A 54,982-nucleotide genomic window follows, 5' to 3' on the forward strand; every position below is an offset into this window, starting at 1 on the left:
CTTAATATATCTACTATTTTTATCGTTTGTTTCTTTTCCTTCTTCTCCCGTCTCCTCATACTTCTACCTTATCACCATAAGTTATCCACAGCAAGAATAAAAGCATAATTTCCTAAACAGCAAAAAATTAGGCAGACCTACTTCTAAGGTTATTCTTTTTTTAATGATATCAAGAGAAGATAAAGGTATTCCAGTATAAATCATACCAATAATTTTTCCATTTTCATCTTTAATCGGCCTATATGCCGTAACGTATTTCTTACCGAGTATATCCGCTGTGCCAAAATAATCCCTGCCCTGCTTTAAAACTGCTTCCGCAACTTTTGGATCAACTTTTGTACCAACAGCACGTTCACCATTTTCATTTTTAACAGACGTTGAAATCCTTGTATCCCCCTGAAAAATTGTAGCCGTATTGCCAGAAAGAGAGCTAAAGTAATCAACCATCTCGTAATTACCATTCAACTGAACATTACCCTTGTAAAGGTTTCCATTCTTTATTTGCCATGCACCTGGATACCTGTGATTACTTTCCTTCAAACTCTGTCACCCCTTAAAAGGTGTTATAATTTTTCTATGCTGACGACTCATCTTCTTGCAGTAACTCTTGTAAATTTAATTCTAAAAGGACTTCCACCACCCGGGGTCAAATTGAGTACCGCAATGTTTTTTGATTTCTTCAATTGCCGCATCAATCGTCATCCCTTTACGGTAGGGACGATCGGCGGTCATTGCTTCTAAGGCATCCGCCACCGAGCATATTCGGGCCAAAAGCGGTATCTCATCCCCCTTTAACCCGTAGGGATAGCCGGTACCATCGTATTTTTCGTGGTGGTATAAGGCAATTTGAACTGCTTCCCTTAAATAGTCGATATCATGTAAAATATCATAAGCATATTTCGGATGTTTTTTGATGATTTCATATTCTTCCGAAGTTAATGGCCCTGGTTTTAAGAGTATTTGATCACCAATGCCTAACTTTCCTATATCGTGTAACAACGTTCCCCAGTTTAAAATTTTTAGCTCCTGTTCCGAAAGTCCTAATTTTTTCCCTATCGCCTGAGCAATACGATTGACCCTCAATGTATGTATAGCGGTGTTGCTTTCCTTTTTTTCTAAAGCTTTGACAATGGCCCGAATGGTATTTTCATAAGTTTTTCCAAGCTTTTGGTTAATTTCAGATAATTCTTTTGTTGCCTTATTAATTTTTAAACGTAAATAAAAGGCCACAAGCCAGCTTAAAAATAATAAGCCTAAGACTGCCATTAATACCCGGTAAAAATAAAAGAAAAATTTGCCCCAAACAAGATTTTCCCCAAACCATTTATTATGTATTTTCGCCAATTCTCCCGAACTTTTTAGCTGTTTAATTCCTTTATTTAATAAACTTAAAAGAGCAGTATTTCCTTTTTTTACAGCGAAAGAATAAGAAAAAGTTAGAAGCGGTTCTCCTACAATTTTAATTTTATTCGTTAATCCTTCCTTATCGAGATAGTACATGCCGGTATAATAATTTCCTACTACCGCGTCGATAGTCCCTTGGGCTAAAGCCTTCAGGGCTCCAGTCTGGCTGTTAAATCGGTACAAGTTTAAATATGAATAATGGGTTTTTAAATATTCTTCCGCTAAACCCCCTTTTTGAACCCCAAGTCGACGGTCTTTTAAATCGGTAAGCGAATGAATGTAATAGTTTTCCACAGGCACAAAGAGGACTAATTTACTTTCCATATAAGGTTCAGAAAAATCAAGGTATTTTTCCCGCTCCGGAGTCTTCACTACTCCAATTAAAACATCATATTTCCCATTAATTACCGAGTTTCTAGCTTCATCCCAGTCTTGCAAAATTATATTAAAATTAACTTTCTCCTTTTCTCCAATGAGTTTTAGAACTTCGATGTCAAAGCCTTCCGGTTGGCCTTGAGCATTTAAATAAACGTGAGGAGGATAATTGTTATCCCCGGTGGCAAAATAGCCATAACTGGGCGATGGTATGAGGAGAAGAAAAAACAAACACCACAAAATTATTTTTTGATAGTTTTTTAGTATCATCTTTCCGACACCCTTTTAATTTTTTATGACTTGTTCTGCATTTTTCAAAATTATAATATATTATTTTACATTTGTATATTTTTTCTTTTTTTAATCTGTTAAAAAAATTATTCCTATAGATAAATGGCAATAAAAAAACACCTCCAGGTTTTCCCTGAGGTGTTTTTCACATATTTTATATATATCAAATTAAAGCTAATCATTCCTTTATTTTCAATTTCAATAAAGCAGATAATGGTCAAAAACTAACTTTGAGCATTGGGATTTTCTTTTAAGGCAATACTAATCTCAAAATCGCCTGCTTTTGTCTTAATCGGTACCAATAAAGACTTAGGAGCAGCCACCGAAACTGATTTATTTTCCCCTAATATTATCTGAGGCGGCGCAATATCGCACCGATAATTTGCTTTTTCCAAATAGCTAACTGCATTTCCACTAATAATATTCCCCACTTCTCCCAAAGCTGAGGTTACAAAAATATCTAGGGCTTCAATTTCCATCCCCGACATTATTCTCACTATTTCTAAAGCCGTTGTTTTGGGGAAACTGTAGACAACCGCTCCTAAAAGGGAACCAACAATGCTGATTAACACATTTGCCTCTTTTCCGGCTATCAGATCTTCTTTTAATTCTAATTTTCCCTTTTCAATACTTAATCCTAACATGCGGTCAAAAACATCTTGGGTTGCCATTAAAAAAGGATTAACAAATTCGGCTTTCATTAGTTGCTCCCTCCTTGACTTCGTACATATGCACCAACTTTCTGGTCTTCCATGGCCACATGATAAATAAGCCATGCCATTAATTTACCGCCAAACTCCTGGGCTATCTCTTCATTAAAACCGCTGGCTGCAAATTTTTCCGCATATTTAGCTACTTCCGCCTTAAATTCTTCATGGATTAAATAATGTTTCGCAAAATCCGGATAATTAATCTCCTGCTGAAAGGCTTCTTCATCCGCAAAATGCTCAACGACATATCCTTGCATAAATTCTAAAGTTTTTTTAACTTGCTCTACTTTATCTTCCCAGTCCCCTGGTCCTTTTATCGCCCGCAAAAAATCATCTACCCGGTGAAAAAGTTCTTGATGCTGAGCATCAATTTTTTCGACCCCAATTCGGTATGATTCTTTCCACATCATCACGTACCACCCCTATTAATTTATTTATATTTTAAATTATTCGGTAAAATAATAATAATTCCTGCTATCATTATCGATGATAACAGGAAAATTTTTTAATCAAAAGTTATGCACCAGCAAGCTAATATTTTTGTTATCCCCAAGCCGACAACATTTAAATCAGCAAGCAAATAGATGTGATAGTTACTTTCTTGTAAAATTCTTACAAAAAAAGCAGTAACCAGCTTTTTTCTGGTTACTGCTTTTTTGTTTTGGTTACACCTTAAACTGATTTATCGTATTTTCTAAATTAGTAGCAATTAAATTTAAATTCTGGGCAATGGCTGCCAGTTCTTCGGAAGATGCTGAAAGCTCTTCGGAAGTAGCCGCTACTTCTTCAGCAGCCGCTGAACTTTCTTCTGTTACTGCACTTACTTGCTGAATTTTATCTGCTATCTCGTCCACCGCCTGTAAAATATCGCCAAAGGCTAATACAGAAGATTCAACAGCCTTAATTTGTTCTTTAATAAAAGCATCAACATTGTCCGAGGTCTTTATTACTTCATTAGCATCGTTTTGTACTGATAATATTATTTTTGTAATTTCATCGGTGGAACTTTTGGACTTCTCGGCAAGTTTTCGGACTTCTTCGGCTACCACGGCAAATCCTTTACCGGCTTCACCCGCCCGGGCTGCTTCAATAGCCGCATTTAAGGCCAGCAAATTCGTCTGGTCGGAAATCTCGGTTATGGCGTTGGTGACATTGCTTATACTCATGATTGAGGCGGCAAGAGTTTTTATTTTTTCAACTACCAACTCAAACGATGATTTTATTTGCTGGATGGATTTTACGAGATTATCCATTTCTTTTTTACCCGCATTGGCTTTGGATGCTGTATTTTCAGTTAACGCTGCTATATTTGCTAAATCCTGAGCCTGCGTTGAAGCTCCAGCCGAAACCTGCTGCATTGCTTTAGCAACCTCCTGGGCTGATGCTGCCATCTCCTCGGAAGTTGCCGAAAGATTTTCCGATTCTTTAGTAAGTAAAGTGGATTTTTCCTTTATTTGGGTCGCAATTTCACTAAAGGACTGTACCATAACGTTCATGCTGCGAGCAAGAATTCCTACTTCATCTTTGCTATCGTAATTGATGGTTACACTCAGGTCTCCTTTAGCTATTTGATCTACCTTGGCGGTTAAATCAGTGAGGGGTTTTGCAACCTTTCTTATTGTTAAAATCATCGTTAGCACTGATAAGAGAATGCTGAATAAAATAAGTATACCAATCAAATTGCTTTGTTTTTTCCCGTTTTGCTCGTGCTTTTCTAAATGTTGTTTAAATAAGCTTTTCTGTTCTTCAGTCATTTTTAATAAAATTCCTTTAAGCTCGCGCCATTTAGGCGTTTCCTTCTGGGCAAGTAGGGTAACGGCTTCAGCGGTTTTTCCAGAGATAGCAAGCTTTTGAGCTTCGACCTTTAGCTGGTGATCTTCTTCCCAGAGAGTTCTTACTTTTTCAAGATCTTGTTTCATCGTACCTGAAGCTAATTTAATTGCTTCTTCATTGGCTTTTATAAATGCTTCATGGGCTTTATCATAGTTTTTCCTGGCGTTTTCATCTTTAGGGTTTAAAATAATATTTCTTGTTGCCTGGCCCGTTTGCAATCCCTGGGCATACATCTCGTTTAAATTTAGGAGTAAAGCCTGTTCAACATTTATTATTTTGTTAAGTTCTTTATCTGTTGCAGTTACATAGTTAAGAAAAAAGGCAAAAATTACTACTAAAATAAGAATATTGGTAATGCCGGTGCTAAATAAAAGTTTCTTTATACTCAAAACCCCATCCTCCTTTTTAGTTTTGCAAACACCTAAAAAAGAAAATTTAAAATCCTCCTGCCAAAAGGCGGAGGATTTTTGAGCCTCAGCACACCTCTGGCAGCTGGCTGGCATAGCCTTACGGCTTTAGCCCCTGCAGCTTTGCGCCCCCGGCTTTCGCCGGGTTTGCTATTGACAAAGGCTTAATCTTGTTGTGATTTAACTCATGTGAAATTTTCGACATGTTTTGTAATATTATAACATAACATTTTCCATTTGTATCTTTTTAATATTGGCATATTTAATCAAAACCCTGATTTTACCAGGGTTTCTTTCTTATCCTTGTTCCCAGAAAGCTTTCGTCCGATATCGTGCAGTACGGCCCCCCGTCCTCTCACACCACCGGACGTACCGTCCGGTATACAGCGGTTCATGAGTTTACACGAAGTTGTTTATGCACCAGCAAAAAAGATTTAACTTTCCGGACATTTCTCGGAAAAACGAACACAATTTCTTCCTGAAGCTTTGGCTGCATACAGCATTTGGTCAGCGCGCATTAATAACGTATCAAGCGTATCTCCGGGACAGTAACCAGTTACCCCAAAACTGGCGGTCACCCGGCCTACGCCCGGAATCTCCAGCATGCTTAACTGCTCCCGCAACTCTTCCGCTAAGCCTGCTGCTTTTTCCACTGGAGTATCCGGTAAGAGAATCACAAACTCTTCGCCGCCCCAGCGGGCCAGGCAGTCGGTTTGCCGAATCCTGTTTTTTATTAAATTTACCAGGCTTTTTAAAACCAAATCGCCCGCAGCATGTCCAAAACGGTCATTTACATTCTTAAAATGGTCGATATCTAACATAATTAACGCAAAGGGCATTTTAGTCCTTTTGGCACGTTCTATTTCCCGTTCTAACATTTCTGTAAAATAACGGCGGTTGTAAGCCTGGGTTAAATAATCGGTAATGGACAAGCGGTAAAGCTGTTCCTCCAGCTTTTTGCGCTCCGTAAGATCTATAAAAGTCTCAATTAACTTTTCGCCGCTTTTAATTTTAAGTCGTTTAACGATTTTAAGTACAGGCAATTGAGAGCCATCCACTCTATGTAAAATCCGCTCCGCCCAATCCATTTCCTGACCTACCGCTGTAATAGGACATAATCCCTTACTTTCCGGAAATATTTCAAAACAGCTTTTCCCAATAATTTCTTCCGGAGATGCTCCAATCATCGCAGCAGCTTCCAGGTTTACGTTTTCAATTCGGTGAGTTTTAGCATCAACGACCATAACTCCAGCCGGCATACTGTCAAGAATAAGCCGTAAAAATTCTTCTTGCTCCCTTATTTCTTCTTCCATTTTTTTATATTTTGTCACATCGATAATATAGTGAAGATAGGTGTTTTCATCGATCGGTACCCACCAGATATTCCAGAATAAACCATCCAAATTTACCTCGCAATTTTCTTTTTGCTTTCGGTTTAATGCCTCATCCGCCCGGCAAAAATAACACTTGGTACCGGGCAGCGGTTTTCCGGTATTTTCAAAAAATTGACGCTCAACAGGAGAAATAGTTTTTAAATGATGAATGCTGTGCCAGCAATAATCGCCAACTACTGCTCCCCGTTCCTTTGCCACCTGATTTAAGGCAATTATTTGTCGTTCTCTGTTAATGAGATATGTAGGATTGGGTAAGGCTTCTAACATCAAACGGAGCTGTTCTTCTTTACGCCTGTTTTCCTCTTCCAGCGCTTTCCTTTCGGTCAAATCAATAACCAGGGCCAGGCACAATTTTTCTCCCCGGTAGTCAAAAAGCTGCAGGTGAACTTCTACGGGATATAGCGAACCATCCTTCCGCCGGTGTACAGTATAAAAAACAATTTGTTCCTCCTTACCGCTCAGCAAGGGTTCAAGCAGAGCTCTGAAACTTTTAAGGTCAAATTCCGGTTTAAGGTCAAGGGGTGTCATGGTGTTCAATTCTTCCAAGGTATATCCCAGGTTTTTTCTGGCACCACGGTTGACCACATGAAATCTCAATGTTTCAGGGTTAAAAATATAAATTTCATTTAGCGAATGCTCTAATATCTGCCAGTACATGTTTGCATGGACGTTTGCCTCATAAAGCCGCAAGGCCATTTCAACTATGGTTATCAGCACTTGTTCAGTAGCACTTTTCATTACATATCCGTAGGCCGTAACAGAACGAATTTTTTTTACCACTGCTGGTTCAGTATGCGCAGTTAGAAAAACAACGGGCAGCTCACTAATCTGCTGAATTGCCTGCGCTGTTTGTACTCCATCCATCCCTTCTCCCAGCTCAATATCCATTAAGGTGAGATCAGGGTACCAGCCACCACTTACTTTTTCGACTGCCGCTTCACCGGTTAAAGCAATTTCAACAGTATAACCGTATTTATTCAGGATATTGGCTATGGTTTTTGCTTGAAATTTACTGTCTTCCACGATTAATATTTTTTTATCCTTCAAGCCCCGTCAAGCCTCCCTTTTTTCAAGCTTCAAAAGCTTCCAAACGTTTCTTGGGGCGGTAATATTTTTTACTTCTTAAATAAATAAAAATATTCCAATATTTCGACACATTCTTCAGAATTATACCATAATCCTTCCCTTTTGTATATATTTTGTCAGCTCTCAAGTAATGTACCGGACAGATTCCACAGCGAAAATGGAACAGTTTGCGTTGCCAGCCCCTGGTGGCAACTTTCGCATGCAATAATAAAGCCGACTGGCGGTAAACCAGTCGGCTAATATTAAAAAGGTTATCTTTTTTTGTAGTACGTCTTTTTTACGAATTTTTTTGTTTCTGATTTTTGTTCTTTTTCTTTTTTACTTTCTTTTTTTCTTTCCTTTTCTTTCTCCTTTTCTTTTTCCTTTTCAACTTTTGCCGGTATTACCTTAACTTCGATAGCATTTCCCGTTAAGGTGTATTTAACACCTACTTTATAACCAGGTTTTATGGTTTTTTCTCCTTTAATCTTTCCTAATCCTTCAACTTTAGTTTTCTCGGTAATAACAAAGGTTTTTTGTTCACCATTCCCCCGGGCAACGGTGAGATTTTTACCATCAAATAAAATTACCGTACCGGTAAATTCCAGTATTACAGGTTTTGCTTCAACTTTTACAGCTTCGTTGTTAATTGGATCGTATTTTACTTCTGCTTTATAACCAGCACTCAGTTCGCCTTTTACCTCAAGTTCCGTATCAGGGGTTACTAAAAAGGTTTTTTCTTCATTTTTATCTTTTACAGTAAGAAATTGTCCATCAAAAGAAGTAACAATACCTTTAAACTCTAAAAGTTCTTCTTCTTTTTGCTCCAGCAAATCTTCAATCTCTTCTTTTAACTGTTTTAGTTGGTAATAAGATAAACTTTTTAGAATATTTAAATCAACAGGTAAACGGTTTTCTCCAGATGTTGGTACAGACTGATAAGTTTCGTCATTTACAGTAGTATCATCAGGGTTTGAAGTAGTATAGGTTATGTCACTTACAGTTGATGTTGTGCTGGCATAAACAGTATCACTTACCCCCGGAGTAGTATCGGTGGTAGCGGTAGTGGTAGTATCCGCCAGTACCGGAAAAGCAATTCCCATTAAAAATACAGTTAAAACTAAAATTGCCAGCTTTTTCATTCAAATACCCCCTTTTTAAAATTTTAAACCCTCCTGCCGTAAGGCGGAGGGTTAATAATCTCCTTAACACCTTCGGCAGCTGGCTGGCATAGCCTTACGGCCTTAGCCCCTGTAGCTTTGCGTCGCCGGCTTTCGCCGGGTTTGCCTTTATCGGTAAAATCTTCTCTTTTTTACTCTATTATAAAACATAAAGTTAAAACTACAATACATTTGGCAAAAGAATTTAAATACAAACTTTACTTAATGTACTTCCCGTAAACCCGGGAACCAAGAATTCCCGTTGCAACCTCAAATAGCTCAAAAAATTTTTCTTCAGGCAAGCTCGGTACGTCTTTTAAATAAGATTTTACACCAAAGTTACGGAAAGGTATAAGTTTTAACAATGTATAAGAATTAAGGTCAGCAACAAACCTGGCTATGTTTTTTACTTCCAGCGGATGGTCGTTTAAGCCGGGCACCAATACCGTTCGTACCTCAAATAATACTCCAAGCCGAGACGCCGTTTTGAAATTTTTAAAGATTAATTCGTTGGGCACACCGGTCAGCTTTCGGTGCAAAACCGGGTCAAAAGCTTTTAAATCGGCCATAACCCCATCGATATTTTGACAAAGGTTTAAAAATTTCTCTTCCTCCAGAAAGCAATTAGTATCGACAAAAACCGTAAGATTACTTTTTTCTTTAAGCTTTTTGCTAACTTCCAGGATAAAATCCGCCTGCAGGGTGCATTCCCCGCCGGAAAAGGTCACCCCATCCAAAAAAACTTCATTTTCCAAAATATAAGCTACTAAATCCCCCGCTTTCCAGAGGGTTGTTTTGGGAGTGGACGAATGGGGACAAACCTCAAGGCAGCGGTCACACCCCTGGCAAATCGCATTATCCCAGGTTACCTTGCCGTCAAGGTTTGTTAAAGCTCCGGCCGGGCACTGTTCAACACATGCACCACAATTCCTGCAGTATTTTTTGGTTTCCGGGTTGTGACAGTACAAGCAGTCAAGATTGCAACCCTGAAGAAAAATGGCCATCCGGCTTCCGGGACCGTCGATAAAGCTTACCTCAATAATTTTATTGATTACTCCCTTCACCGATTATCCTTACCTTTCTGGCTTCGGTATTGTTGTTTTTAATACTTGCGGCTCCAAGCTTTACCGTATCTTCCCGTAAAACCTCGCCTTTTTCGTATTTTAAAACATCGGTTCTTTTTACAAGGTAACCGGTAATCCGGATAAATTCCGAATCGGAAGTGTTGAAAGAAAATACTCTGATTCCTTCTTTTAAAGCCCCCTTGATTATTTTTAAAACTCCTTCCGGATTTTCCCGGGCAGTACGGTCAAAGATGTAAATATCGCTAATTCCGGTATTGAAATATTTATGAAGTGGACCGATGGTTTTAATCTGGGTAAAAATGTCCGGCTCCTCACCGTATTTTATCCGTACTCCGGGCGTTACATCGATGTCGCTGTCAATCCCCGACTGGGCGTGAAAACCTATCCTGCCGCCGGTGCCGTAGCAGTAAGCTCCCGGGATACTTTCTAAAGTATCTTTGGCGGTTTTTAACACCTGTTCGGCATAATCAAGGGCTTCTTTATCCTTACCAAGCTTCAGTCCCGTTAAGTGCTCAATACATTCGTACAGTCCAAAATACCCGGCCATGGAGGTAAAGCGGTCAGGAGTAATTAAACCTTCTTTAGCTAAGAACGAAGTTTCAAAAAACTTCGCTTCTTCCACAATAAACTTTGCTCGGGCATTGATAACCTCGGCCTGCGCCAATACCGCATCAGGTAAAACATTTTGGATAAAGTCTTGAAAATCTTTGGCTTTTTTAGCTGCTTCTTTTAAATTTAACCGGACTAATGTAAAGCTGCCTCCACCGATTAATAAAGTATTATAACAACTGGCAACTCCGTAAACAGGGTCAAGGTCTTCTTTTAATTCCCGGTCGTTGACAAAATACGGTTTTCCAATTTCCAAGGCTGTTTTAACCGCCTCTACGGCAAAACTATCGGGGGTTTCTTCATTATATTTTAGCGAAATGTTGGGTACCGCATGCTTTAGCAGCCGCTCAAGCTTTAAAATTAATAGTCCGGTCCGGGTATCTTTGGGCCCAATGTTCATGTGGACAAACCCATCGGGCAATACCCGGTCTACTTGCACTAAAAACATTTTTAAGAGTTTTTCGGAAAGTTCCTCGCCGGCAGCTAAAACAAACGGTTCTAAAAGTTCATCCACCTGTCCCAGATATACGGGATAGCCGGTAATAGAGGGAACGTAGCGGTAGATAATTAAAAGGGCATTTACCGCCTCAAATAAATCCTGCGGAGGCTTAAGATTTAAGTATTCGCTTCCTTTTTGCAAAAATTTTTGGTAATCCGGTAGAATATAACGCGGGCGGTAGGGTGCATGGCCTTCAAAAAGGTCACATAAGATCCCTTCGGAAAAATAGTTCTGAGCTTTTTCACTGATCTTTACATAAGGAAGGGAGTTTTCCGCTTCCGCCGCTAATAAATGCCGTTTATCTTTGTAGTCCAAAGAGGTATCGGTAATTATTTCATAAACCCGATTCATCGCTCTTATCCCCTGTCTTAAAGTTTCTAATTACATTATACCATCCTTTTTACCGCTTGTAGCAAAATCCTTATTTACTTTTAAGGTAAAATTTCTCTACTTCTTCTCGTACCTTTTTTAATGCCTGGATTTTCTTTTCGGCACCGATGTTGTCTGACCGTTTATCCGCTTCTTTTAAGGTGATTAATTTTTGTACTCGCAAGTAAAGCTCGAAGGGCGGTAAAGCTCTCCCGAGCTTTTTGAGCCAGGGTTCTACTTTTTCAATTTCATAAGGTACGGACATATGGTGGTAGATAAGCCAGGTGGTTCGATCAATAAATTCCCGGGAAAAATTGAAGCGTTTTAATATACCCCGGGTCATTAGAGCTCCCCGTTCGGCGTGGCCAAAATCGTTGGGATAGCCGTTTTTGTACGTTCGCACCCCTGGTAGGCCTTTACCAACATCATGAAGAAGAGCGGCCAGGGTTAATTCTAAATCCTTCTCGGGAAGCTCCTCCAGGACCCTTAAAGTATGCCCCCAGGCACAAAGGCGGTGGCGTTCGGGATTTTGCGGCAGGCCTACCAGGTGAGATAACTCCGGTAGGGCTTTAAAGAGAAGGCCTTGTTGATGTAATGCTAACAAACCCTTCACAGGATTTTGGCTAAATTGCTCTTCCCGAAAAAACACAGAAACTGCCATACCGGTATTTTTACCAGCTAAGGCAGTTTCTTTCGGCCAAAATTTACAGTTTAAATAAATCTGAGCGGGGCCATTCATTATAAGCACCCCCGGCACTTTTTTTGATTATAGCAAAGCCGGGAGGTGATCGACAAGAAAAATTTTAACCTTCTATAGTTTTTCCCAGAACCTTTGAGAGATTCTGCCCCTATACCCGGTCTTTCATAAATTAAGTAGGATTGGTGCTTGACTTTCCCTGGTAAAAGGAATATCATGACCAAGACAAAAGTTTAAAGTTACATTTAATTCGGTTTTATTAAAATATTTTCCCACATTTTAATTTTTTAAAAGGAAATTAAAACGTTTTTGTTTAATACTACTATACTTAAAAAGTAAAAAGGGAGGATGGCTATGGCCAAAAAATCTTTAATAATTATGATTTTAATATTTAGTCTCTTAGCAGGTGGGTGCAGCCTTAATAGCACCAAAAACACTCCCCCTTCCTTTGACGGCATCGCGGAAACCGACCAGTATGAAGTAAAAGCAGAAATAGCCGGAAAAGTTAATGATGTCTATGTTAAAGAAGGGGATGAAGTAAAAAAAGGTCAAATATTAGTTACCCTTGACGATTCCTTACTAAAAAACCAGTTAGAAACGGCCAAAGCAAATTTAGAATTAGCCCGGTTAAAATACGAGCAAGTGGAAGGCAAAAGTCAGAACCTCGAAGACCAGGCAAAGGCAGGGATAAAACTTGCCCAAACCCAGGTGGATTTAGCGAAAATTCAATTAGAAAAGGCTAAAATTTCCTCTCCGGTAAGGGGTACAGTTTTGACAATTCCCTTAAAACCCGGTGAGTTTGTCAATCCCGGAACCACCGTTGCCACCATAATCGATTTAAACAAAATCTATGTTAAATATTATATCCCCGAAAAGTATTTAAACCGGATTAAACTCGGGGATACGGTATGTGTTATGAATGAAAATCTCAAGATGGCTCCTACCGGAAAGGTGGTTTATATTTCCCCGAAAGGTGAATTTACCCCGAAACCCGCCGAAACCCGGGAAGACCAGAGTGAAATTTCTTATTTAGTAAAAATTGAGCTAACAAAAGATTATCAGGATGTGCGGCCGGGGATGCTTTTAACCCTGACCTTGCCTTAAGGAGGGGTTAGCTTGACGGTAGCAATTTTAACCGAAAACTTGACCAAAACTTTTGGCCCGAAAGTTGCAGTAGATAATGTTTCTTTTACAGTACCCGCCGGGAAAATTTTTGGACTTTTAGGCCCCAACGGTTCCGGTAAGTCCACCACCATCCGGATGCTGTGCGGTGCTCTGCTACCCACTTCCGGAAGGGCTGAAATTTTCGGCATGGATGTGGTAAAAAAGACCCGGGAAGTACGCAACCTTATCGGTTACATGTCCCAGCGTTTTTCTCTCTATGAAGATTTAACCGTCGAAGAGAACCTTGATTTTTTTGGTCGAATCTATAATTTACCGGCAAAGCTTTTAAAATCCCGAAAAGAAGAAATCCTTCTTATGGCGGGCTTAACCGAAAACCGGAAAACCCTGACCGCTCACCTCTCCGGCGGCTGGAAGCAGCGTTTAGCCTTAGGAGCTGCCATGATTCACCGGCCCAAACTTTTAATTTTAGATGAACCCACCGCCGGAGTTGACCCGGTATCCCGCCGGATTTTCTGGGAAATTATTAAAAAGTTATGTGCAACAGGTATTTCGGTGCTGGTTACCACCCACTACATGGATGAAGCGGAAATTTGTGATATCGTTGGTTTTATTTTTAACGGGAAATTAGTTTCTTTCGGCACGCCAGCAGAATTAATGGCTAAAGAAGGGAAAGACAGCTTAGAAGATGTCTTTATTGAATATGTGGAAAGGACTACCGGGAAAAAAGTGTACGATTTTAAAGACCTGGAAAAATTTATTGGAGGGAAACCTGCATGAATCCTAAACGGTTTTGGGCTATAGTTAAAAAAGAGTTCCTCCAGTTAAAGCGGGATAAACCCAGTATGGCCATTGCCCTTATCATGCCGGTAATGATGCTTTTACTGTTTGGTTATGCAGTCTCCACCGATGTTGACCACATCGCTACCGCTTATTTAGATCTTTCCCGCACGCCGGAAAGCCGCGAACTTCTGGCAAAGTTTAGAGCGTCCAATTATTTTAATCTTGATTATCCTGTAAATACGACCGCTGAATTAAATTCTCTTTTTAAAAAGGGCAAAATTAAAGCAGGTCTAATCATTCCGCCCGATTATACCGAAAAACTCAACCGGGGCCAAATACCCGAGGTAAAGTATATCGTGGATGGCTCGGACCCTTCAATAGCCCGCCCCGCTTTATCATCAGGGGTTCTGGTGGGTCAAAACTACACCAGAGAAATTTTAGCCAAAAAATATCCGCAAATAGCCAAAAATTCGATATCCCTCATCCGGGCGGAGGTTCGCTACAACCCGAAAATTAGAAGTCAAATTTTCACCATTCCGGGTTTAATTGGGCTTGTTATGCAAAACCTTACGGTCCTTTTAACTGCTTTTGCTTTAGTACGGGAAAAAGAGCGGGGAACTATCGAGCAGCTTATTGTAACTCCGGTAACTTCTTTTGAGTTAATTTTAGGAAAGCTTGTCCCTTATGTATTAATTGGTTTTTTATCCTTTACGATAGCCTTTTACTTTGGAATCAACTGGTTTTCCGTCCCTATGCAGGGAGATACCTTAACCCTTTTTGCCTTAGCCCTCTGCTTTGTAGCAGTAGCACTGGCTATCGGCATTTTAATCTCGACAGTAGCCAGGACTCAGCTGCAAGCCATGCAGATGACCATAGTTTTTCTTCTGCCCAGCATCTTGCTTTCCGGCTTTATGTTTCCCCGGGAAGCTATGCCGAAAATTATCCAGTATCTCGGCTATGCTATCCCCCTTACCTATTTCCTGGAAATCTTACGGGGCATTATTATCCGGGGGGCCGGCCTGTTAGAACTGCAAAACCAGGCTATAGCCTTAACGGTATTAGGGGTATTTTTGCTGGTAGCAGCATCTCTCAGGTTCAAAAAACGCTTAGAATAGTACCGTTAGTGACGGTTCTGCCAGTGACCATTTTCAAAAAAATTCCCCGGCATAGCCAGGGTACAACGGGCTTAAACGGTATTAGAAATAAAGATATAAACCAAATGGAAAAAGCCCTTCTCCGAACAAGAGAAGGGCTTTAATCCAACAGTTAGCCGCTTCTTCCCTGTCCGCGCAAGGAATAAAGCCTAACCCTCAGGGCAGGTCTCCTGGCTACAGATCATAGCTTTTCTTCCCTTCCCATCCCTTCAGGATAGTGGTTAACAAGAAAAGCTCCCCGTTTACAGTGGCGGGACCGCGCCGTTACCTGTAATTCAGGCTCGGACTTCCCTATTAAGCCTTTTAGGCACCCATTTTGGGGATGTGAAGTTTTTAGCCGTGGTCGGTAGTATGTCGTAGGTGGTGAGTGTTTTCTTACCTAACACCTACCACCAAACACCTACCTCCATTACGCTTTTTGTTCTTCTTTCTTCTCTTCTAAAGCAATTTCTTCCTGTATTTCCTTGGCACCTTTACGAAACTCTTTTACCGTCTGGCCAAAGGCTTTGCCGAGTTCCGGGAGCTTAGAGGGACCAAAAATAACCAGGGCTATTACTAAAACTATCAAAAGTTCTTGCCAGCCAAAACCGCCAAGCATGTTTTTTAGCCTCCTTCAAATAAATTCTCCGTTTTTAATCCTTCGGTAATGTAACAATTAAGGCATAACTCTTCATTATTTACCGGAGTAAAGATTTTCCCGCATTTTGCACAGGTTTTGGTTAAAACCTTTGCTAAAACCTGTTCTTTCTTTAAATATACATCATTTACGGTAATTTTACCATCATATTTTAAAATTTTTTGGGGACAACTTTCCACACAAAGACTACAGTTTATACAAAGATGAACTTTAAAGGTTAACTCTCCCTCTTTTAAACTTAGAGCTCCGGTTGGACAAAGCCGCTCGCAAACCCCGCAACCATTACATTCCCCACAGGCTTTAAGACCTCGACCAATTTCCAACTCCCCGTTAATTTTCCCCTGGAGAAGTTCTACCGCCTTTAAAAGATAGCGGTGTTTTAAAGGTACACGCTTGGCAAAGATATCATTTGGGTCATCATCCTCTTTTAAAAGAAAAGTTGCCGCAGTAGTTTTTAGTTTATCCCGGAAAAAACTAAAAAACTCCCGTCGGGAAAAATCCTTTGGTGGACGGCCCTTTTGGCGTATGGTAATTCCCGGAAGACTGCCAAGCTTAGTTTCGGCTTCCTTAAGGTGATTTAAAAAAAGCTCCTTCCCCTTTTGATACTGGCAGGTATTGCAATTTTCCAGGTAAAAATTCAGTTTCTTTCCTGCCGCCGCAAGAATTGCTATTTCTCCGGCATCTAAAAAACCGTAACAGGGAAGGTTTACTTTCCCGGTATTGGCCGAATTTAAGGTACAACCAACATGCCCCTCGTCCTTCACCTCAGCAATTTCTTTTAACGGAGTAACCCCACCAAAACTTATGGCTCCCGTTGGACATACCGCTTTACAAAAGCCACAGTTTACACAGTCCTCTTTTTTTATGGCAATTTTTTCACCGTCTTTAAAAATAGCTTTTGACGGACAGACCGCTACGCATTTGCCACATTTAAAAGGTAAATACCGGTGTTCCAAACAAAAGGAAGGCGCAATTTCCGCCTTCCCGGAATTTAAAAATTCAAAAAAGTCACTCATACTCCTCCGCCCTTTTCAAAGTACTTAAGCAAAAACTGGAATAAGTTATCGATCTCCCCGAAACCAAATACCGGACAGTCTACCTCTAAATTTAAATCACTAACCACCGCCACCAGAAGTTCCGGGGGGGAAAAAGGCTCCTGGTAAATTTCACTTCTAATTACCTCTATCCGGGGAAAAGGCCGGTTTTTAAAACCTTCCACTAAGATAAGATCCATATCCCGGTAAAATTCAAAAACTTCTTCGAGTAGCACTTCCCTTTCCACCATAAAGGCTGCTTTTCCAGGCCCAAGAATACCTACCTTCACCCCGCCCGCCTGCCGGTAGCGATAAGTATCTTTTCCCGGTTGGTCCACTTCAAAGCCGTGAACATCGTGTTTTACAACCCCAACTTTGAACCCATGCCGGGTAAAGAGCTGTACTAACTTTTCTGCCACGGTAGTTTTGCCGGAATTAGAATAACCCACTATCTGGAGTATCAAAGGCACTTAAGCTTCCTCCTTCAATTAAAACAATATTTACCGGATCATTGGTTTTTAAGGGCGGGCAATTTTTGGGGATTTCCACCAGAGCGTTGGAGTTTAAAACCCCTTTTAACGAGCCCGGGGAAAGCCAGGGTAAGATTTTTACCCTAAACTCCCCTTCTTTTAAGTAACAATAGCCCCGGGCAAAACGCCGTTGCCCCCGGGTTTTATCAAAGGGGTGGTCCAAAAATGCTTTCACCCGGGCATGGTAAATATTTTGCCGACCGGTTAATTTTCTGATCACGGGGTAAGCAATTAGTTCGAAAGAAGTCATAGCTGCCTGGGGATTTCCCGATAAACCAATAACTATTTTCCCATTAGCTACTGCCCCAATCACCGGTGTACCGGGTTTAAAATCGGTTTTCCAGAATAAAATTTCGGCACCGATACTTTCCAGGGCCTTAATTATCAGGTCATATTCCCCCACCGATGCTCCCCCGGTGGTAAGAACTAAGTCAGCTACTTCAAGCCCCCTTTTTATTTCCCGGGCAATTAAGTTCAAATCATCGTTGACAATTTGACCCAGAATAGGCTCTCCTCCGGACCTCACCACCAGTGCCCCGATGCTGTATAAATTGGTATTGCGAATTTTCCCAGGACCGGGAATTTGTTCAATATCCACCAGCTCACTGCCCGTACAAATAATATAAACTTTAGGTATTTTATAAACCAACACTTCCTTTTTTCCAGCTAACGCCAGAAGAGAAATAGCATTGGCATTAATTACCCGGTCTTTTTCAATGATTACGTCACCGGGTATAAAATCTTCCCCTTTTTTAACGATATTTGTCTCTGGCTTTACCGGAAAATCGATAATTACATAGCCGTCTTCTTCCACCACATCTTCAAATTTAACTACCGCATCGGCTCCTTCGGGAATCATGGCCCCGGTCATAAGTTTTACCGCTTCACCGGAATTTACCGGCCTTGTAGCCGGCACTCCCGCCGGCAGATAGTCGACAATTTTAAGCTTAACTTTTTGCCCTTTCTCCCTTGGAGAATCACTACTTCTAAAAGCAAAACCATCCAGGGGCGAACGGGAAAAAGGTGGCACCATAATGTCGGCTAAAACGTCTTCTGCCAGCACCCGGTTCTGGCTTTTTAAAATTTCCACAATTTCCGTTCCGGGTTTAGGAACGTAAGCCAAAAGCATATTTAAAGCTTTTTCTAAAGCTACATTGGTCTCCATGGAACTACTCCTTTAAACCGAAAATTTTTAACAGTTTTTCATAATCTGCCGGGGTATTAACATTTAAAAGAAATTCTTCCCGCTGCAAATTCTCGGGAAGTTGTTCAAAATTAATTATCCTTACCTTTACCTGAGGATAAAAATCTATTATTTTATTTTTCTGAAGAATTAAATGTTTTTCCACCACCGGATAAATACTTTTTCGGTAAATGCCAATTAACGGTTCAATTTTTCCCTTATAAGCCAGGACCGTTACATCATTATCTTCAGTGTTTTCAGCTAAAAACATAGGGATTTCAGCAGGTAATAGCGGTAAATCACATGCGGTAATATACACTTTTTCGTTAACCGCAAACCTTAAAGCCGTTTCAATTCCCGCCAGCGGTCCCTGGCCGGGAAAACGGTCCCGATAAACCGGAAGATTTAAAAAAGCATATTCATCGGTGTTCGCTATAAGCAAAAGCTCGGAAGCAATAGGTCTTAAATTGGTCACCAGATGCTCAATAATCTTCATTGGACCCAAAGGTAAGAGGGCTTTGTTTTGCCCCATGCGCGAACTTTTACCCCCGGCCAAAATGGCAACAGTTAAATTTTGCATTTAACCCTCCTTGATATTATCGCTAACTGCTTTTACTTCCTTGGTTATGCTTTCTTCAATTTCGGTCGTTGCTTTTTTAAACTCCCGAATACCGCGGCCTAACGCCCGACCAAGCTCCGGAAGCTTTGAGGGACCAAAAATAACAAGAGCGATGATTAAAATAACTACTAACTCTTGAACGCCAATACTGTTAAACATAATTTTCCACCCTCTTTTGCCTGGTATTTTCTTTTATTATACCTCATCGCCAAAGGGAATTTTAAGCCCTATAAATTTAGCAAAATTTCCAGGCTTGATTCCAGAAAAACCAGATATGCCCATCATCTGAAAATTATTTTCTCCGGCTATTTTGATTACTTCTCCTGGAGGAATCCCCGCTTTTAAATAAAGCTCCATCTCTTCCCAGACCGCTTCGCCAAAAGCTAAAAACGACGTACCGCTATCGGTACCGAGCCCGAGCTTTACCCCCAGTTCAAAGGCTCTCTTTACCATAAAAAGTTGCTCTTTATATACAAAATATGCATTTTCTCGTTCAGTCGGACTCAATTCTTCCCGGTACATCTGGTTCCGAATTGCTGCCACCGTTGGAACCCACCAGGTACCGGCATCCCGCATTTTTATAAGAAGCTCATCAGTTATGTAATAGCCATGTTCAAGGGTATCGACCCCGGCTTCAATACTTGTTTCAATTCCTTCGGGACCATTGGCATGGGCAGAAACCATTAGCCCCAGCTTATGGGCAGTATCGACAATTTCTTTTAATTCCTCAAGACTAAATCCCGTAGCCCCTACTTTACCCTTTTCCTTTAAACTCACCAATCCGGTCACAAATACTTTTATAAACTTTGCCCCTTCTTCGTAAAGGCGAGAAATTTCCCTCAGAGCATCCCTGATATCTTTCACGGCAATTCCGGCAATTCGGCCGTAATAACCTTCTTTGTAAAGACCATTGCCGCAAAATACACCTTTTACGTACGAGCACTGGTCTTTAGCCGTTTTCCAGAATTCACTCCTATCCCCGCACTCCCGAAAACCAAGGATACCGTTACCGGTTAATTTTGCCATAATTTCCGGAAGAGTAAGCTCACTATTATCCATTAAGTTTAAGTGGAGATGTCCATCGGCTAATACCGGATAGAAGTAATATGGTACTTTTAAATCCGCCTCGCCTGTTTGTTCAAAAGAAGATATTATTCCGTTGTTAACGGTAATTACCCCCTGCTTAATTTGACCATCAGCAAAATAACCCCAGGGCAAAACTCTAAATGTTTTACCGCTAAAATCAAAAACTTTTAAATACAACCCCCATCTCCCCTTTTTAAGAAAATAAATTTTTTATATAATTGATAATGACTTAACAAAGGGAGGCATCAGTATGCTTCAAATCGGCGATTTAGCTCCGGAGTTTTCCCTGCCTTCAACTGCGGGAAAAAATTTAAGCTTAAAAGATTTCTCCGGTAAAATTATTGTTTTATACTTTTACCCCAAAGATAATACTTCGGCCTGAACCAAAGAAGCGGTTGCGTTTCGCGACCATTATGAAAGCTTTACCGCCAAAAATGCCGTAATTTTAGGTTTAAACAAAGACCCCATTAAATCCCATTTGAATTTTAAAGCAAAATACAACTTACCCTTTGAGCTTTTATCGGACCCAACCGGTGAAGTTTTGGAAAGCTATGGTGTTTTAAAAGAAAAGAAAATGTACGGTAAAAGTGCGCTGGGGATTGAACGTTCTACTTTTGTTATAGCTCCTGACCGGACGATCCTTCAAATTTACCGCAATGTCAAGGTTGATGGTCATGCCGAAGAAATCCTAAAGTTTTTACAGCAGGTGGAGGAATCGTAATGGAAGATAAACCGATGACGTTGTTTGAACACCTGGAAGCTTTACGGAAAGTAATTATTATTAGCGTTATTGCCATAGTTATTGGCTCAATAATTGCTTATAATTACGTCGATTATTTTCTAAATATCTTACTCCAGCCGGTTACTGCTCTTAATATGAAATTAGTTTTTATCAATGTTACCGAAGCATTTATGACAAAACTGAAAATTGCCATAATACTGGGAATTATACTTGCCTCCCCGATAATTTTATGGCAAGTCTGGAGTTTTGTCGCTCCCGGATTGAAACCGGCGGAAAGAAGGTTTATCCTAAGGATGATTCCAGTAATAATTATTTTATTCGTCGCCGGAATCGTTTTTGCCTTCTTTACCGTCTTTCAAATTGCTACCCGGTTTCTTCTACAATTTGGCGGCGATATTATGAGTCCGATGATAACTATCGGTAAGTATATCTCTTTTGCTTTAAATTTTTTGATACCTTTTGGTCTGGTTTTTGAGCTGCCGGTAGTTGTTTATATCCTGGCCAAGCTAAATATTATCTCCCATGAATTCTTGGTAAAAAACCGGAAATACGCCTTACTGGTGGTATTTATCTTAGCCGCCGCCCTGACTCCCGGTCCCGATGTCATTAGCCAGCTCTTAATGGCAGCTCCCCTTTTAATCCTCTATGAAGTAAGTATATTTATCGCAAAATTTATAAAACCAAAAGAATTTTCCGGAGAACGCAAGTAAGAGGGCGAAATTTCGCCCTCTTTTTTATTGGGTTTTTAACTCCCAGGTTTCGCCGTTTAAATTAATATATACCTCCATCGGAGCGGCTTTAATTAAGGTGTTACTTACCCGGCAGTATTTGGTCTGGGATAAAAATACCGCCCTCTCAATTTTATCTTTAGGTAAGTTTTCTCCCTTAAAGCAATAGGTCATTTTTACATGTTTTAAAATTTTGGGATGATCCTCTGCCCAGGTTGGTTCAATTTCCAGCCAGAACTCATAACCCGCAATTTGCATTTTGTTTAAAATTGCCACTACATCCATCCCGGTACAGCCACCCAGGGACATCATCATAACTTCTGCCGGACGGGCTGCAGTATCTTCGCCCCCCGCCGCATCGGTATCCATAAATACCTCATGGTTGGATGGGCCAATTCCCCGAAACTTCATTTTTCCTTCCCAGGTAACCTTAATCATCGTTCCACCCCCTGTTTTTTCTTTTATTTTATGTTTTTTTTACGGATTTGTCGAGTAAGGAATATTTTTGCCCATAAACAACTATAAATTTCCTAAGAAAAGGTGGGATTAAGGTGACAAAGGTTAAAAGAATCTTTGTTATTCTGTTCGTTTTTTTCTTCTTTTACTCTTTTCTTAAAATTCTTTGCTATTACCGGAACTATAATCAATACCTTGAACTTCAAAAAATCACCGGCATTTCCTGGGAAAAGCTTGACAAGACAGCTTTGCAAAATCTCGCCAATGGCGTATTTCCCGTAGCAGGAACAGAATATTTTATTTCCGCCAACTGGCATGCTCCCCGGGAAGGCGGAAGGATTCATCTTGGCATAGATATTTTTGCTCCCGAAGGAACGGAAGTCCGGGCGGTAATGTCCGGAAAAGTAGTAAAGAGCGGCTGGCTTTCCCTGGGAGGAAACCGGGTATTAATTAAAGACCAAAACGGCCTCTACCATTACTATGCCCATTTAAAAGGAATCCGCCCGGAAATTAAACCCGGGCGGAGGGTTAAAAAAGGTGAGGTTATCGGTTATGTGGGACATACCGGCAATGCCGATTTTACACCGGACCATCTCCATTACGGCCTTTATGCTCCGGGAATGAAGGCGGTAAATCCCTATAATCTGTTAAAGTACTGGGAAAAAAAGTAATTATTCCTTTTGGATAATATCAGCCTCAGGGCAACAGTTATATTCAAACTGAATCGTCAAATGATTTATACCAAAATGTTCATTTAGCACATGTTTAATACGCTCATAAACCGAATTAGTTTGACTTAAAAGCAAATCTTCCCGGAGGTTAACATGGGCTTCAAAAAATAAATTATTTTCATTTAAACTCCAAAGATGAACATGGTGGACATCCTGAATTTCTTTGATACCTTTTAATTTTTGAACAATTGCCATAACATCAATACCTTCCGGTACACCCTGCATTAAAATATTCGTGGCCTTTTTTAATATGTCAAAGCTTTCTTTTAAAACATAAATACCAACAATTACCGTTAAAGCTGGATCAACCCAGTAAATATTGTAGTAATAGATAATTATACCTCCAAAAATTACCGCCACCGAAGCTAATGCATCACTAAATAAATGGAGGTATGCTGATTTAATATTTAAGTCTTTTTCAGCACCCCGGTTTAATAACGCCATCCCCAAGGTATTGGCAACTAAGCCTATTAAGGCCACAAAGATCATAACCTTACCGGCTATTGGTTCAGGGTTTAAAAATTTTTTGTATGCTTCCCGTAACAAAAGACCTGAAAGAATTATTAAAACAGAGGAATTAACTACCGCTGCTAAAATAGTCGAGCGCTTATAACCAAAAGTACGCTTTTCATCACTTCCCTTTTGGGCAATTTTTAAAGCAAAATAGCTGACTATTAAGGCTAACCCATCACTGAAGTTATGCAAAGCATCCGACAACAAAGATAAACTATTAGCATAAATTCCGCCAAGGATTTCTGTAACGGTAATGAGAAAATTTAATATAATGGTTAAAAATAAATTACCTTTATCAATTGTTTGGTGATTATGCCTATGATCTTGATGTGCCACGGCTGAATTCTCCTCTCTTATTTATGTTCTATATGGTTTAGCCCTTCTTGAATAATTTTCAGGATATGTTCATCATCCAAACTGTAGTAAACCATTTTCCCTTCTCTTCGGTATTTCACCAAGCGCACATTCCGCAACACCCGTAATTGATGGGAAATAGCCGACTGGCTCATGGAAAGGGCAGCGGCTAAATCACAGACACAACTTTCTTTTTCTTTTAAGGCCAGCAAAATCTTGAGCCTGGTTCCATCTCCCAGGGATTTGTACACTTCGGAAAGCTCGATAATCGTCTCTTCACCGGGTAAGTTGGCGCGAATTGTCTGGACCGTTTCTTCATCAAATAAAGTAACCTTGCATACCGGAGCTTTTTCCTTCACTTTATCACCTCATATGTTCATTTGTTCATATGTTATTATATAATTTTCCTCCCTTTTTGCCAAGTAGCAGTGTTGTAACCGGCCAAAAAAAGATATAATTTTTAAAAAGAGGGGGAAACAACCTTGAATCTCTCGTTAAAACACCTTTTTATTTTACTTTTGCTCTTCACCGTCAGACCTAAAAAAGAAAAGGATCTGCACAATTTAATCTATCTTTTGTACTTTTACGGTCGTCCGCTCGAACCGTTTTACAGGTTTAATTTTATTAAGCAAGGGAAGGGAGTTTTTAGCCCTTACGTCCAGCAGCTATTGGGCGAACTCCGTCAGTGGGAGCTGGTGGAAAAAGATTCGCTAAATTTAACCCCCAAAGGCCGGGAAACCTACATGGAATTTTCGTCCCTGATCTGGTATGAACCAACTTTAAAAAAGTTTTACGAAGTATCGATCCGTTACGCCGAAAACCCCGATTTAATCACCAGGGACATTCGTTTAAATTTACCAGTGCAAAAAACCCCTCCGGGTAAGAAAATTAATATCTAATTAAAACAAATAAGACTGGCCAGGAAATTACTTCGGCCAGCCTTGTAAATTAAATAAAAATCCCCGCTTATTTATCCTGATTTTGCGTCATTTTTTTCAAAAAGGGTTCTACTAACTCTATGGGGAAGGGGAATAAAACGGTAGAATTTTTCTCGGCGGAAATTTCCACCAGAGTCTGTAAAAAGCGCAGTTGTAAAGCGGTTGGTACCTGACCAATCAAGCTTGCAGCAGCGGTAAGTTTTTCGGCTGCCTGAAACTCCCCTTCGGCAGAGATAATTTTGGCCCTTCTTTCCCGTTCCGCTTCCGCCTGTTTGGCCATGGCCCGCTTCATCCCCTCGGGCAGTTCCACGGCTTTTAACTCCACAGAAGTAACTTTAATTCCCCAGGGATCGGTAGCCTCATCGATGATTTTCTGAAGCTCGTGGTTTATCGCTTCCCGCTTGGTTAAAACATCGTCCAGTTCCGCCTGACCCAGCACCGACCTTAAAGTTGTTTGGGAAAACTGGGAAGTGGCATAAATATAGTTTTCCACTTCCACCACCGCTTTTACCGGGTCCATTACCCGAAAATACACCACCGCATCTACTTTTATCGGCACGTTATCCCGGGTAATTACTTCCTGCGGCGGTACATCCATGGCTACCGTCCGCAGGTCAACTTTCCAGACCTTATCAATAATGGGTATTACAATGATAAGTCCCGGCCCTTTAGCACCGATAACTCTACCCAGGCGGAAGATTACCGCCCGTTCGTATTCGCGAATAACTTTAATTGCCGAAAAGAGAAAAAGCAAGATTAAAACCAGTAGCGGGCCCATCGCCCCTAAAAGGGCACCAATAATCTCCATTTACATCCCTCCAGAAAAGTTATTTTAACTTTCGTTAATTCCATCTACCACCAGGGTCAATCCGCTAACCCCTATTACCTTTACCGGTGTACCCTGCGGTATGGTTTTACCTGCCACCGCTTTTGCTTTCCAGATTTCCCCCCTTACCATTACAAATCCTTCGGGTTGAAGATCCGCGGTAACTTTACCAGTAAGACCGATCATCCCCTCCATTCCTGTTAAACTTTTACTTTTCTGCGCCCGAACTGCAAGTTTAATTAACAGGTATACTCCTGCAGCTAAAAGCAAAACCAGCGGGAGAATATTAACCCAGCTAATGGTTAAACCCGGTAAATCGGTGCCAAAAAGAAACAGCGAACCAAGAGTAATGCTAATCACCCCTCCCACTCCCAGCGCTCCAAAAGTTGGCAAATAAAGTTCGGCAATGATTAAGGCCAAACCAAAAAGAAGCAATAAAAGACCCGTTAGAGTAGTCGGCAAAACGGAAAGGCTATAAAAAGCCAGGAGTAAAGCAAGAACCCCCGTTATCCCGCCAACCATCCCCCCGGGATGGGCAAACTCGTAAATTAGACCGTAAATTCCAATCATAATAAGAAAATAGGCAAGCTCAGGATTGGCCAAAGCATGTAAAAATTTTTCCCATAAGCTTAAATCAAGATATCTTATCCTTTGCCCCTTTAAATTTAAGACCAGTTCGTTGCCGGAAACTTTTACCCGTAGTCCATGGGCTTTTTCTAAAAATTCTTCCGGATTTTTAGCTATAAAATTTATTATTCCCTTTTTATAAGCTTCCTCCGCATCCACCGAAACACTTTTTCTAACCGCTTCTTCCGCCCAAAAAGGGTTTCTCCCATTCCTTTTTGCCAGGGAAGTAATATATGAAACCGCATCGTTTTCCACCTTGGTCCGCAAATCCTTATCCAGGGGTTGCCCACCGAGATTTACCGGATGGGCCGAACCAATGGTGGTTTGCGGAGCCATCGCCGCTACCTGAGCACTGTATAAAATAAACGTTCCGGCAGAAGCCGCCCTTGCTCCGGAAGGGCCAACCCAAACTCCCACCGGTACTTTTGAAGCCATGATAGCTGCGGTTATCTCCCGCATGGAAGTATCGAGACCACCGGGAGTATTAAGTTCAATCAAGACAAAGCTTGCTTCTTCCCTTTCAGCTTTTCGGATTATTTCCTTAAGGTGCTCCGCTATAACCGGGTCAATAACCCCCTCAACCCTGGTAGTCAGCACATCGGCATAAACGGGAGTTGCCAAACAAAGAAAAACAATAAGCCAAAAGAGAATTTTTTGCTTAAGCTTCCCCACCACCAACATCCTCCCCTTTTGGTTTATTATACCACAATAAATTTTTCCTGCCACTAAATAAAAAATGCCCCAAAATTTTGGGGCAAGATTTCAGGCTTTTGCCGTTTGAATCGCCGTTTCATCTTTAAAAACTCCGTACTTATTAATTAGCTTTCCGTACCAGGCAGCACCCTGAACCTGTAAAATAAACGCCAGGGTAACGATAAAGGCAGCTTTCGGCCCAAAAGCCGTTGCCGCAATTCCCAAGGAAAGGGATAAATTTCTTAAGACGGTGCTAAAAACCAACGCTAAGCCATCCGCCCGGTTTAAAAATGCCTTAGCAACAATGGTTCCCAGGAAAAAATTAATCCCGTAAAACACCGCTAAAATCATTAAACCATAACCCAGAAGCTTTGGATTTTGCACTAACATCTTTGCTTTCATGCTGATACTGGTAAACACGATTAAAAGCATCGCCCAGGTTGAAAAAGCCGGTAAAAACGGTTTTATATCTTTATTAAACTGCTCCGGTGTATATTTAGTTAAAAGCCATTGGTAAGTAAAATGTCCAAGGATCAGGGGAATAAAAACTACCGTCGCAATAAGCTTAAAAGTAGCAACCACATCCACCGGCACGTACTTGCCAACCATCAGTAATAAATACCAGGGCGCCAAAAGGGAGCCAATAATAAGACTTAAGGTGGTATTTTTTACCGCAGCGGGTACATTGCCTTTATAAAGCATCGTCCAGGAAATGGTCATCCCGGAAGTAGGCAAAAGAGAACTAATGGCAAGGCCGGCAAAAAGTTCCGGTTCGCCTTTTAAAAGTAAAGTCCCAAGACCCCAGGCAATCAAAGGAATGGCAATAAAGTTTAAAAGAAAAGCAAAACCTACCACTTTTTTATGGGACAAATCAAAAGCTTCTTTAATTTTCATCCCAATCATGGTTGGATAAAGCATTAAAAAAGTGAAGACCAGAATGTAGTTCTTAAGAAAGCTCGTATCCGCAAAATAACCCACGATAATTCCCAAAATCATCACCAGCGGTATTACTGTAACTAAATTTTGGGAAGGAAAAAGAAAAATTTTTTTAAACATTTTATACCCCCTTTTCTCTGTATTTAATAATAGCGTAATCTTTTCTTATTTATATTAAAACGCCAGGGTTTTCGCTGTCAATACTATTTTCGAAGTTATTGGGAAATTTAAAGGGGCTAACCTTTTCCCTTTAAGGTTAGCCCCACATCCTTACGGTTTAATCCGCATTCCATTATTAAAGTGATTCATACTGCCAACTAAATCAATTATCCCAATTGCCTCAATTATCTCTTTATCGGATATCCCCAATTTTTTAGCCTGCATCGTATAATTTCTAATGCAAAATTCACAGTTATTTAAAGTGGAAATAACCAGGGCAATAAGAACTTTGGTCTTGGGATCCAGCGAGTTTTCCTCCCAGAGTACCTTATGTTTTTCCACAAACAATTTTAAATAAGCCGGATTATTGGCCATAACTTTAATCGGTAACGGAACCTCGCCAAAATTTTGCTTAAAATTTTCATAAATAGGTTTTAATTCTTCCGGTAAATTTTCTTCTGCAATCGGCATTACCCGGTCTTCCATTAAAATACCCCCTTTTATGAGCATGATATGGTTATTATTATTTTTACCCCATTGTCCAGAAAAGTAAAACCCTGCCTAAAAAAGCAGGGCTCAACTCTTAATTGCTTTTTTCCTTTATTAACTTCTCCACTTCTTTAATTTTCGCCTGCAGCTCAGAAATTTCCTGTTCGTACTGCTTTACTTTGCCCCCCGAAACATGAAAACCGCTCTGTCCCAGAACAAAAAACTTCTCTTCCTCTACCTCTTCAAGGGTTTCTTTAAGCTTTTTTAGCTCTTCCTGGAGCTGCTCCAAACTCATTTCGGCGTAATCCATAATGCCGCTCCCCTCCATTTTCGCAATTTTTTGTTTTATTATACTATTCTATAATTTCGCTGTCAATGTTTGCATTTTCCTGTCGGTCCAGTTCGAGATTAACAAGCCGGTCCGCAGCTTTGTTGTTCTCCCGGTAGACATGGGACAAAGTTACTTTTAGAGCAGGATTTGCTGCCAATTTTTTTACTTCAGCGTATATTTCCTTTAACTTTTCATCCCTTACTTTGTACTGGCCGTTAAACTGTTTAACCATAAGTTCGCTGTCAGCAAAAATCTCGGCTTCAACTTTACCATGCTTTTGTGCAAGAAAGGTCAAAGCCAATAAAGCCCCTTTCAGGGCCTCCCACTCCGCCACGTTGTTGGTTGTTATACCTAAATATTTGCTTTTTTCATAGAGGACTTCCCCGTTTTCGTCATAAATAACCATGGCAGAAGCGGCAGGCCCCGGGTTTCCCCGGGAACCTCCATCGATATGAACTTTATACTTCATCTTAATCCCCCAGGAGTTCATTTACTTTATAAACCACATATTCAATATAAGGTGCGCAGTTTTTTATATCATAAGGAGCAGAACTGGCATCGTTACAATCGTGCCGGGTTAAGGTATGGCAGCTAACGGTGCCAAATTTTTCCTCAAAACCTTTATAAAGCTTCTGGGCCAGTTCCCGAATTTCCGGCTTTTTTAAGCCCTTTTGGTGGGCTTTTAAGCCAAGCATCATTAAGCCTCCGGAAACTGCCCCGCACATATGACCAAGGCTCCCGATACCTCCACCAAAGGGCATGGCTAAAGCAGTATAGGTTTTCGGTGCAAGACCCATTTCCTCGGAAAAAGCAGCAACTATACCTTCAGCACAATTGTAACTATCTTCCACAAAATTGTAAACCGCTTTTTGTGCTACTTTTTCCACGTTATTTTGAAGTTTTTCCACAGCCATCGTCAGCGCCTCCTTGTGTATTTCGTCACTTTTACTTCGCTACATAAAGTATTATAGTAAATTATTGCAACATGTGCAACCGTATATTTTTAAAATACATAAAACCCTCTTCCATACAAAAACTAATACGGGAGGTTTCAGGAAGGTTGGAGAAAAAGTTGAGGAAAATTATAATTGAAAGGGAGGCTATTTATGACAAAAAAGCAGGAAAAAAACGAGAATAAAAAGAAAAAGCCCAGTATGCCAGAAATGGCTGTAACCGTCGACGACCCGGTAACCCAAATTTTAGCTGCAAAAAGTCAAGAAAACGAAAAACATTAAAATACTTCTTCATTCAAAAGTAGGGCCAACTCCTGCAAAAAAAGAGCGCACAGGAGTGCGCCCTACATTCTCTTTTCTGAGATTATTTCACTGCCTGGGCAAAATTTTTCCCAAACTCAAAACAACGTTTTAAAGCTTCGTCATCGGGGTTCCAGAGCTCCCTTATACCCTCCATTACAATTTCAAAACCCGCTTCCTTTAAAATCTCGGTAATGATTTTAACCCCTTCACCGCTCCAGCCGTAAGCGCCAAAAGCTGCCGCTTTTTTACCTTTAAACTGTAAGCTCTTAATTAAATCCAGCTGTCCTGCTAAGTTATACAAAATATTTCGGTTGACCGTTGGTGAACCTGCCAATATCGCCTTGGAGCGAAATACCTCCACCACAATATCGTTATTATCCGACCGGGCACAATTGTAAAGCTTTACGGTAACCTCCGGATCCGCCGCTTTAATTCCCCGGGCTATTTCTTCGGCCATCCGGCGGGTGCCATCCCACATGGTATCGTAAATAATGGTAATCTGGTTTTCCTTATACTCTTTAGCCCACTCCAGGTATTTATTAACTATTTGCAAGGGGTTGTCCCGCCAGATTATCCCGTGACTGGGGGCAATCATTTTAACCGGTAAGTTTAAGGCCATTATTTCTTCAATCTTTTTGACCACCCTTGCACAAAAAGGGGTTAAAATATTGGCGTAATATTTCAGGGCTTCTTCGTAAAGCTCGTACTGGTCCACCAGGTCGTTAAATAACATTTCCGACGCATAATGCTGACCAAAGGCATCGTTAGAGAATAAAATTTCTTCACCAGTTAAGTACGCCATCATACTGTCGGGCCAGTGGAGCATCGGCGCTTCAATAAAGATAAGCTTTTTGCTGCCAAGGTCCAGGGTGTCTCCGGTCTTAACCACCTGGAAATTCCAGTCCTGGTGGTAATGACCTTTTAACGACTTAACGGCATTGGCCGAACAAACAATGGGTTTATCGGGAATATGGCGCATTAATTCCGGTAAGGCTCCGCTGTGGTCTATTTCCCCGTGCAGGGCTATAACGTAGTCAATTTTATTTAAGTCAATTTCCTCCGAAAGCTTTTTTACATATTCTTTGTCAAATTTGATCCAGGCAGTATCAATTAACGCCACCTTTTCATCCCTGATTAAGTACGAATTGTAACTTGACCCCCGGTGGGTAGAAAGTTCTTCCCCGTGAAACCGTCTAAGCTCCCAGTCAATCTTGCCTACATATGTAACGGAATCGCTAATTTTAACTCCCATTCGGACACCTCCCAAGTTTTTTAATTCTAATATACCATAAATTTTTAATTTAAAACACAAACAATAAATAAAAAAAGCCCCAAAAGAGGCTATAATTTGTAGGTTTCTTTTAAAACTTTCTTTAATATTTTTCCACTGGGATTTCTTGGTATAGTATCAGCAAAGAAAATCACCTTGGGCTGTTTATATTTGGCCAAGCGTTTTGCCGCGTATTCGATGATTCTTTCTTCCGTTAAAGTGGCTCCCGGTTTTAAAACAACTGTTGCACACACCGTTTCTCCCCATTCCGGATGCGGCAAACCAAAGACTGCCACATCGGCAATTTCCGGCATTGACAGTAAAACATCTTCTACTTCTTTGGGGTAAACATTCACGCCACCGGTTATTATCATATCTTTTTTCCGGTCTAAAATGTAGATATAACCTTCCTCGTCCCGATAAGCAATATCGCCAGTATAGAGCCAGCCATCTTTTAGCGTTTCAGCAGTCGCCTCAGGATTATTTAAGTAACCTTCCATTAATGTCGGTCCCCGCAAAATTATCTCGCCTGGTTCGTTCGGCATGCATTCCTTACCGGTTTCGGTATTTACTATCTTTACCTCCATATTAACGGTTCCCCGGCAGCCAATGCTGCCCGCATGGAAAAAGTGTTCTTCGTATTTTAACGACGTTCCGTTAGGTCCTGCTTCCGTTAGCCCGTAAACACAAACCACTTTTCCGGGATAATTTTTCATAATTACTTCTACTTTGTCCTTACTAAGCGGTGCACCACCATAGCTCCAGCTTTTGGCTTCCGGTAATTCATAATTTTTAAAGCTGGGAAGCTGGAGGGGCAACAAGTAAGCAACAGGAGCACCAAAAAAGTGGTGAATTTTTTCTTTTTGAGCAATTTCTAAAAAATCTTGGGGATGATAATCCCCTAAGACCAGCTCTGCCCCGGCCATCACTCCCCCAATCATGGTAAGATTTAAGGGGGCAGAATGGGTGAGGGGCATTAAAATCAATACTTTATCGCGGTAGTAAATGTTCATTTCGTAAATATACATCATTCCAGCAAAATAAATCGCCCGGTGGGAAAGTAAAACTCCCTTTGGTTTGCCAGTAGTACCGGAAGTATAGAGAATTTCCGCAATATCATCAAAATTCCTTTTAACCGTTTTACCTAAAACGAGATTTTGACTTTTATAGATTTCCTGTAACTCACCAGTTGAAAGATAAAATTTAAAGTTATTTTTATTAATTTCTTCAACATTTTCTTTTAAAAAGTCAGCATAAATTATCCCGGAAGCCAAAGAATCACTAATTATATAATTTACTTCCGCTGCCGTTAGTTTAGGATTAATGGGTACTACTATACCCCCGGCTTTTAAGATGGCAAAAAAACCTATAACAAAGTCCGGAGTATTGTTTAAATAAAGGCCAACCTTTTCCCCGGGTTGAAAATCTTTCTCTATAAAATATGCAGCTAATTTATCACTTCTTTGTTCAATCTCCTGCCAGGTAAAGTACAAATCCCCCTTAGGCCAGTAAACTCCCAGATCCTGGGGATATTTTGCCGCGTTTCTCTTTAGTAAAGAAACTAAATTCTCCATGAAACTCCCTCCTTTTATTCGTATACCTTTTCCTCTTCCCGGTCCGCTTCCTTGGCATCTTTTTCAAGGTTTCTGCCGGCCATGCTTTCTTCCTGCAGCTTTTTATAATACTCGTGTTGAATAATCAAGTTCATGATTTCACTGGTGCCGGTCCAAATCATTAAGATCCGGCTGTCCCGCACCATTTTTTCAATAGGATAAATATTGGTATACCCTATACCACCCATGACCTGCATGGCGTTATTGGTCACCCGCCAGGCCATTTCGGTGGCAAACTTCTTGGCTTCGGACACCAACCGCCGCTGTTCCGAAGGTTCAACTCCCTGGTCTATCAAGCGGGCGGTCATATAAGTTAAGGCCCGGGCCGCATCAAGCTCGGTCAAGCTTTCGGCAATTTTAAAGCTAACCCCTTGAAATTCCCGAATTTTCCGGCCAAAAGCCTTCCTCCGGGTAGAATAGCGAGCAGCGATATCCAGAGCTCCAGCGGCAAGCCCAATCGCCCCAATAGCGCTGGTCATCCTTTCGGGCACCATCATCTGGTAAAAAATTTCCGCCGCACCGTTTTCTTTTCCCACTAAATTTTCCCTGGGCACCCGCACATTATTAAAGACAATGCGTCCAGCTCCTCCTCCCCGGGTGCCCAGGAGTCCGTAAACATAACCCACTTCTACTCCAGGACCTCGCTCTACAATAAAAGCACTTAACGATTTATGGGGCGGTGCATCCGGGTCGGTTTTGGCGTAAACAAAAAAGTAATCGGCACCTTCCGCTCCCACCACAAAACGCTTTTGCCCGTTTAAAATATAGTAATCCCCTTCTTTTTTAGCGTAAGTAGTGGCTCCAAAAAAGTCCGAACCCCCCCGGGGCTCGGTTAGCGCTTCAGCGGTAAACATTTTCCCCTCAATGGTAGGCTTTAAATATTTTTCCTTCTGCTCTTCGGTACCAAAGGTGTTAATTGCTTCCCCCACAATACTGACCAAGGAATAAAGGCAGGCAAGGGAAGTTCCCAGTACCCCTATTTCCTCCAGGGCGATATATTCTTCCTGCCAGCCCAGCCCTCGACCGCCATACTTCTTGGGAAAACGCAGGCCCAGAAGATTTCTTTTCCCCGCTTCCACCAAAAACTCCCGGGGATACTGGACCCGGTCTTCATCCATGGCTACCAGTAACTCCTTTGGTACCCACTTAACAAAGTCGCGCACCTCATCCCGTAACTTCTTTTGCGTTTCGGTCCAAAGATGTTCATGCATCATCCTCACTCCTCTTTTAAGAATTTTCAGCGGCTAATAAAGCCGCCCCCAGAGCTGCGGTAATCGTTGAATCTTCCGGAATTATTAACTTAACCCCCAACTTTTGTTCTAAAGCCGCCACAACTCCAGTATTTTTGGCCACCCCTCCGGTAAACACCACCGGCTCTACCACTCCCACTTTTTGCGCCAGGATAGCCGTTCGGGCCGCCACCGCCTCGCAAATTCCCCGGGCTACCGCTTCCCGGCTCTGCCCCCGGGATAAATTGGATATCACCTCCGATTCGGCAAAAACGGTGCAAACCGAAGATATTTTAGCTGCCTCCTGGCTTTTTTCCGCAAGCAGCCCTATCTCTTCCAGACTAACTTCAAGGGCCTGACTCATCACCTCCAAAAAGCGCCCGGTGCCAGCGGCACATTTATCGTTCATGGCAAAATCCAGCACCCTTCCGTTTTTCCCCAGGGAAATTACTTTACTATCCTGGCCACCAATATCGATAATCGTTTTTGCCTCCGGGTATAAATGCCCAATCCCCCGGGCCTGACAGGTAATCTCAGAAAACTCCTTCCCGGAAAAGAGGACCCTGCCGTAGCCGGTAGCAACTATTCCCTGAATGTTGTCCCGGGAAATATCCACTTTCCCCAGGACCTCTTGAATTAACCGCTCGGCCGTTTCCTTTCCGGCAGGTCCGGTTTTACTGTAACTATAAGCAATAAGATTTTTTTCCCGGTCAATTAAGACAACCTTGGTAGTAAGCGAACCAATATCAACTCCAAGATACAAAATCTCCCTCCCCCTTTTCTCTATAGACTCTCGAGGAAAGCCTGAACCCGGTTTAAAACCGTTTCTTCGGAATAAAGCCGGCTGTCGGTCATATCGGCATCCACAATTAACCCCGGCACTCCTGATGATCTCATGATTTGGCGCCGAATTTCCTCCTGCACAAAGGAATAGGCTTTGCACGAACGGTTGGAGTGCATGACAAAGCCATCGGCAGAAAATTCTTCAATGAAAGATTGCAACTGATTTTTGCGAAATTCTAAATCCCGGTTTAAAAAGACACCGGTATAGGTCTCGGCCAGTGCATAAAAGGGAGGACCTTTTTTTATGTTGACCGCCCAGCCACCGGTATAGGAATCGGTAACAAAAACCGCTCCCCGTTCGGCAAAATAACCGTAAAAACGGTACAATCCGTACCAGATGGGAATGTTGTCCCAGACTAAACGGTATTTTTCCCCCTCTACCGCCGGAATCCCGGCTTTGTACCTTTCTTCCACTTCCCGGTAAACTTCTTCGTAAAAATCCCGGGCAACTTCTGTACCCCTTAAAACCACCATTGGTCCCAGATTAATAAATAAATCGGTAACGTTTACCGGAGAAGGTTTATTTTTAGCAAAATTTCTTATCCCCTTCCACAAATCCACCGTTTCATTGGCAAGGAGAATTACTTTTTCCAAACGGTTTAAATCCAACTTTTTCCGAAAAAATTTTTCCAGTTCAATCGCCAGTTTTTCTATCTGTTTGGCCACATACTGGATTTGCCAGGGCTGGGGCTCACCGGTAATAAAAGGGGTATCGATGATAAAAAGGGGAATATTAAATTCCCGGCTTAAAGTTTCGTACCACTTTAAAACCGTCCCGCAAATGTTGTTGCAGACCACCAGTAAATCCGGCCGGGGTAAGCCGTTAAAAGGACTTTCTTTCGGATTCCATATACTTCCCAGATTACTCTTGGCATAAGAACACAAATCGAGAGAATAACCCCTGTTTTCCGCTACCTGGCAAAGACTCGGCGAAACCTTGCGGGCACCGCAAATGGCACCGTAATTTTCCGGATAAACCGGCTCTATGCCAAAAGCCCGCAGTAGTTCCACCGGAGCTCCGCTGGTAATCCAGGCGGTTTTATAACCAAAAAATTTTCCCAGCGCCGGCAAATACTTTGCTTTTAAATAATGATTTTTTAAAATTTTATTCATTTTCTCTGAAGCCTTAAGGGGCTTAAAGATTTTTTTAGCCATTACCCTCCACCCACCCTTTCCCGGAAGGCCTGGAGGCGAGTTTTATTTTGCTCCCCGACTTCTTCGCCTTCCACCTCTAAAACTAAAACCGGAACTCCTTGTTTTTTAAAGTAGTCCACTAAATAGGGAACATCCCAGGCAAAGGGATCACAAAATTTATTTTGTAAAAGGATAACGGCCCGGGCGTTTTTGTTATGATAAAGATTTATTAAATACTCCGCCCTCGTCCATACTCCCTTATGCCTGCAGGGACAGGGGGGCTTTGAAAGATAGTAATAAACTATGGCCTCCAAAATATCGTCTTTATCCTCCATATCTCCCGCAAAATGGCGAAAGCCGGTACAGGTATCATCGTAAACCACTCTAAATCCCTGTTGTTCTAATGCAAGGTAAAGTTTACTGTTAGTGACAACCGCCCCCGTTAAAATAATCCCTATAGCCTTTTGAGCCGAGGATAAATTGTTAAATTCCGCTTCTTTGGCCTCGAAATACTCCAAAGCTTCAGCAAGCGGTAAGCTTTGAAGCTTTTTTAAAAGCTCAAAGATTTCGTAGGAAGGAACAGTAGAAGTCAAGTTTTCCAAAGATTTAACCTTATTCCTTAACTCCTTCAGCTTTTCCCAGGTAAGTTTTAACTTTTCCTCCCCCCTGACTCCGCTTTTCCGGGAAAGTTCCCGCCAGAGATAAATTAAAGCTTCCCGGTAGTAATCCCGGGCAAAAGCGGTGGTTAAATCTACCGGAGGAACGAAAAGAAAAACCCGGTCGTTTCCCAGCAAACTTTTAGTAATACCATATAAACACTGCATCGTATCACAACTGTGGGCAAATCCCCAAAAGTCACCGTCTCCTTCTTCTTCTTCAATTTCGGCAAGGCTTCCTCTGGCATAGGAACAGCAGTATGCAGGAAGCCTAACCGGAGCTTTGCTTTCATCAGCCGGGAAATAACGGATTGTAGAAATCCCCGCTCCTTCGGATATTTCCACCGGCCAGTAACTGCAAAAATAGTTTAATTTCATTGTTTGGCCTCACTCTCCATTTCCTTTAAAGCCCGCCGTAAAATTTTACCTATCGCACTTTTTGGTAAATCATCTTTTATTTCAATGATTTTGGGTACTTTATAATGGGTTAAATTTTCCCGGCAAAAGGCTTTTAGCTCCTCAGGCGAAGTCTTAGCCCCTTCTTTTAACACCACATAAGCTTTGACTACTTCCCCGTAATAATTGTCCGGAATTCCAACCACGCAGGCTTCTTTAACATCGGGATGGGAGTAAAGAACATCTTCCACTTCCCGGGGATAAACATTAAAACCTCCGGTAATGATTAAATCTTTTTTGCGGTCAACGATGTAGAAATAACCATCTTCGTCCATCCGGCCAATGTCACCGGTATAAAGCCAGCCATCTTTAATCACTTCCCTGGTTGCAGCTTCCTGCTTGTAATATCCCAGCATCAAATCGGGGCTTTTTAACCGTATTTCTCCAATCTCTCCCGGCGGCAACGGCTCTCCGGTAAACGCATCGACAATTTCCATCACCGTATCGGGGAAAGGTATCCCAATGCTGCCGGTTTTATTTATACCACGGTAGGGATTGCAGCACTTGGCGGTTACCGCCTCGGTAAGACCATAACCTTCTAAAACCTGAGCGCCGGTCATTTTTTCAAACTGCTCCTTTACCTCCGGGGGCATGGCCGCCGCCCCAACGAAACAACCTCTAAAAGAGGAAAGATCGTATTTGGTTAGATCTTTATGGTTTAACATTGCCACAAACATTGTCGGAACACCGGCAAATAAGGTGGGCCGGTGTTTTGCTACCGATTTTAAAAACTCATCCACCGAAAACCGTGGAAGTAACACCACCGAAGAGCCGGTTAAAAGGGGAGCATTCATGCAAACGCTCATGCCAAAACCGTGAAAAATCGGTAAGACTGTTAACATCACGTCTTCCGGCACTAAATCTCCCCAGACCTTGACATGATAGGCATTAACTATCAGGGCATACTCCGAGAGCATAACTCCCTTGGGTTTACCGGTAGTGCCGGAGGTATAAATAATTACCGCAGGCTCCTTTTTAAGGTCCCGCTGTTTTGGTCTAAAGTTTTTGCTTCCGGTGTTTTTTAAAAGGGGCATTAAGGCAAAGATCTTTTCATTATCGATTTTTACGGAAGGGGCTTTTTCTTTAAGTTTTAAAAGAAAATTTAAAGGAAACGCTAAAAAATCGGCAATTGCTGTATAAACTATTTTTACGTTATCAAGGTTTTTTAACTTTTCCGCAAAAAGATTTAAGGCAAAAATAGCCTTGACTCCGGCATCTTCAATAATATAGGTTAGTTCTCTTGCCGATAGGAGCGGATTTAAGGGGACCGCAATCATCCCAGCCGCCATTAAGGCAAAATAGACAATTACGTACTGGGGCGAATTGGGAAGCATAATCCCCACCCGATCCCCCGGTTCCAAGCCCAAAAGGGATAAATTTATAGCTAAATTTTCAATATATTCTGTTAATTCGCTGTATGATAATTTCTTGTTAAAAAAAATTAAGGCCGTTTTATTTACCTTTTGAGCCGTTTGCTTTAAAAGCTCATAAAGGGGAGTTTCCGGATAGGTTAGACTTAGAGGAACATGTGGGGGATAATGTTTAACCCAGGGGTAAGCATTTTCCACCATAAACTTACCTCCCAATAATGGATATTTTAAATTTAATTTATCCCTGAATACTGCTCATTTCAATGAATAATTACTCAGTTGCATTATATGATGGTAAATGGTTGTTTTTTTATACTGAATGGTATTATAAAAGCTGCCCTACGGCAGCTTATAAGGTAAATTTATTTTTTAACTGTTCAAGCTTGGTAATTAATCCCCGGGTCTCCTCAGCCATTTTCTGGACATTATTCATCGCCGCCGACTGTTCATTGGTCGCCGCCACTACATTATTTACAGCTTCAGTAATATTTTGCATATGAGCGGGTAAGGATTGGTTTTGGCGTAACAACTCGGGTAAAAGGTCCATAACTCCTTGTAGTTCGGTTTGTAAAAAGGAAGTTTTGGCGGTACTTTCGGTAGCTATAGTAAAGGTTTCCTGCATTTTTCCTGAGCTTCGTTCATATTTTTAAAAATAAGATCAATAATTCCTTTGATTTCTTCGGCAGCATCTTTTGATTTTCCAGCAAGTTTGCGAACTTCCTCGGCTACCACCGCAAAGCTTTTCCCTGCTTCTCCGGCCCGGGCTGCCTCAATAGCTGCATTTAAAGCTAAAAGGTTGGTTTGAGCCGCAATTTCGGTAATAAGTTCTAAGGCCACATTAATTTCCTGAGTGTGGGCAAAAAGTTCATTAATAGATTTTGTTGCAACCGTAAGACTATTTTGGATTTTCGCGTTTTCTGAGCTAAAAAGGTCTAAACTTTCTCGACCTTTAGTAAGTTTATCTTCCAGTTCCTCGGCCAGCCGCGCAATATTGCGGATGGTTTCATTTATTTCTTCCAGGCTTGAATTTATTTCCTGGGTGGAAGCTGCTACCTCTTCAAGCCCCGCAGAAGTTTCGGTAGAAGTATCTACCAAACTTAAAACCGTATTTTCTATCCTTTTGGTGACTTCCTGGAGCTCGGAAGTCAAACCCTTTAAGATTTTGCTAAATGATTCTTTTAAATCGGCTATGGTATTTAAATTGGTAATCCCTAAATCTTTATTTTTTTCTGTCAAAGTTTCTATCTCCGTAAGCATTTCTTTTAAAGGCTGGATAATTCTTTTAAAATTGCTGTAACTTATCACAAGTCCAATGATTGCTCCACCAACCATACCGATAAACACAGGTATATAAATTTTAAAAGCCAACACCCCTGACAAGTAACCAACCAGTCCAGCTCCGGGCACAGCAAAAAGAACGGTGCGCAAAAGGTATTTCTTTAAAGTTAAATTTTTTATTTCCATCCACATCCCCCTGATTGATTTTTGGTTTTTCTAATAAATTCGATTTATTTTTTGATTTTCCTTCTGAATCTGATTCATTTTATAATTTTTATAATTTTTCATTTTTAGTAATTAGTACAAGTCTTTGTTTAAATATTTTATTAGAATTTTTCTTACCATTTTTTAAAATTCAAAAAAATCTCTTTGTCAGTTGACTCACACCTTATTTCCCGCTAAAATATTAATGCAAAGTTATTGCCGATGTAGCTCAGGGGCAGAGCAACGCACTCGTAATGCGTAGGTCGTGGGTTCGAATCCCACCATCGGCTCCAGGAAAATCAAGGCCTCCAGGGTTCACCCAGAGGCTTAATTTTTTAACGAACCATAACTTCGCAGTAAAAATTTTTTGTTTTTAATTTTTTTAAACTATGATATTATTTTTTTGTAAGAATTCTAATTTAGAGCGGGTGATTTTATGACCGAAGAAAGATTTAATAAGATTGAAACACAATTAGACCATATGACAAGAATGATTACCGAATTAATCCGGATTGTAGGTAATACTAATGCAGCTGTCGAAGAATTACGAAGTGATGTTAATGGACTTAAAATTTCCATCCAGCAAATCAAAGAGGAAATTGCGGAAATTAAAATGACACTTAAGGAACATGGAGAAAAGCTTGATTACGCCCTTTTAAAATTAATAAATCACGATGTAAAACTTCACAATCTTAAAATTGTTCAACCTTAATTAAGAGGCCCCTGACTTTGTCAGTTAAAATCCTGGAACCCTTGAAAAATGGGCATTTTTATCCCTGAAGATGAGCAAATTGTACCTACATACTTATCAGGTAAATTCTTTTTACCCCTTCCAGGGGCATCAGGTTCTTCGGGGGTGCTATCCTTAAAATTCTTAAGATCTTTTTAGCTATTTCGATAAGCCGCAGGTTAATTAAAAGCTTTTGGCCAAGATAATAGTAATGAAAAAGGAGGTTTCGGGATAAGCCGAAGCCTCTTTTTAATGCTTTTTAAGTAAAAAGTCCTGAAAAAGTAAAGTTTTTTCAGAAGATGAGAAAACTTCAAAATATTTTTTAATTTATTTTATCATCCCACAATGGTTCGATTAAAACGGGAGTGTTAATTTGATAAAATTAAAATCAATCATTTTTCTATTTTCACGCAGCGTCGTTTTAGCCAAGCCTTAACATCTTCAAATGATACCTTATGTTCAGCAATTGCAACTGTATATTCTATTATTTCCTCATACGATGCATTAATTCTATATCCATTAATTTCGAGAAAAGAGACGGTTGATAAAAATGCAGTTCGTTTATTGCCATCAATAAAAGCGTGTTCCAAAGTTAATAAATAAAATATCCTGGCTGCCTTACTAATAAGTGTTCTAAATCGCATTTTTCCAAATACTGGATAGCGAATTTCATCTAATATATACCTAAGTTTCCCTTCGCCATCAGGATATATTCCCTTTTTCCCACCAGTCTCCTCAATAACAACTTCGTGATACTCTAAAATATCTTCAACTGTTATATATTTTATCCCCATTTTTACCTTTACCTTTTAGCTAACTCTTCAAAGACTGGACGATATCTTTCAATTATTCTTTTTGCCCTTTCTCTAGGGTTTAAAGCTACGGTTTCTTCAATACTCAAATTTCGAACCCTTTTAAAAGTGGTTCTTTTTTTATTTATTTTAGCTATGCGCTCCATAGTAAAACCTCCTTTAGCTTATTTTATAAACAAAAAGTCATTTTTACAACAGTTAAGTCCATATAAAAACGCAACTCGACCAAATTGCAAGAACGATTACCGAATTAATCCGGATTGTAGGAAATACTAATACAGCTGTCGAAGAATTGCGAAGTGATGTTAAAGGACTTAAAAGTGATTTAACGAACTTAAAATTTCCAACCAGCAAATCAAAGAGGAAATTGCGGAAATTAAAATGACGCTAAAGGAACATGGAGAAAAGCTTGATTACGCCCTTTTAAAATTAATAAATCACGATGTAATACTTCACAATCTTAAAATTGTTCAACCTTAATTAAGAAGCCCCTGACTTTGTCAGTTAAAATACTGGAACCCTTGAAAAATGGGCATTTTTATCCCTGAAGATGAGCAAATTGTACCTACATACTTATCAGGTAAATTCTTTTTACCCTTCCAGGGGCATCAGGTTCTTCGGGGGTACTATCCTTAAAATTCTTAAGATCTTTTTAGCTATTTCGATAAGCCGCAGGTTAATTAAAAGCTTTTGGCCAAGATAATAGTAATGAAAAAGGAGGTTTCGGAATAAGCCGAAGCCTCTTTTTTAATACTTTTTGATTAAAAAACCCCGAAAAAGTAAAGTTTTTTCAGAAAATGAGAAAACTTCAAAATACTTTTTAATTTATTTTATCATCCCACAATGGTTCGATTAAAACATGCCTTGTCAAGCCCATGGCGTAAGCCATGCCCGTACTTTCAACCCCACTATGGTTCGATTAAAACATCAGAGGGGATATTAAACCCGGATTTGAAGTGGAAGTATCCTTTCCACCCCACAATGGTTCGATTAAAACAATTTGAAAAAGAACAGAAAGCGGACAATATAGAAGTCTTTCCACCCCACAATGGTTCGATTAAAACGAAGAAATCGGCAACGAATTATTTTAGAAAAATAACTTTCCACCCCACAATGGTTCGATTAAAACTTCCCAAGCCAAACCAATAAGAATTACCTTCTTCATCACTTTCCACCCCACAATGGTTCGATTAAAACCCGATGCGGGTAATTGGGGATTTGGTGGCCGATTACCTTTCCACCCCACAATGGTTCGATTAAAACGAACAGTAAGGGTAGTAAGCGAAAGCCTTGTTAAACTACTTTCCACCCCACAATGGTTCGATTAAAACAATACCCTTCTTAATATCCTTCTGACTGAACTTAATCTTTCCACCCCACAATGGTTCGATTAAAACAAGTATCAGAAGAAGTATTATTAGAAGAAGTATCTAACTTTCCACCCCACAATGGTTCGATTAAAACTGTAATTATGATTGCACAAGATGATAGAATGATAGACCTTTCCACCCCACAATGGTTCGATTAAAACTCTGTCGGTTCTGGTAAGTCTTATCATGCTTTATTACTTTCCACCCCACAATGGTTCGATTAAAACGGGAAAAAGGAACATTAAACTTTATAGGTTCTCCAAACTTTCCACCCCACAATGGTTCGATTAAAACCCATCCTGGAAGCCTTAAAAAACAAGGCTTCCAGGGGTGTGAAGTCCTTAAAATCGTCGTCGACCTCCGATAATGCAAAAATCCCCGGGCAACGACGACTTTTTTACAAATATATTTTTTAATTTCGACTTTATCTCTTTATCTCCTGCTAAATAGCAAGCAATAGAAAAGATTTTTTACCGGCAGAAATACTGGTTATCCCTCCCAGATCCCTTCAGGTTTTAGCAAAAAATCAATCTTTTCTTTAACCTTGCTTCCTGGCATAAAACTGGGGTATAAAATAATTTTATTACCAAAACGTTTTATGCCTCCACTATCTTCCGTATACCGCTGTTCCAGTACTTCCACTTTGCCTTTTAATTTTTCATGCACACCATTTTTTAAATGCACATGGGCAAAGATCGTCTGATCAGCATCCATCGTAATAACCGGCTCTTCTTTAGTAGTATCTATTTCTACTTTTTTCAGGTCAAAAAATTCAAATTTATTATCTCTATTTTTCTCTACTTTATAAACCTCCGAATTAATTAACTTTCCCCAGCCGTATTTTCGCTCCCCACCCACATAAATTACTTCCAGTAACCTGGCTAAATCCTCCTTTGCTATTACATCATCTCTTATAAAGAGGTAGCCGGTAAAATAAACTTTCTGGCAGGCCGGACTGCGTGTTCGCGGACAAATATATTCTATCTGATAAAGAGAACCTTCCCGGGCGGACCGTAACTCATAATCAATTGAGGTATGGGCACTGGCGTTTAAAAAAGTATATTCAAACTCTTCGCGAGAAATTTGTTTCGTGCCAGCTTGCCATTCCAGTCCCTTTTTCGATAAAGCCGGAAGGTACACCGTTTTCCCTTGTTTGCATTGACCGTCTTTTTCACAAAGCATCGGGTAAAAATAGGTTGCCCTAAAATATTTTTTTAGCCACTGGAATCTTGCCGCATAGGGATTTTCTATGCCTTCCGCATTTTCTCCGATCCCCAGTTCCACTCCTCTAACCGCCAGAGCCGCCAGAATTTGATTGGCAGGGATATACGGCCGGGTCTGCCAGAGGTTCCCAATTCGTTTCCAGCCAATATGCACCGGACTTCCTACCAGGAAACTTACCTCATAAATAGTCCAGCTCACTACCTTTCACCATCCCCACTTTTTTCCCCGGCAATCTCTACCTCTTTGGCATCTGCCGTATAGCGAGCATAGGTTAACGAGCGTAAAAGATATTCCCGAAACAGCATCAATTTAAAAATATTACTCCTCGTAACCTTATTAATAAACTCCAATACTTTTTGCTGGTTATCGATACCATTTTCTTGCACCCAGTCGTTTTCCGGAAGGAAAAGCAACTCTCTCTCGTCTTTTTCTTTAAGCAAAAGGCCTTTGATAATTGCCCGGTAAGGGTCATGCTTTCCTTCACTTTGCTTATTTCTTTTGGCCAGTAAAAATAGAAATAAGGCATTAACTCCGCTTTCCTGAAGAATACCTAAACTCTTATTAATACAGTTCTTAAGCTCTTTGAGGTCTTTATCATTTTTCCCCGGAAAATCATTTACTATTTTCTGCCCGGTCTTAGCGGCAATAAAATCAAGATTTTGCATCTTCGTTCACCTCCGGAGTGCTACCCAGCAGCTTAACCCGGCCAAATCCGCGGGTATTCATACCGCCCACACCTAAAAACTCCATCATCTTAAGACCGGTCTTCACCACATCAATTGGCTTGTTCCATGGTTCTGGAAGTTCTTCATTGGTATCTATTTCGTTCCGCTTAAACTTGTATTTAACGGGAAAAGGCGAATCACTGGCATTGACATTCCGATAGTCGTTTTCTACTACATCCAGCCAAAAGATCGTCCCGCGGGGAATTGCTTCGTAGGTAAAAAGGGCCCCTTCTCGGGCCGCCCCGGTCGAAGGATCAATACTTACCGACGTCCGTACTTCCAGATTGGAATTAACCACCAGGCTAAAAATACTATCGGGAACAACAATTATTTTAGGTTTTACATGTTCCGGAAGTTTACTTGTGATGTCTTTCCATTTTTCATTTTCCTCTAAAAGCTTATCTAATTTTTTATGGTCTGGATTAATTTTGACCATTAACCAGCCAAGGTTTAAGTACTCAAAACCGTTAAATTCATTTCCTGCCAGCACTTCAATTTCCTGTGAATTGGCTTTAACCTCTTTTGCCAAATCATCTATTTTAAAGTTAGCTATTACATCGCTTAACACTTCCGGGCTGGTAAGCCACACCGGCCCCGCCATTGAACTAACCGGGAAAAGCAGCAGCCGGGCATCAAAAATCCGCACTGTTCCGGCCATGGCCACCGTTTCTTCTCCTTTTTTATCCGTTTCTTTTCCTTTTTTAATATTTAAACTACCAAAGGTATAGCAAATGGGACATTGGGGATCGCCACAGTGCCCATCACCGGAAGCATCTTTAATTCCCTGGCCGGCACAAACAATTTTCCCATAGGTGAGGGCACTGTAATAACGGGCCGCCCCGGAAATTCCCGTCCCGGGCAATTTGGGTAAATTGGTGCCCGGCTCCCGCACTATAGACAGATCCACCCGTCCTAAACGATAACCTCCGGTTCCTACGTGGATTGGATCAAGGGCTTGCAGTAAAAAACGATAAGGTTCATAGGGGTTTTTCTTTACTTTAGTCATCAAACATCCTCCTCACCTTTACCTTAATTTTTTTCCTTTACCGGTTCTTCCTTCAAAATGCTCAAATAAAGTTCCAGCACATCAAACAAAATCCCTTTAACAGCAGCTTCTTTAAGTTTTGGATATTTTTTCTGATCTTTAAACCATCCCCCCTGGATTAAAGCACTTTCTACAAACTTTTCCCAGACACCGGATATTTCTTCCGACGCATTTTCAATCTGCCAATCCTGCCATTTTTCTAAAAGCATTTGCCAGAGAAGATGAAGCTGGCGGCTACTTACATCCTTAACACCGCTTAACCCCTTCCAGAGCTCTTCCAGATAATCAATTTCCTCCAGAAAATAAGGCCGGTTTTTCTGGCCTTGCCGCAAGCCTTTTTCCCCATAAACCAGTTCAAAACGGCGACCGGCATGGTCAAGGAAGATAAAATCAAAAGTTGAAGGATAAAACTCAATTTCATCCCCAATCTCAAGATCCATGACATGAACCCACTGCCCACCGTTTGAACACGGTTCCTTCATCATCAAAGTCCGGCTACCCTGGATCGAGTTTACCTTAACCCAGGGATACCAGATATCAAAGGTACAATTATTCCCTGCAGTGGTCGGCATCCGCCAGGAAATTTCTTTTTCAAGGTCTGCATCGTTTAATTTTAAAGTTAGTTCTACCATTGCCGGCCAAACTTTCTGTTGAGGATGGGCTAAATAATAATTACTTTCAGAATTAAATAAACAACTACAGCCATAATCGTTTTTCTTAACAATTTTCCACCGCTTTGGTCCTTTTGTCTCCAGACCTTTTAAAAGACGCCAACCCGCATCCAGCACCACACTTAATGGGGTATGTCGGGCAAAAAAGACCACTCCTAAAGTTAATGGCAGACGCCCCCTTACTTTTCCCATTTCTTTTTCATATTTTTCCTTGATTCCTTTGACGAAGGAGAGAGCTTTTTGGGCCGGAACTAAAACGGCAAAAACCCGCGGCTCCGCTAATACTGGAATGACCGGTAAATACGTATCCGGTGCAATTTGCACCGATTTAATCGTAATCTGGTTTCCCTTCGTTTTTCTCGGTTGGCCATAGGACGAAGGTTCCAGGAGCTCAACCGCTTTATTTACTAATTCTTTTTGCAAAAATTCGGAAGCCTCCGCCGGCGACTGCCAGATTTTTTTAGACGCCCCTAAATTTTTGGCAATGTACCTTAAATTTTCAACAGAAATAAACCTGGCATTTTGGGGATTTAAGCACACCACCCCCATTTGGGTACCCGAAATCTTTAGTTCATAGGCTCTATGGCTTTGCAGTTCACTATTTATTCCTTCTAACTCTATCAATAACCGCCGCTCCCACTCTTCCTTTTTGATAACCCCGGAGGCTAAGGAATTAAGAAGGCTTTCTTTCCACTTATGCAAGTCTGGAAAATCTTTTTCTACCGGTGCTATCTCCCGCCAGAAATTAGCAGTAGTTTCCCATATCCGGCGAAAACGCGCGAAGGAATCGGAGGAGGTAGCTTGAATATTTTTTATCGTTTTTATCGTTTTATATAATTCCGAAGCTGTAATTAAGTCAATGTTACCAGGATATACCAAATTCTCCAGCATCTTTTCCACGCCAAATTTCCCTACAATCAAAGCCACCCGTCCGTTAACGTCCGCCGTTTCATCTATCCAGATGGTGCTAAAAAGCTTCTTATCCAACCAATCTTTGGCAATAGATTCCCGTTCGTGCAGGCAAACACAGCAGCTTTTATTTTTAATGGCTAATTCCTTAAGTTTTTCATCTTCGGGCTTTAAACCGCCGCCAATCGGCCGCACGCCACAATAGGGGCAAACATCCATTTTAGGCTCATTTTCTTCAGAAAATGCTTCCGCTACCGGATTGGCCATCGGCGTTTTTTTAATTAAATTTTCCACCTCATCTCCTATATACTTAACTTTAGTATTAGATTCATTTTTGTCCTCTTTACAGTTGTTATTTTTACATTCTGGATGGTTGTGGAATTCATCTTGCGAAAGTTCTAACTCCGGTTCAAACCCGTACACTTCGGGTAATGTTAAATCATTATTTTGGTTTTTGTTTTTAATTTCAATTTTTAATAAGTTTAAAAAGTTTGTATAATCTTTTTTATCTTTTTCCCAGTTGGGGAAAATGTAAATACTGCCATTTTCATCCCGGTAGATTTCGGTAGCTACCGGATACTCTTCTTCCACCAAGAATTTAATTTTATCCAGGTATTCCTCCAACTTCCGCTGCCGCACCCGCAGATCCGCTACACTCACCGCACCGCTTAAAAAATCCAAACCATCGAGCCCAACCCGCCAGAGGCGCCAGCGAGGATGATTAACACTTTGCCAATTAGCGAGATCTTCATGACTTAAATTTTTACCTTTACAACTCCAGATGCCAGCTTTAAAAAAAGCCATTGCGGTATGACCGATATCCCAGACGGTAACATCGTTTATCCCCCTCCGGGTATCGGCAGGAACCTGCCGGAATAACGGTTCGATTTCCTTCATAAATTCGGTTAAAGAAAATTTGTCCGCCGCATCGCCTAAAAACTTTTGAATTAACTCCTCCACTTTAGCTTGAATTAAGTCATATTCCTCAAGATCCGGCGCAAGTTTCTCAAAGCCAAGAGGCGTTGCCAGATACAACGGAAGCTGCTGCTGCAACTCAAAGATTTTATCCTTCTCTCCACCGGAAGCCCCGTGATGGCAACGGTTCATTAGATGGGTTAAGCGCGAACCGTTTGGAAAAAATTTTTCAGTAAAAATTTTATAATATTTATAAAATTGAAACGGTCTTAAACCTAAAAATTCAATTAAATCGCCAATTAGATACTCTCGGTCAGTAAAGGGGGCAGGCAACTCCTCAATTTTTTGGGAGAGAGCTTTTTTGGTTTTTATATCAAACACTTGCTCGGTTAGATCATTGGCCCCGCCAAGTTTTGAAAGATTTATATTTTTATTACCTGCTGTTTGCTGAAATAATTTTTTTTCCGTTTGGTACTTGTTATTTATTAGCCCAATAATATTTTGATAATAATAAGTATTTTGCCCTAGATGATTTAATTGCATTTCCACAAACCGCCGGCTTACCTTGCCTAAATTATGTAAAAGCGCACCGGCACAGGCTAAAAGAACTCCCTTTCGGTATTTAATTACATCATTCATTCCTTCCCCCTCCTTCCGACCAATCTTCAGCGAAAGTTTTTAAATCATTGGCTTGTTTTAATAGTTCAGCAAAATTTTCAAACATTCTTCCCGATTTCAAACTTTGTGTTGCAGACGGTAATTTCACCGCCAACTTTCCTTTTAATACTTCAGCCAGGCCAAAGCCGCTGGAAGTTTTGGCGCCAAAACCAAATTCGGTAAACAAATATTTTAGTCCTTCAGCCACCAGGGAAAGGTCTTCGGCCATTTCCCGTGCCGTTTCCGTTTCTTTCCCACCTATCCGGTCAAAGGGAACATACAGCAGACTAAAATTGCCGCTGGCACCCTCCGGGACTATTTCAAAATATATCGGTTGAGTCCCCGCACCGCTTTCCCGGTCGTGAGGATTAATTACTGTCAAGCCCATTTTTTGAAAAAAGGTGGGATAAAACATTAACCGTCCGCGCCGGTGGCCGTCGTTTAAAAGTTGTTTTAATCTCTCCCGGTACCTTATAGCCAGCTCTTTTCCTCCAATTTGGTCTAAAAAACTTTCAAAATTTTCTTTTTCCTCCCCGTCGACCTCTTGCTCGTTTCCGAAAAGACGTACCAAGCCAAGCCGCCGCTGCAAAAATTTCTCTTCCTCGTCGCTTTGATTATGCCACCAGTCGGCCAGCAATCGCACCATCGCTGCATGTAATGTCCCCTTCCACTGGCCCGGCGCAATATACGGTATTTTATAAACCCAATCCTTGCGTAGGGGATTATCGATAACGTATAAATTGGTATCATCTCTGGAAAAATACGGCTTTTTCATGGTAAAGGTAAGGGTGATGGCAAAACTAAAAGGTGGAAGCCAGGCTTTTAACTGCAGTTCCTGGAACATATGCCCGGGATCAAAGATTTCTGATACTTGATTAAAATATTCATCGGGAATCGCAAATTCTCGAAGTAGGCTATTATGGTAAAAACTTAAAATACTATCTCTATACTTTTTTACTTCTCCAACACTTTCATACGCATAACGCAAGATACTGGCAATTTCGAAATCTTTAAACCAGTGCTGTTTTTTTCCGCCGCTCTTAAACCCGAAAATTTTTCTCTCATCATTCTGCTTATTTTCAATGATATAATCACTGTATTCCATTATCTTATTGCTCATCGATTTATCCTCCTTAGCGAGGCTTTTAAAAAATTCTCGCTGGTAATAAACCTCATAACATTGTCATAAAATATCATTTTTTTTTGCGTTTTAAGCATTTTTTAAGAAATGCATAATTTTAACTTATTATTTTAGGAAGCAGATTTTAAAATTAGCCTTGACTTCCACTGAAATTGTAAAAACCTAACCTATTTCCAGCAAACGTTCTAAAAATTTTTTACCGTCTTCATTGCTTTCTTTTTCTCGCCATTCAATTGATGAGATATTGAGAAACCCAATTTTTTTCCACAATTCCCCATTATCTCTTTCCATCCAATTCTTTAAATTATCAAGAACCGTATCTCTTCGAATCTTACCTGGTAATTCTTTTGGAATCCATCCCCAAATTCGCATTTCATACTCATTTTCTCCAACTTTATATGCATGTGAAACATTTATTAATGATTTATATCGTTCCATTTTTATTTTTTTATTTTTTAATTTTTCACCACTTCCCTTACAAGAAGTACATAATTCATATGGTTTTCCGTTACAATTTTGATGTTCTCTTTTCTTAGGGTTATGATCCCATCTTTTATTACAATTGCTACAATAATAAATAATTTTCCCATAATCGAGATCATGGTACGAACCATTTATAACCCCAAGTAATCGCCACCTGGCAGTTGCATTGGGCTGATTGTTAAATAATAATTTTTCCCGCAATAACCCCCGTAAATAATACCTAACAACAGGGGCTATGGGAATAAAATTTTTGTTCAAGTAATCTTCAAGATTACCAGAATACCGAATATTATTTTGAGCAAAAATTTTTTCCACTTTGTCAATCTTAAATCGAATTTTACTAAAAAAGAACTCATCTATACGTGGTAAATTAGCTTTTTTCGGGTAATTATTATTGTTCGAGTGCTTAGTATTAATAATCGAGTCCAGTGCTGAAAGCACTGTTTGCTGGTCAAATTTGCTATCACTATTTACTACACCGTATCCTTGTTGAGTTTTAGCGCCTAATCCTCCCCAGTCATTAATAAGCTTAATAATTAAGTTTAATTTTTGTAAAATTTGTTCTTGGTTAGAGACAAAATGATTTGGTTCAATTGTTAGCATCCCTTTTTTAAAAAATAATCCTCCTTTATAAAACCACCCTTTATTGTTTTCTATTCTTATTTTTAATTCTTTATTAAAAAATAAATCATTACTTTCTTTATCAAAATTAAAATTTAATTTAAAAGCTCTTTTCCAGCCGGTAGCGCCAAATACCCGGCACACATCACACAAACCAGCCTCGGCCAGATTTTTATTTTTTTTAAATTTTTCCGCATTAAAATTGCAGGTTTTTTCCGTTGGGTCACAGGCCCAACCTCCCAATCCCCGGACTACCACTTCATACCACCAGCGCAGCGAACCTATAATCCCTGTTTCCTGGATTTTCTCACATTTTCCTTCCACACCACCGGTCCAAAGAGGAGTAAGTGTGGAAAGTTCAAGATTCAGTTTTTTCCCCAAAATAGCCCCTCCTTTAATCCCAAAAAGGTTAACAGGAAAAATCTTTATTTTTGGTGATTTTAGGTAAATGTGGTTTTTGAAAATTAAAGTTTTTAAACCCTTTTCTTAGTATTCTTAAACTTTTTTTAAACCAACCCAAATACCCCATGGTTAAAATCATTAAGATAAAAGTAGTAAAAAAAGCAACCTTTATCGCTACCTGCCAGGATAGCTTTAAACCTTCCACAGCAAAAAATCCAGTAGAAAAAATCCCTAAGACAAAGGTCACCGGAAAACCAATAATGGTAAGAAGCTGAACCAGCCGTTCTCCCCGTTCGCGCTGCTTTCGTTCTAAATATTCATCCAGTTCTTTAAGCTGCGTTTTTACTTCCTCGTATAGCCGCTCGGTTTCCATCACTTCTTTCCAATATTTCCAGATATAGTTTCCATAGTCGGTATTGGTCAAATGTCCAAACCACGCTTTATTGGTAAACTGTAAAAAACGCCAGTGAAGTAAACTGACTTTTTCGGCATTTTCCACCAATTCATCAATTTTGCTTAACTCCCATGAGAACTGGAGTAAACTGAGGCGATGGTACAACGCATGCAAAAAAATATCAAAATAAATTGTCCGCCATTGCTCCAGAAGTTTTTGGGCGTTTGCCCCTGTATTTTTTTGTCGACCTACTACCACAATTGCTCCGTTTTTATCAAATTTCCCCAAAGTATTTACTCCAGAAAATTTTAGGTCTCCTACTTCACTTGATTCTCCAAGAAACTCGGCAAATGCTTCTTCAAGTTCTTCTCTATTTTCAATTTCTTTACCCACTACACTGTAATAAAGAAGAAAACTTTCACCTAACGCATAACTTCCTTTTTCGATTAATTCTTCTGGTAAAAAACCTAAAAAGTTTTCTTGGATGATATTTTTTAAAAGCTTTTTTCTGGAATTTTCTTCAGTTTTAAATTCCAGCTCAGCTAATTTTATCCTGCCATAACTTAATTTATCGATTGTTGCAAAATTCTTGTTAAATTGCCGCACAAAACTTATTTTAGGAATTTCTTTGGGCATAGCTTCGATCAGTAATAACCCTACTCCTGTTGGAAACAATAAGAGAGAGACCTTTTTAAATTCCGCTTCCTTTCCGCGAAAATGAAAATCTCTTAAAATTTCTGAAGATTTAGCAAAACTCCAGATCCAGCGCACTACCGACCAGGAACTTAAAATCTCTAAAGGCGATTCTTTTTTACGTGGATGGCGGCTCAAAGATAAATCCTGTAATTTATCTCTTTTTTCGCTGGAAAGTTTAAGTTTCTCCGGAGGAAAGGCAAGTAAATTTTCAAGGGCAAGACCTGCAGTAGGAAAAAGAAATTTTCGCACATAAGGAAAAAAATAACGTAAGTGTCTCCAATCTTTATCATCATCAAGATCTGTAATATCCAGACTCCAAACCGGGTCGTCCAAGACCCTCTGAAGGACTTCCGGATAATTATCCTGGGAAAAGAAAAAAGGGTAAATAAAAATTGAAAATGCCCCTGCCAGATTGCTTCCTTGAGCTATGTGTGGTTTTACCATTAACACTACCCCGCTTTTCTGCAGCCGGTAAATATTTAATAGTATTTTTTCTTAATAATTATAATTTACATTATTCTCCATATTTAAGGAAATTCCTCTTTTATTTCGCTTTTTTTGCCAAATTTCATTTTAAATTTACAGAAATTTTTTGCGGCAGAAAATACTGCCCAAAAATTAAAAGCAGGGAAAGTAAAATACTTCCCTGCTCAAAAACTGCGAATATAACCCTCAAAATGGTTCAATTAAAACAGCAAAAGCTGACATTTCTTACTTCTTGCAGCGTCCCACCCCACAATGGTTCGATTAAAACTACGGGAACGAGAGAAAATCTAAAGTTGTAAATATTGCCTTTCCACCCCACAATGGTTCGATTAAAACGAATTTTGTCGTATGTAAGTATTTCAATAATTATTGATTTCCACCCCACAATGGTTCGATTAAAACGTCAAAGGCTTCTGCCGGTTTGCCGTTACAAACCAGAATTTCCACCTCACAATGGTTCGATTAAAACTTATTCTTGAACAGAGAAGCCTTGATCTGGCTTTTAGATTTCCACCCCACAATGGTTCGATTAAAACTGGCTTGTTTGCGTCCCTGTTTGACCGCATACTTTATTAATTTCCACCCCACAATGGTTCGATTAAAACCGGAGATAATCGTCTCCCGCAACCGGGCAGGTGAAACATTTCCACCCCACAATGGTTCGATTAAAACCTTTACTGGGCGAAAAGAAGCAGCAATATCTCATAGATTTCCACCCCACAATGGTTCGATTAAAACTCTTTTACTTCCGCTAAGATTAAATTTACTTCTTTTTATTTCCACCCCACAATGGTTCGATTAAAACTCAGGATTGCTTTGAGTAAGTTTCTGGCTAATAAAGCATTTCCACCCCACAATGGTTCGATTAAAACTCTTTTACTTCCGCTAAGATTAAATTTACTTCTTTTTATTTCCACCCCACAATGGTTCGATTAAAACCGTCAACCTCCGGTAAATACTTGTTGTAAAGCCGTACATTTCCACCCCACAATGGTTCGATTAAAACCGGCGGGCAGGAGGAGGAAGTATGTTTTTACCAGATATAAATATTTCCACCCCACAATGGTTCGATTAAAACGTAGATGATGTAGAGTACACGGTCCAGTTACTTTTAAACTTTCCACCCCACAATGGTTCGATTAAAACCTTTAGCATATAATAGTCACGGTTGTTCTTGTAAAGCTTTCCACCCCACAATGGTTCGATTAAAACCATCCTGAAAGCCTTAAAAAACAAGGCTTCCAGGGTGTGAAGACCTTGAAATCGTCGTCGACCTCCGATAATGCAAAAATCCCCGGGCAGCGACGACTTTTTGTTCTCTAATTTTATTATTTACTACTTAATTCGACTTTCTCCTGAATTTTCCTGCTAAGCCTACAAAAAAGAGTTACTAACTTTAAAGTTAGTAACTTTAGAGTTAATGTTAAGTTATAAGACCATATTTTAAGTATTTCCATATATTTGTCTATTATGCGTTTTATTTGGCATCGTATCCAGAAAATTAAAACCCCCAAGTCTCGCCTGGAGGCTTAAATATTATTCTATCCACCTTTCCAACCATTCTTTCATGCTTAAAAATTTTTAACCGGCTGCCTCAAAACAGCCGGTTCTATTTTTTGGGCAATGCACCCGTTTGAACACTTCTTATTTTTTCTATTTTTTGTGGGTAAGCAAAATTAAAATTCAAGGTTAAAATGCTAATGTGTTTATGGCAAAATAAAAGTGCAGAGTTTGGCAAGGTAAAAGTGCAGAGTTAGGATTAGTAAAAAAAAACCATTGCCAGCAGTCCCAAAATCTAATAACCTCTTGTTTGTAGACCAATA

At 40.3% G+C, this 54,982-nt stretch carries 53 protein-coding genes, 1 tRNA gene, 1 pseudogene, 2 CRISPR repeat arrays and 3 riboswitches; of the genes and pseudogenes, 10 read left to right on the forward strand and 45 right to left on the reverse strand.

The window, feature by feature from the left end; genetic code table 11:
• Positions 1-81: 81 nt before the first annotated feature.
• The 10 genes and pseudogenes from ciss_RS02600 to ciss_RS02650 all read right to left on the reverse strand — a co-directional run bounded on the left by ciss_RS02600 (position 82) and on the right by ciss_RS02650 (position 11,940).
• On the reverse strand, positions 82-540 hold the full coding sequence (locus tag ciss_RS02600; protein WP_075864762.1) for a cache domain-containing protein: 459 nt from the start codon (positions 538-540) through the stop codon (positions 82-84).
• 81 nt (positions 541-621) lie between these two features.
• Complete coding sequence (locus ciss_RS02605) at positions 622-2,049, reverse strand: HD domain-containing phosphohydrolase (protein WP_075864763.1); 1,428 nt, start codon at positions 2,047-2,049, stop codon at positions 622-624.
• A 245-nt stretch (positions 2,050-2,294) separates the two neighbouring features.
• Positions 2,295-2,771, reverse strand: a complete 477-nt coding sequence (locus ciss_RS02610) for a chemotaxis protein CheX (protein ID WP_075864764.1) — start codon at positions 2,769-2,771, stop codon at positions 2,295-2,297.
• Positions 2,771-3,190 (reverse strand): bacteriohemerythrin, encoded by a 420-nt coding sequence (locus ciss_RS02615; protein WP_075864765.1) that lies wholly within the window; start codon positions 3,188-3,190, stop codon positions 2,771-2,773. Before ciss_RS02615 ends, ciss_RS02610 begins: the two co-directional genes overlap by 1 nt.
• A 405-nt stretch (positions 3,191-3,595) precedes the next feature.
• Positions 3,596-4,390, reverse strand: a pseudogene (locus ciss_RS13905) (methyl-accepting chemotaxis protein); the annotation flags it as partial.
• A 707-nt stretch (positions 4,391-5,097) separates the two neighbouring features.
• Positions 5,098-5,182: riboswitch (cyclic di-GMP riboswitch) on the reverse strand.
• A 272-nt stretch (positions 5,183-5,454) separates the two neighbouring features.
• Positions 5,455-7,461, reverse strand: coding sequence for a diguanylate cyclase (locus tag ciss_RS02630; protein ID WP_075864766.1), 2,007 nt, complete (start codon positions 7,459-7,461; stop codon positions 5,455-5,457).
• Positions 7,462-7,751: 290 nt separating this feature from the next.
• Positions 7,752-8,621 carry a hypothetical protein gene (locus ciss_RS13245; protein WP_075864767.1) on the reverse strand — a complete coding sequence of 290 codons (870 nt, stop codon included), beginning with the start codon at positions 8,619-8,621 and terminating at the stop codon, positions 7,752-7,754.
• Positions 8,622-8,692: 71 nt separating this feature from the next.
• A riboswitch (cyclic di-GMP riboswitch) is annotated at positions 8,693-8,777 on the reverse strand.
• An 80-nt stretch (positions 8,778-8,857) separates the two neighbouring features.
• Entirely contained in the window at positions 8,858-9,703 is an 846-nt protein-coding gene (locus ciss_RS02640) for a YjjW family glycine radical enzyme activase (protein WP_075864768.1), read from the reverse strand.
• Positions 9,684-11,183: a YjjI family glycine radical enzyme gene (locus ciss_RS02645; RefSeq protein ID WP_075864769.1), complete on the reverse strand. Its 1,500-nt coding sequence runs from the start codon at positions 11,181-11,183 to the stop codon at positions 9,684-9,686. The genes ciss_RS02640 and ciss_RS02645 overlap by 20 nt, the downstream gene beginning before the upstream one ends.
• A gap of 70 nt (positions 11,184-11,253) precedes the next feature.
• Complete coding sequence (locus ciss_RS02650) at positions 11,254-11,940, reverse strand: HD domain-containing protein (protein ID WP_075864770.1); 687 nt, start codon at positions 11,938-11,940, stop codon at positions 11,254-11,256.
• Between the two features lie 312 nt (positions 11,941-12,252).
• On the opposite strand from ciss_RS02650, the gene ciss_RS02655 reads away from it, so the two are divergent.
• The 3 genes from ciss_RS02655 to ciss_RS02665 are packed head-to-tail and all read left to right on the forward strand — an operon-like array spanning position 12,253 to position 14,918.
• Positions 12,253-13,002, forward strand: a complete 750-nt coding sequence (locus ciss_RS02655; protein ID WP_075864771.1) for an efflux RND transporter periplasmic adaptor subunit — start codon at positions 12,253-12,255, stop codon at positions 13,000-13,002.
• 12 nt (positions 13,003-13,014) lie between these two features.
• On the forward strand, positions 13,015-13,800 hold the full coding sequence (locus ciss_RS02660) for an ABC transporter ATP-binding protein (RefSeq protein ID WP_075864772.1): 786 nt from the start codon (positions 13,015-13,017) through the stop codon (positions 13,798-13,800).
• The gene (locus ciss_RS02665) at positions 13,797-14,918 is read left to right on the forward strand and encodes an ABC transporter permease (protein ID WP_075864773.1); all 1,122 of its coding nucleotides are present in this window, start codon (positions 13,797-13,799) and stop codon (positions 14,916-14,918) included. Before ciss_RS02660 ends, ciss_RS02665 begins: the two co-directional genes overlap by 4 nt.
• Positions 14,919-15,100: 182 nt before the next feature.
• Positions 15,101-15,287: riboswitch (cobalamin riboswitch) on the reverse strand.
• Between the two features lie 79 nt (positions 15,288-15,366).
• Here ciss_RS02665 and ciss_RS02670 read toward each other — a convergent pair.
• From ciss_RS02670 to ciss_RS02700, 7 genes are read right to left on the reverse strand one after another with little or no spacing between them, the layout of a single operon-like run.
• Entirely contained in the window at positions 15,367-15,555 is a 189-nt protein-coding gene (locus tag ciss_RS02670) for a twin-arginine translocase TatA/TatE family subunit (protein WP_075864774.1), read from the reverse strand.
• 5 nt (positions 15,556-15,560) lie between these two features.
• Positions 15,561-16,610, reverse strand: coding sequence for a 4Fe-4S dicluster domain-containing protein (locus tag ciss_RS02675; RefSeq protein ID WP_075864775.1), 1,050 nt, complete (start codon positions 16,608-16,610; stop codon positions 15,561-15,563).
• Positions 16,607-17,098: a molybdopterin-guanine dinucleotide biosynthesis protein B gene (gene mobB, locus ciss_RS02680; protein ID WP_075864776.1), complete on the reverse strand. Its 492-nt coding sequence runs from the start codon at positions 17,096-17,098 to the stop codon at positions 16,607-16,609. Before mobB ends, ciss_RS02675 begins: the two co-directional genes overlap by 4 nt.
• Positions 17,064-18,323: a molybdopterin molybdotransferase MoeA gene (locus ciss_RS02685; protein WP_075864777.1), complete on the reverse strand. Its 1,260-nt coding sequence runs from the start codon at positions 18,321-18,323 to the stop codon at positions 17,064-17,066. Before ciss_RS02685 ends, mobB begins: the two co-directional genes overlap by 35 nt.
• Before the next feature lie 4 nt (positions 18,324-18,327).
• The gene (mobA, locus tag ciss_RS02690) at positions 18,328-18,921 is read right to left on the reverse strand and encodes a molybdenum cofactor guanylyltransferase (RefSeq protein WP_075864778.1); all 594 of its coding nucleotides are present in this window, start codon (positions 18,919-18,921) and stop codon (positions 18,328-18,330) included.
• Positions 18,922-19,119 (reverse strand): twin-arginine translocase TatA/TatE family subunit, encoded by a 198-nt coding sequence (locus ciss_RS02695; RefSeq protein WP_075864779.1) that lies wholly within the window; start codon positions 19,117-19,119, stop codon positions 18,922-18,924.
• A 36-nt stretch (positions 19,120-19,155) separates the two neighbouring features.
• The gene (locus tag ciss_RS02700; RefSeq protein ID WP_075864780.1) at positions 19,156-20,223 is read right to left on the reverse strand and encodes an amidohydrolase family protein; all 1,068 of its coding nucleotides are present in this window, start codon (positions 20,221-20,223) and stop codon (positions 19,156-19,158) included.
• A gap of 73 nt (positions 20,224-20,296) precedes the next feature.
• Between ciss_RS02700 and ciss_RS02705 the strand changes: the two genes are divergently transcribed.
• Positions 20,297-20,767, forward strand: a complete 471-nt coding sequence (locus tag ciss_RS02705; protein WP_077177405.1) for a peroxiredoxin — start codon at positions 20,297-20,299, stop codon at positions 20,765-20,767.
• Positions 20,767-21,498 (forward strand): twin-arginine translocase subunit TatC, encoded by a 732-nt coding sequence (tatC, locus tag ciss_RS02710; RefSeq protein ID WP_075864781.1) that lies wholly within the window; start codon positions 20,767-20,769, stop codon positions 21,496-21,498. The genes ciss_RS02705 and tatC overlap by 1 nt, the downstream gene beginning before the upstream one ends.
• 24 nt (positions 21,499-21,522) lie before the next feature.
• Here the strand turns inward: tatC and ciss_RS02715 are convergent, their stop codons facing one another.
• Complete coding sequence (locus tag ciss_RS02715) at positions 21,523-21,954, reverse strand: OsmC family protein (protein ID WP_075864782.1); 432 nt, start codon at positions 21,952-21,954, stop codon at positions 21,523-21,525.
• Positions 21,955-22,067: 113 nt separating this feature from the next.
• On the opposite strand from ciss_RS02715, the gene ciss_RS02720 reads away from it, so the two are divergent.
• The gene (locus ciss_RS02720) at positions 22,068-22,643 is read left to right on the forward strand and encodes a M23 family metallopeptidase (RefSeq protein WP_166503972.1); all 576 of its coding nucleotides are present in this window, start codon (positions 22,068-22,070) and stop codon (positions 22,641-22,643) included.
• Here ciss_RS02720 and ciss_RS02725 read toward each other — a convergent pair whose 3' ends face one another.
• Positions 22,644-23,552, reverse strand: coding sequence for a cation diffusion facilitator family transporter (locus tag ciss_RS02725; protein ID WP_075864783.1), 909 nt, complete (start codon positions 23,550-23,552; stop codon positions 22,644-22,646).
• 17 nt (positions 23,553-23,569) lie between these two features.
• Entirely contained in the window at positions 23,570-23,929 is a 360-nt protein-coding gene (locus tag ciss_RS02730; RefSeq protein ID WP_075864784.1) for an ArsR/SmtB family transcription factor, read from the reverse strand.
• A 123-nt stretch (positions 23,930-24,052) separates the two neighbouring features.
• Between ciss_RS02730 and ciss_RS02735 the strand changes: the two genes are divergently transcribed.
• The gene (locus ciss_RS02735) at positions 24,053-24,469 is read left to right on the forward strand and encodes a hypothetical protein (RefSeq protein ID WP_075864785.1); all 417 of its coding nucleotides are present in this window, start codon (positions 24,053-24,055) and stop codon (positions 24,467-24,469) included.
• Between the two features lie 67 nt (positions 24,470-24,536).
• Here the strand turns inward: ciss_RS02735 and ciss_RS02740 are convergent, their stop codons facing one another.
• The 7 genes from ciss_RS02740 to ciss_RS02770 form a co-directional block, all read right to left on the reverse strand.
• A complete protein-coding gene (locus ciss_RS02740) occupies positions 24,537-25,316 on the reverse strand; it encodes a slipin family protein (RefSeq protein WP_075864786.1) in 780 nt (259 codons plus the stop codon).
• A gap of 24 nt (positions 25,317-25,340) precedes the next feature.
• Positions 25,341-26,636, reverse strand: coding sequence for an NfeD family protein (locus ciss_RS02745; RefSeq protein ID WP_166503973.1), 1,296 nt, complete (start codon positions 26,634-26,636; stop codon positions 25,341-25,343).
• An 87-nt stretch (positions 26,637-26,723) separates the two neighbouring features.
• Complete coding sequence (locus ciss_RS02750) at positions 26,724-27,710, reverse strand: arsenic resistance protein (protein ID WP_075864788.1); 987 nt, start codon at positions 27,708-27,710, stop codon at positions 26,724-26,726.
• 150 nt (positions 27,711-27,860) lie between these two features.
• Positions 27,861-28,235: a carboxymuconolactone decarboxylase family protein gene (locus ciss_RS02755; protein WP_075864789.1), complete on the reverse strand. Its 375-nt coding sequence runs from the start codon at positions 28,233-28,235 to the stop codon at positions 27,861-27,863.
• Positions 28,236-28,332: 97 nt separating this feature from the next.
• Positions 28,333-28,548 carry a hypothetical protein gene (locus ciss_RS02760; protein ID WP_075864790.1) on the reverse strand — a complete coding sequence of 72 codons (216 nt, stop codon included), beginning with the start codon at positions 28,546-28,548 and terminating at the stop codon, positions 28,333-28,335.
• A gap of 43 nt (positions 28,549-28,591) precedes the next feature.
• Entirely contained in the window at positions 28,592-29,038 is a 447-nt protein-coding gene (locus ciss_RS02765; protein ID WP_075864791.1) for a ribonuclease HI family protein, read from the reverse strand.
• 1 nt (position 29,039) lies between these two features.
• A complete protein-coding gene (locus ciss_RS02770; protein ID WP_075864792.1) occupies positions 29,040-29,483 on the reverse strand; it encodes a C-GCAxxG-C-C family protein in 444 nt (147 codons plus the stop codon).
• A gap of 192 nt (positions 29,484-29,675) precedes the next feature.
• On the opposite strand from ciss_RS02770, the gene ciss_RS13660 reads away from it, so the two are divergent.
• Positions 29,676-29,804, forward strand: a complete 129-nt coding sequence (locus ciss_RS13660) for a hypothetical protein (RefSeq protein ID WP_268874190.1) — start codon at positions 29,676-29,678, stop codon at positions 29,802-29,804.
• 82 nt (positions 29,805-29,886) lie between these two features.
• On the opposite strand, the gene ciss_RS02775 is transcribed toward ciss_RS13660, so the two are convergent.
• From ciss_RS02775 to ciss_RS02815, 9 genes are all read right to left on the reverse strand, one after another.
• Positions 29,887-31,077: an anaerobic nitric oxide reductase flavorubredoxin gene (locus ciss_RS02775; protein WP_075864793.1), complete on the reverse strand. Its 1,191-nt coding sequence runs from the start codon at positions 31,075-31,077 to the stop codon at positions 29,887-29,889.
• 89 nt (positions 31,078-31,166) lie between these two features.
• The gene (locus ciss_RS02780) at positions 31,167-32,669 is read right to left on the reverse strand and encodes a class I adenylate-forming enzyme family protein (protein ID WP_075864794.1); all 1,503 of its coding nucleotides are present in this window, start codon (positions 32,667-32,669) and stop codon (positions 31,167-31,169) included.
• A 14-nt stretch (positions 32,670-32,683) separates the two neighbouring features.
• Entirely contained in the window at positions 32,684-33,919 is a 1,236-nt protein-coding gene (locus ciss_RS02785; protein ID WP_075864795.1) for an acyl-CoA dehydrogenase family protein, read from the reverse strand.
• A gap of 16 nt (positions 33,920-33,935) precedes the next feature.
• Positions 33,936-34,700 (reverse strand): acyl-CoA dehydratase activase, encoded by a 765-nt coding sequence (locus ciss_RS02790; RefSeq protein WP_077177406.1) that lies wholly within the window; start codon positions 34,698-34,700, stop codon positions 33,936-33,938.
• Between the two features lie 20 nt (positions 34,701-34,720).
• Entirely contained in the window at positions 34,721-35,935 is a 1,215-nt protein-coding gene (locus tag ciss_RS02795) for a 2-hydroxyacyl-CoA dehydratase subunit D (RefSeq protein ID WP_075864796.1), read from the reverse strand.
• Positions 35,935-36,948, reverse strand: a complete 1,014-nt coding sequence (locus tag ciss_RS02800) for a 2-hydroxyacyl-CoA dehydratase family protein (RefSeq protein ID WP_075864797.1) — start codon at positions 36,946-36,948, stop codon at positions 35,935-35,937. Before ciss_RS02800 ends, ciss_RS02795 begins: the two co-directional genes overlap by 1 nt.
• Positions 36,945-38,597, reverse strand: coding sequence for a long-chain-fatty-acid--CoA ligase (locus tag ciss_RS02805; protein ID WP_075864798.1), 1,653 nt, complete (start codon positions 38,595-38,597; stop codon positions 36,945-36,947). Before ciss_RS02805 ends, ciss_RS02800 begins: the two co-directional genes overlap by 4 nt.
• 148 nt (positions 38,598-38,745) lie before the next feature.
• Positions 38,746-39,018, reverse strand: coding sequence for a hypothetical protein (locus ciss_RS02810; RefSeq protein WP_075864799.1), 273 nt, complete (start codon positions 39,016-39,018; stop codon positions 38,746-38,748).
• On the reverse strand, positions 38,997-39,860 hold the full coding sequence (locus ciss_RS02815; RefSeq protein WP_075864800.1) for a methyl-accepting chemotaxis protein: 864 nt from the start codon (positions 39,858-39,860) through the stop codon (positions 38,997-38,999). The genes ciss_RS02810 and ciss_RS02815 overlap by 22 nt, the downstream gene beginning before the upstream one ends.
• A 236-nt stretch (positions 39,861-40,096) precedes the next feature.
• Here ciss_RS02815 and ciss_RS02820 point away from each other — a divergent pair.
• A tRNA-Thr gene (locus tag ciss_RS02820) sits at positions 40,097-40,171 on the forward strand.
• A 143-nt stretch (positions 40,172-40,314) separates the two neighbouring features.
• Positions 40,315-40,590, forward strand: a complete 276-nt coding sequence (locus ciss_RS02825) for a hypothetical protein (RefSeq protein WP_075864801.1) — start codon at positions 40,315-40,317, stop codon at positions 40,588-40,590.
• A gap of 410 nt (positions 40,591-41,000) precedes the next feature.
• Here ciss_RS02825 and ciss_RS02830 read toward each other — a convergent pair whose 3' ends face one another.
• The 9 genes from ciss_RS02830 to ciss_RS02865 all read right to left on the reverse strand — a co-directional run bounded on the left by ciss_RS02830 (position 41,001) and on the right by ciss_RS02865 (position 53,117).
• Complete coding sequence (locus ciss_RS02830; RefSeq protein ID WP_075864802.1) at positions 41,001-41,402, reverse strand: type II toxin-antitoxin system death-on-curing family toxin; 402 nt, start codon at positions 41,400-41,402, stop codon at positions 41,001-41,003.
• Between the two features lie 8 nt (positions 41,403-41,410).
• The gene (locus tag ciss_RS13250; protein WP_166503974.1) at positions 41,411-41,566 is read right to left on the reverse strand and encodes a hypothetical protein; all 156 of its coding nucleotides are present in this window, start codon (positions 41,564-41,566) and stop codon (positions 41,411-41,413) included.
• 683 nt (positions 41,567-42,249) lie between these two features.
• Positions 42,250-43,084: direct repeats of the CRISPR family, unit length 30 nt; unit sequence CTTTCCACCCCACAATGGTTCGATTAAAAC.
• Between the two features lie 195 nt (positions 43,085-43,279).
• Positions 43,280-44,212, reverse strand: a complete 933-nt coding sequence (locus ciss_RS02835; protein ID WP_075864803.1) for a hypothetical protein — start codon at positions 44,210-44,212, stop codon at positions 43,280-43,282.
• On the reverse strand, positions 44,212-44,679 hold the full coding sequence (locus ciss_RS02840; protein WP_075864804.1) for a hypothetical protein: 468 nt from the start codon (positions 44,677-44,679) through the stop codon (positions 44,212-44,214). Before ciss_RS02840 ends, ciss_RS02835 begins: the two co-directional genes overlap by 1 nt.
• Positions 44,666-45,745, reverse strand: coding sequence for a type III-B CRISPR module RAMP protein Cmr4 (cmr4, locus tag ciss_RS02845; protein WP_075864805.1), 1,080 nt, complete (start codon positions 45,743-45,745; stop codon positions 44,666-44,668). Before cmr4 ends, ciss_RS02840 begins: the two co-directional genes overlap by 14 nt.
• Positions 45,746-45,768: 23 nt before the next feature.
• Positions 45,769-48,918 (reverse strand): hypothetical protein, encoded by a 3,150-nt coding sequence (locus tag ciss_RS02850; RefSeq protein ID WP_075864806.1) that lies wholly within the window; start codon positions 48,916-48,918, stop codon positions 45,769-45,771.
• Positions 48,911-50,056 (reverse strand): RAMP superfamily CRISPR-associated protein, encoded by a 1,146-nt coding sequence (locus ciss_RS02855; RefSeq protein WP_075864807.1) that lies wholly within the window; start codon positions 50,054-50,056, stop codon positions 48,911-48,913. Before ciss_RS02855 ends, ciss_RS02850 begins: the two co-directional genes overlap by 8 nt.
• Positions 50,057-50,239: 183 nt before the next feature.
• Positions 50,240-51,562, reverse strand: coding sequence for a type III-B CRISPR module RAMP protein Cmr1 (gene cmr1, locus ciss_RS02860; protein WP_075864808.1), 1,323 nt, complete (start codon positions 51,560-51,562; stop codon positions 50,240-50,242).
• Positions 51,563-51,590: 28 nt separating this feature from the next.
• Positions 51,591-53,117, reverse strand: coding sequence for a hypothetical protein (locus ciss_RS02865; RefSeq protein ID WP_075864809.1), 1,527 nt, complete (start codon positions 53,115-53,117; stop codon positions 51,591-51,593).
• A 280-nt stretch (positions 53,118-53,397) separates the two neighbouring features.
• Positions 53,398-54,371: direct repeats of the CRISPR family, unit length 30 nt; unit sequence ATTTCCACCCCACAATGGTTCGATTAAAAC.
• Positions 54,372-54,982: the final 611 nt, after the last annotated feature.

This window comes from Carboxydothermus islandicus (assembly GCF_001950325.1).
Classification (GTDB): Bacteria; Bacillota; Z-2901; order Carboxydothermales; family Carboxydothermaceae; genus Carboxydothermus; species Carboxydothermus islandicus.

Bases quoted from the DNA above. Each gene is read 5' to 3' on its own strand.
- ciss_RS02605 (WP_075864763.1), bottom strand. From the start codon at position 2,049: ATGATACTAAAAAACTATCAAAAAATAATTTTGTGGTGTTTGTTTTTT.
- ciss_RS02610 (WP_075864764.1), bottom strand. From the start codon at position 2,771: ATGAAAGCCGAATTTGTTAATCCTTTTTTAATGGCAACCCAAGATGTT.
- ciss_RS02615 (WP_075864765.1), bottom strand. From the start codon at position 3,190: ATGATGTGGAAAGAATCATACCGAATTGGGGTCGAAAAAATTGATGCT.
- ciss_RS13245 (WP_075864767.1), bottom strand. From the start codon at position 8,621: ATGAAAAAGCTGGCAATTTTAGTTTTAACTGTATTTTTAATGGGAATT.
- ciss_RS02645 (WP_075864769.1), bottom strand. From the start codon at position 11,183: ATGAATCGGGTTTATGAAATAATTACCGATACCTCTTTGGACTACAAA.
- ciss_RS02650 (WP_075864770.1), bottom strand. From the start codon at position 11,940: ATGAATGGCCCCGCTCAGATTTATTTAAACTGTAAATTTTGGCCGAAA.
- ciss_RS02655 (WP_075864771.1), top strand. From the start codon at position 12,253: ATGGCCAAAAAATCTTTAATAATTATGATTTTAATATTTAGTCTCTTA.
- ciss_RS02665 (WP_075864773.1), top strand. From the start codon at position 13,797: ATGAATCCTAAACGGTTTTGGGCTATAGTTAAAAAAGAGTTCCTCCAG.
- ciss_RS02670 (WP_075864774.1), bottom strand. From the start codon at position 15,555: ATGCTTGGCGGTTTTGGCTGGCAAGAACTTTTGATAGTTTTAGTAATA.
- ciss_RS02675 (WP_075864775.1), bottom strand. From the start codon at position 16,610: ATGAGTGACTTTTTTGAATTTTTAAATTCCGGGAAGGCGGAAATTGCG.
- ciss_RS02685 (WP_075864777.1), bottom strand. From the start codon at position 18,323: ATGGAGACCAATGTAGCTTTAGAAAAAGCTTTAAATATGCTTTTGGCT.
- mobA (WP_075864778.1), bottom strand. From the start codon at position 18,921: ATGCAAAATTTAACTGTTGCCATTTTGGCCGGGGGTAAAAGTTCGCGC.
- ciss_RS02695 (WP_075864779.1), bottom strand. From the start codon at position 19,119: ATGTTTAACAGTATTGGCGTTCAAGAGTTAGTAGTTATTTTAATCATC.
- tatC (WP_075864781.1), top strand. From the start codon at position 20,767: ATGGAAGATAAACCGATGACGTTGTTTGAACACCTGGAAGCTTTACGG.
- ciss_RS02715 (WP_075864782.1), bottom strand. From the start codon at position 21,954: ATGATTAAGGTTACCTGGGAAGGAAAAATGAAGTTTCGGGGAATTGGC.
- ciss_RS02740 (WP_075864786.1), bottom strand. From the start codon at position 25,316: ATGGAGATTATTGGTGCCCTTTTAGGGGCGATGGGCCCGCTACTGGTT.
- ciss_RS02750 (WP_075864788.1), bottom strand. From the start codon at position 27,710: ATGTTTAAAAAAATTTTTCTTTTTCCTTCCCAAAATTTAGTTACAGTA.
- ciss_RS02755 (WP_075864789.1), bottom strand. From the start codon at position 28,235: ATGGAAGACCGGGTAATGCCGATTGCAGAAGAAAATTTACCGGAAGAA.
- ciss_RS02760 (WP_075864790.1), bottom strand. From the start codon at position 28,548: ATGGATTACGCCGAAATGAGTTTGGAGCAGCTCCAGGAAGAGCTAAAA.
- ciss_RS02765 (WP_075864791.1), bottom strand. From the start codon at position 29,038: ATGAAGTATAAAGTTCATATCGATGGAGGTTCCCGGGGAAACCCGGGG.
- ciss_RS02770 (WP_075864792.1), bottom strand. From the start codon at position 29,483: ATGGCTGTGGAAAAACTTCAAAATAACGTGGAAAAAGTAGCACAAAAA.
- ciss_RS13660 (WP_268874190.1), top strand. From the start codon at position 29,676: ATGACAAAAAAGCAGGAAAAAAACGAGAATAAAAAGAAAAAGCCCAGT.
- ciss_RS02775 (WP_075864793.1), bottom strand. From the start codon at position 31,077: ATGGGAGTTAAAATTAGCGATTCCGTTACATATGTAGGCAAGATTGAC.
- ciss_RS02780 (WP_075864794.1), bottom strand. From the start codon at position 32,669: ATGGAGAATTTAGTTTCTTTACTAAAGAGAAACGCGGCAAAATATCCC.
- ciss_RS02785 (WP_075864795.1), bottom strand. From the start codon at position 33,919: ATGCATGAACATCTTTGGACCGAAACGCAAAAGAAGTTACGGGATGAG.
- ciss_RS02795 (WP_075864796.1), bottom strand. From the start codon at position 35,935: ATGGCTAAAAAAATCTTTAAGCCCCTTAAGGCTTCAGAGAAAATGAAT.
- ciss_RS02800 (WP_075864797.1), bottom strand. From the start codon at position 36,948: ATGAAATTAAACTATTTTTGCAGTTACTGGCCGGTGGAAATATCCGAA.
- ciss_RS02805 (WP_075864798.1), bottom strand. From the start codon at position 38,597: ATGGTGGAAAATGCTTACCCCTGGGTTAAACATTATCCCCCACATGTT.
- ciss_RS02810 (WP_075864799.1), bottom strand. From the start codon at position 39,018: ATGCAGGAAACCTTTACTATAGCTACCGAAAGTACCGCCAAAACTTCC.
- ciss_RS02815 (WP_075864800.1), bottom strand. From the start codon at position 39,860: ATGGAAATAAAAAATTTAACTTTAAAGAAATACCTTTTGCGCACCGTT.
- ciss_RS02825 (WP_075864801.1), top strand. From the start codon at position 40,315: ATGACCGAAGAAAGATTTAATAAGATTGAAACACAATTAGACCATATG.
- ciss_RS02830 (WP_075864802.1), bottom strand. From the start codon at position 41,402: ATGGGGATAAAATATATAACAGTTGAAGATATTTTAGAGTATCACGAA.
- ciss_RS13250 (WP_166503974.1), bottom strand. From the start codon at position 41,566: ATGGAGCGCATAGCTAAAATAAATAAAAAAAGAACCACTTTTAAAAGG.
- ciss_RS02840 (WP_075864804.1), bottom strand. From the start codon at position 44,679: ATGCAAAATCTTGATTTTATTGCCGCTAAGACCGGGCAGAAAATAGTA.
- cmr4 (WP_075864805.1), bottom strand. From the start codon at position 45,745: ATGACTAAAGTAAAGAAAAACCCCTATGAACCTTATCGTTTTTTACTG.
- ciss_RS02850 (WP_075864806.1), bottom strand. From the start codon at position 48,918: ATGAATGATGTAATTAAATACCGAAAGGGAGTTCTTTTAGCCTGTGCC.
- ciss_RS02855 (WP_075864807.1), bottom strand. From the start codon at position 50,056: ATGAGCAATAAGATAATGGAATACAGTGATTATATCATTGAAAATAAG.
- ciss_RS02865 (WP_075864809.1), bottom strand. From the start codon at position 53,117: ATGGTAAAACCACACATAGCTCAAGGAAGCAATCTGGCAGGGGCATTT.